This is a genomic window from Variovorax sp. OK605 (assembly GCF_900115445.1).
Taxonomy (GTDB): domain Bacteria; phylum Pseudomonadota; class Gammaproteobacteria; order Burkholderiales; family Burkholderiaceae_C; genus Variovorax.
On record NZ_FOWL01000018.1, the window covers coordinates 110,538 to 159,881 of the forward strand.

General features: G+C 68.8%; 50 protein-coding genes (1 of these 50 cut by a window edge). 33 read left to right on the plus strand and 17 right to left on the minus strand.

Annotation, left to right across the window (positions count from 1 at the left end; genetic code table 11):
• The 8 genes from BM013_RS33165 to BM013_RS33200 form a co-directional block, all read right to left on the minus strand.
• Window positions 1–106 carry the start of a CaiB/BaiF CoA transferase family protein gene (locus BM013_RS33165; RefSeq protein WP_093133100.1) on the minus strand. It extends 992 nt beyond the left edge of the window, so the window shows 106 of its 1,098 coding nt (coding positions 1–106); the start codon lies at window positions 104–106; its stop codon lies beyond the left edge, outside the window.
• Window positions 103–570, minus strand: a complete 468-nt coding sequence (locus tag BM013_RS33170) for a Zn-ribbon domain-containing OB-fold protein (protein ID WP_093133102.1) — start codon at window positions 568–570, stop codon at window positions 103–105. Before BM013_RS33170 ends, BM013_RS33165 begins: the two co-directional genes overlap by 4 nt.
• Entirely contained in the window at window positions 567–1,742 is a 1,176-nt protein-coding gene (locus tag BM013_RS33175) for a thiolase C-terminal domain-containing protein (protein WP_256221815.1), read from the minus strand. Before BM013_RS33175 ends, BM013_RS33170 begins: the two co-directional genes overlap by 4 nt.
• A 2-nt stretch (window positions 1,743–1,744) precedes the next feature.
• Complete coding sequence (locus BM013_RS33180; RefSeq protein WP_093133106.1) at window positions 1,745–3,037, minus strand: CaiB/BaiF CoA transferase family protein; 1,293 nt, start codon at window positions 3,035–3,037, stop codon at window positions 1,745–1,747.
• Between the two features lie 11 nt (window positions 3,038–3,048).
• Entirely contained in the window at window positions 3,049–4,029 is a 981-nt protein-coding gene (locus tag BM013_RS33185) for a Bug family tripartite tricarboxylate transporter substrate binding protein (RefSeq protein WP_093133108.1), read from the minus strand.
• Between the two features lie 63 nt (window positions 4,030–4,092).
• Window positions 4,093–4,806, minus strand: coding sequence for a FadR/GntR family transcriptional regulator (locus BM013_RS33190; protein ID WP_093133110.1), 714 nt, complete (start codon window positions 4,804–4,806; stop codon window positions 4,093–4,095).
• 20 nt (window positions 4,807–4,826) lie between these two features.
• Window positions 4,827–5,786: a PDR/VanB family oxidoreductase gene (locus BM013_RS33195; RefSeq protein WP_093133112.1), complete on the minus strand. Its 960-nt coding sequence runs from the start codon at window positions 5,784–5,786 to the stop codon at window positions 4,827–4,829.
• Window positions 5,783–7,102, minus strand: coding sequence for a Rieske 2Fe-2S domain-containing protein (locus BM013_RS33200; protein ID WP_093133114.1), 1,320 nt, complete (start codon window positions 7,100–7,102; stop codon window positions 5,783–5,785). The genes BM013_RS33195 and BM013_RS33200 overlap by 4 nt, the downstream gene beginning before the upstream one ends.
• 190 nt (window positions 7,103–7,292) lie before the next feature.
• Here BM013_RS33200 and BM013_RS33205 point away from each other — a divergent pair, with 190 nt between their 5' ends.
• Together BM013_RS33205 and BM013_RS33210 are read left to right on the plus strand one after the other, a co-directional pair.
• Window positions 7,293–8,630 carry an NUDIX domain-containing protein gene (locus BM013_RS33205; RefSeq protein ID WP_177225637.1) on the plus strand — a complete coding sequence of 446 codons (1,338 nt, stop codon included), beginning with the start codon at window positions 7,293–7,295 and terminating at the stop codon, window positions 8,628–8,630.
• On the plus strand, window positions 8,627–9,322 hold the full coding sequence (locus BM013_RS33210; RefSeq protein ID WP_093133118.1) for a nitroreductase: 696 nt from the start codon (window positions 8,627–8,629) through the stop codon (window positions 9,320–9,322). Before BM013_RS33205 ends, BM013_RS33210 begins: the two co-directional genes overlap by 4 nt.
• A 19-nt stretch (window positions 9,323–9,341) precedes the next feature.
• On the opposite strand, the gene BM013_RS33215 is transcribed toward BM013_RS33210, so the two are convergent.
• Window positions 9,342–10,952: an MFS transporter gene (locus BM013_RS33215; protein ID WP_093133120.1), complete on the minus strand. Its 1,611-nt coding sequence runs from the start codon at window positions 10,950–10,952 to the stop codon at window positions 9,342–9,344.
• Window positions 10,953–11,061: 109 nt separating this feature from the next.
• Entirely contained in the window at window positions 11,062–12,048 is a 987-nt protein-coding gene (locus tag BM013_RS33220) for a tripartite tricarboxylate transporter substrate binding protein (protein ID WP_093133122.1), read from the minus strand.
• A 162-nt stretch (window positions 12,049–12,210) separates the two neighbouring features.
• Between BM013_RS33220 and BM013_RS33225 the strand changes: the two genes are divergently transcribed.
• From BM013_RS33225 to BM013_RS33250, 6 genes are all read left to right on the plus strand, one after another.
• Window positions 12,211–12,939, plus strand: coding sequence for a FadR/GntR family transcriptional regulator (locus BM013_RS33225; protein ID WP_093133124.1), 729 nt, complete (start codon window positions 12,211–12,213; stop codon window positions 12,937–12,939).
• A 118-nt stretch (window positions 12,940–13,057) separates the two neighbouring features.
• Window positions 13,058–13,951 carry a FadR/GntR family transcriptional regulator gene (locus BM013_RS33230; protein ID WP_093133126.1) on the plus strand — a complete coding sequence of 298 codons (894 nt, stop codon included), beginning with the start codon at window positions 13,058–13,060 and terminating at the stop codon, window positions 13,949–13,951.
• 147 nt (window positions 13,952–14,098) lie between these two features.
• Entirely contained in the window at window positions 14,099–14,929 is an 831-nt protein-coding gene (locus BM013_RS33235; protein WP_218153713.1) for a CoA-transferase subunit beta, read from the plus strand.
• Window positions 14,930–14,964: 35 nt separating this feature from the next.
• Window positions 14,965–15,855 carry a CoA transferase subunit A gene (locus tag BM013_RS33240; protein ID WP_093133128.1) on the plus strand — a complete coding sequence of 297 codons (891 nt, stop codon included), beginning with the start codon at window positions 14,965–14,967 and terminating at the stop codon, window positions 15,853–15,855.
• Between the two features lie 10 nt (window positions 15,856–15,865).
• Window positions 15,866–17,104, plus strand: coding sequence for a CaiB/BaiF CoA transferase family protein (locus tag BM013_RS33245; RefSeq protein ID WP_093133130.1), 1,239 nt, complete (start codon window positions 15,866–15,868; stop codon window positions 17,102–17,104).
• A 41-nt stretch (window positions 17,105–17,145) separates the two neighbouring features.
• The gene (locus tag BM013_RS33250) at window positions 17,146–18,153 is read left to right on the plus strand and encodes a Bug family tripartite tricarboxylate transporter substrate binding protein (RefSeq protein ID WP_093133133.1); all 1,008 of its coding nucleotides are present in this window, start codon (window positions 17,146–17,148) and stop codon (window positions 18,151–18,153) included.
• Here BM013_RS33250 and BM013_RS33255 read toward each other — a convergent pair.
• Window positions 18,140–18,559 (minus strand): Zn-ribbon domain-containing OB-fold protein, encoded by a 420-nt coding sequence (locus BM013_RS33255; protein ID WP_093133135.1) that lies wholly within the window; start codon window positions 18,557–18,559, stop codon window positions 18,140–18,142. The genes BM013_RS33250 and BM013_RS33255 overlap by 14 nt on opposite strands.
• Window position 18,560: 1 nt before the next feature.
• Window positions 18,561–19,730 (minus strand): thiolase domain-containing protein, encoded by a 1,170-nt coding sequence (locus BM013_RS33260; protein ID WP_093133137.1) that lies wholly within the window; start codon window positions 19,728–19,730, stop codon window positions 18,561–18,563.
• Between the two features lie 155 nt (window positions 19,731–19,885).
• On the opposite strand from BM013_RS33260, the gene BM013_RS33265 reads away from it, so the two are divergent.
• The 6 genes from BM013_RS33265 (at window position 19,886) to BM013_RS33290 (ending at window position 26,381) form a co-directional block, all read left to right on the plus strand.
• On the plus strand, window positions 19,886–21,553 hold the full coding sequence (locus BM013_RS33265; RefSeq protein ID WP_093133139.1) for a long-chain-fatty-acid--CoA ligase: 1,668 nt from the start codon (window positions 19,886–19,888) through the stop codon (window positions 21,551–21,553).
• A gap of 79 nt (window positions 21,554–21,632) precedes the next feature.
• Window positions 21,633–22,406 carry an SDR family NAD(P)-dependent oxidoreductase gene (locus BM013_RS33270; protein WP_093133141.1) on the plus strand — a complete coding sequence of 258 codons (774 nt, stop codon included), beginning with the start codon at window positions 21,633–21,635 and terminating at the stop codon, window positions 22,404–22,406.
• Window positions 22,407–22,416: 10 nt separating this feature from the next.
• Complete coding sequence (locus BM013_RS33275; RefSeq protein WP_093133143.1) at window positions 22,417–23,469, plus strand: DUF7064 domain-containing protein; 1,053 nt, start codon at window positions 22,417–22,419, stop codon at window positions 23,467–23,469.
• Window positions 23,466–24,260: an enoyl-CoA hydratase/isomerase family protein gene (locus BM013_RS33280; RefSeq protein ID WP_093133145.1), complete on the plus strand. Its 795-nt coding sequence runs from the start codon at window positions 23,466–23,468 to the stop codon at window positions 24,258–24,260. The genes BM013_RS33275 and BM013_RS33280 overlap by 4 nt, the downstream gene beginning before the upstream one ends.
• Before the next feature lie 64 nt (window positions 24,261–24,324).
• Window positions 24,325–25,200 (plus strand): MaoC/PaaZ C-terminal domain-containing protein, encoded by an 876-nt coding sequence (locus tag BM013_RS33285; protein ID WP_093133147.1) that lies wholly within the window; start codon window positions 24,325–24,327, stop codon window positions 25,198–25,200.
• Window positions 25,201–25,238: 38 nt separating this feature from the next.
• A complete protein-coding gene (locus BM013_RS33290) occupies window positions 25,239–26,381 on the plus strand; it encodes an acyl-CoA dehydrogenase family protein (protein WP_093133149.1) in 1,143 nt (380 codons plus the stop codon).
• Between the two features lie 33 nt (window positions 26,382–26,414).
• Here BM013_RS33290 and BM013_RS33295 read toward each other — a convergent pair whose 3' ends face one another.
• Together BM013_RS33295 and BM013_RS33300 are read right to left on the minus strand one after the other, a co-directional pair.
• Entirely contained in the window at window positions 26,415–27,155 is a 741-nt protein-coding gene (locus BM013_RS33295) for a metallophosphoesterase family protein (protein ID WP_093133151.1), read from the minus strand.
• Window positions 27,156–27,175: 20 nt separating this feature from the next.
• The gene (locus BM013_RS33300; protein ID WP_218153714.1) at window positions 27,176–28,903 is read right to left on the minus strand and encodes a CorA family divalent cation transporter; all 1,728 of its coding nucleotides are present in this window, start codon (window positions 28,901–28,903) and stop codon (window positions 27,176–27,178) included.
• A 153-nt stretch (window positions 28,904–29,056) separates the two neighbouring features.
• On the opposite strand from BM013_RS33300, the gene BM013_RS33305 reads away from it, so the two are divergent.
• From BM013_RS33305 to BM013_RS33340, 8 genes are all read left to right on the plus strand, one after another.
• Window positions 29,057–29,728, plus strand: coding sequence for an amino acid ABC transporter permease (locus BM013_RS33305; RefSeq protein WP_093133155.1), 672 nt, complete (start codon window positions 29,057–29,059; stop codon window positions 29,726–29,728).
• A 24-nt stretch (window positions 29,729–29,752) separates the two neighbouring features.
• Window positions 29,753–30,406, plus strand: a complete 654-nt coding sequence (locus BM013_RS33310) for an amino acid ABC transporter permease (protein ID WP_093133157.1) — start codon at window positions 29,753–29,755, stop codon at window positions 30,404–30,406.
• 52 nt (window positions 30,407–30,458) lie between these two features.
• Window positions 30,459–31,256 (plus strand): transporter substrate-binding domain-containing protein, encoded by a 798-nt coding sequence (locus BM013_RS33315; RefSeq protein WP_093133159.1) that lies wholly within the window; start codon window positions 30,459–30,461, stop codon window positions 31,254–31,256.
• Window positions 31,257–31,291: 35 nt separating this feature from the next.
• Window positions 31,292–32,047, plus strand: coding sequence for an amino acid ABC transporter ATP-binding protein (locus tag BM013_RS33320; RefSeq protein WP_093133161.1), 756 nt, complete (start codon window positions 31,292–31,294; stop codon window positions 32,045–32,047).
• Entirely contained in the window at window positions 32,047–32,790 is a 744-nt protein-coding gene (locus BM013_RS33325) for a sugar phosphate isomerase/epimerase family protein (RefSeq protein WP_093133163.1), read from the plus strand. Before BM013_RS33320 ends, BM013_RS33325 begins: the two co-directional genes overlap by 1 nt.
• Before the next feature lie 39 nt (window positions 32,791–32,829).
• Window positions 32,830–33,783, plus strand: coding sequence for a sugar kinase (locus BM013_RS33330; protein WP_093133165.1), 954 nt, complete (start codon window positions 32,830–32,832; stop codon window positions 33,781–33,783).
• A 2-nt stretch (window positions 33,784–33,785) separates the two neighbouring features.
• Entirely contained in the window at window positions 33,786–34,766 is a 981-nt protein-coding gene (locus BM013_RS33335; protein WP_177225638.1) for a 2-hydroxyacid dehydrogenase, read from the plus strand.
• Between the two features lie 139 nt (window positions 34,767–34,905).
• Complete coding sequence (locus tag BM013_RS33340) at window positions 34,906–35,931, plus strand: LacI family DNA-binding transcriptional regulator (protein ID WP_093133167.1); 1,026 nt, start codon at window positions 34,906–34,908, stop codon at window positions 35,929–35,931.
• Here the strand turns inward: BM013_RS33340 and BM013_RS33345 are convergent.
• Window positions 35,906–37,561 carry a GMC family oxidoreductase gene (locus tag BM013_RS33345; RefSeq protein ID WP_093133169.1) on the minus strand — a complete coding sequence of 552 codons (1,656 nt, stop codon included), beginning with the start codon at window positions 37,559–37,561 and terminating at the stop codon, window positions 35,906–35,908. The two genes, BM013_RS33340 and BM013_RS33345, sit on opposite strands and share 26 nt — an antisense overlap.
• A gap of 300 nt (window positions 37,562–37,861) precedes the next feature.
• Here BM013_RS33345 and BM013_RS33350 point away from each other — a divergent pair, with 300 nt between their 5' ends.
• The 10 genes from BM013_RS33350 to BM013_RS40885 all read left to right on the plus strand — a co-directional run bounded on the left by BM013_RS33350 (window position 37,862) and on the right by BM013_RS40885 (window position 47,391).
• Window positions 37,862–38,893 carry an ABC transporter substrate-binding protein gene (locus tag BM013_RS33350; protein ID WP_093133171.1) on the plus strand — a complete coding sequence of 344 codons (1,032 nt, stop codon included), beginning with the start codon at window positions 37,862–37,864 and terminating at the stop codon, window positions 38,891–38,893.
• A gap of 4 nt (window positions 38,894–38,897) precedes the next feature.
• Window positions 38,898–39,692, plus strand: coding sequence for an ABC transporter ATP-binding protein (locus BM013_RS33355; protein WP_093133173.1), 795 nt, complete (start codon window positions 38,898–38,900; stop codon window positions 39,690–39,692).
• 10 nt (window positions 39,693–39,702) lie between these two features.
• The gene (locus BM013_RS33360) at window positions 39,703–40,569 is read left to right on the plus strand and encodes an ABC transporter permease (protein WP_093133175.1); all 867 of its coding nucleotides are present in this window, start codon (window positions 39,703–39,705) and stop codon (window positions 40,567–40,569) included.
• Between the two features lie 88 nt (window positions 40,570–40,657).
• On the plus strand, window positions 40,658–42,040 hold the full coding sequence (locus BM013_RS33365; protein ID WP_093133177.1) for an FAD-dependent oxidoreductase: 1,383 nt from the start codon (window positions 40,658–40,660) through the stop codon (window positions 42,038–42,040).
• The gene (locus BM013_RS33370) at window positions 42,037–43,218 is read left to right on the plus strand and encodes a CaiB/BaiF CoA transferase family protein (RefSeq protein ID WP_093133179.1); all 1,182 of its coding nucleotides are present in this window, start codon (window positions 42,037–42,039) and stop codon (window positions 43,216–43,218) included. The genes BM013_RS33365 and BM013_RS33370 overlap by 4 nt, the downstream gene beginning before the upstream one ends.
• Complete coding sequence (locus BM013_RS33375) at window positions 43,215–43,991, plus strand: enoyl-CoA hydratase-related protein (protein WP_093133181.1); 777 nt, start codon at window positions 43,215–43,217, stop codon at window positions 43,989–43,991. Before BM013_RS33370 ends, BM013_RS33375 begins: the two co-directional genes overlap by 4 nt.
• Before the next feature lie 16 nt (window positions 43,992–44,007).
• The gene (fdxA, locus tag BM013_RS33380) at window positions 44,008–44,331 is read left to right on the plus strand and encodes a ferredoxin (RefSeq protein ID WP_093133183.1); all 324 of its coding nucleotides are present in this window, start codon (window positions 44,008–44,010) and stop codon (window positions 44,329–44,331) included.
• A 39-nt stretch (window positions 44,332–44,370) separates the two neighbouring features.
• Window positions 44,371–45,285, plus strand: coding sequence for a LysR family transcriptional regulator (locus tag BM013_RS33385; RefSeq protein WP_093133185.1), 915 nt, complete (start codon window positions 44,371–44,373; stop codon window positions 45,283–45,285).
• Between the two features lie 166 nt (window positions 45,286–45,451).
• Entirely contained in the window at window positions 45,452–46,294 is an 843-nt protein-coding gene (locus BM013_RS33390) for a MurR/RpiR family transcriptional regulator (RefSeq protein WP_093133207.1), read from the plus strand.
• 518 nt (window positions 46,295–46,812) lie between these two features.
• A complete protein-coding gene (locus BM013_RS40885; protein ID WP_143098437.1) occupies window positions 46,813–47,391 on the plus strand; it encodes a hypothetical protein in 579 nt (192 codons plus the stop codon).
• A gap of 218 nt (window positions 47,392–47,609) precedes the next feature.
• On the opposite strand, the gene BM013_RS33395 is transcribed toward BM013_RS40885, so the two are convergent.
• On the minus strand, window positions 47,610–47,981 hold the full coding sequence (locus tag BM013_RS33395; RefSeq protein WP_093133187.1) for a hypothetical protein: 372 nt from the start codon (window positions 47,979–47,981) through the stop codon (window positions 47,610–47,612).
• A 76-nt stretch (window positions 47,982–48,057) separates the two neighbouring features.
• Window positions 48,058–48,546 (minus strand): hypothetical protein, encoded by a 489-nt coding sequence (locus tag BM013_RS33400; RefSeq protein WP_093133189.1) that lies wholly within the window; start codon window positions 48,544–48,546, stop codon window positions 48,058–48,060.
• A gap of 118 nt (window positions 48,547–48,664) precedes the next feature.
• On the opposite strand from BM013_RS33400, the gene BM013_RS33405 reads away from it, so the two are divergent.
• Window positions 48,665–49,344, plus strand: a 680-nt coding sequence (locus BM013_RS33405) for a transposase (RefSeq protein WP_177225639.1), incomplete at its 3' end; no start/stop codon positions are given.

Below are 49,344 nucleotides of genomic sequence, written 5' to 3' on the forward strand. Positions count from 1 at the left end.
CGGTGACCACGTCGGCGCCCATGTCGGACAGCAGCATGCAGGCGAAGGGGCCGGGGCCGAGCCCGGCGAACTCGACCACCTTCAGGCCGTTCAACGGTCCGTTCATCGAGCGTTCTCCTCCAGCAGGCGCCACTGCAGCAACGAAAACGGAGGCTGCGCATCGGCGTGGTGTTCGTACACGCCTTCGACCTCCGCGCCGATGCGCACCTCCTGCATCGGGTCGCCCAGCAGGTTGCCGACCATCCGCACGAGGCCGGCGTGCGGCAGCTCCACCAGCACGACGAGGTAGGCGCCGTGCCCCTTGAGCGCGGCATGCGCCGGATGCCATACGCGCTCCCAGCTGTAGATGCGCCCGCGCGGCGCCACGTCTTCCCAGGCGGGGTCGAAGGCGTGGCAGTGATGGCAGAGCCATTCGGGGCCGAACTGCCAGGTGCCGCACGCGGCGCAATGCTGCACGCGCAGGCGGCCCTCGCGCAGCCCCGACCAATAGGGCGCGGAGAGCCCGTCGGGCTCGGGCACCGGAACCGGCAGGCCCGGCGGAAGGCAGTGGGTGGTCGTCGCGTCGTTCACAGCACGTTCTCCGATGCCAGCAGCAGGTCGCTCACCGGCGTGACCATCGGCCCGCCGATCACCAGCGCCACGTCGCTGCGCTTCGCCTGGCTGGTCGAGGTGCCGCGCACCTGCCGCACGGCCTCCAGCACCAGCTCGAAGCCGTGGATGTAGCACTCGGCCAGGTTGCCGCCGCTGGTGTTCAGCGGCAGCCGGCCCGAGGGCGCCACGAGGTTGTCGAGCGTGAGGAATTCGTTCGCCTCCTCGGGCTTGAAGAAGCCGTGCTCTGCCAGCGCCATGGCCACGCCGCCGGTGAAGTTCTCGTAGCTCTGCACCACGCCCACGTCGGCCGGCGCAATGCCGGCCATGGCGTAGAGCGCGGGCGCCACGGTGTCGAAGCTGGCGCTGCCGTAGCGTGGCGAGTTGTGCGGGATGGCGCCGGTGCGGTGGCCCGAACCGGTGGCCGCGCCGAGCAGGTAGGCGGGCTTGTGCGCGAAGTCTTTCGCGCGCTCCGCGGCCACCAGCACGATGGCCGCCGCGCCGTCGTTCTCCATGCAGCAGTCGTACAGGTGGAAGGGCTCGGCGATCCAGCGCGAGGCGTCGTAGGTTTCGGCGCTCAGCGGCTTGCCGTGCATCACCGCGCGCGGGTTGGCCTGCGCGTGGTGGTAGGAGGCCAGCGCGATGGCGCGCAACGCCTCCTGCTGCACGCCATGCTCGTGCATGAAGCGGCGCACGCGCATCGCGAAGCGCTGCGGCGGCGACAGCACGCCGTAGGGCATCAGGTAGGCCTTCTCTCCCGAGACGGTGTCGATGCCCGCCACCTGGCCGAAGCGCCCGTGCTGCCCTTGCGCCAGCGCGCGGAACACCACCACGCAATCGGCCAGCCCGGCCGCGATGGCCGCCGCGCCGTTGGCCACCGCCGCGCAGCACCCGCCGCCGCCGCCGCCCCATTGCATGGTGGCGGTGCGCAGGTGCCGCGTGCCCAGCGCCGCGGCCAGCCGCGAGGCGTCGTTGCGGTCGTCGCTGTACGAGGCGAAGCCGTCGATTTCTCGCGGGTCGAGGCCCGCGTCCGCGCAGGCCGCGAGGATGGCCTTGAGCGCGAGCTTGAATTCCGCGTCGGGCGACTGGCCGTGCTTGTAGTAGGTGGTCTCGCCGATGCCGACGACCGCCACCCGGCCACGGAGCGATCGCATGGTCATGCGGGCGCGCCCGCGGTTTCGTGGCGCGTGGCCGGCGGGCCGAAGGCGCCGGCCTGCGCCAGCGAAGCGAGCCGTGCCTCGTCGTAGCCCAGCGCTTCGCGCAGCACCTCGTGCGTGTGCTGTCCCACGGTGGGCGCCGCCACGGGGTCGGCGATGGGCGTGCGGCCGTAGCGAATGGGCAGCGCCATGTTAGGCACCCAGCCGACCGCCGGGTGCGGAATGCGCGTGACCAGCCGGCGCTCGCGCGCCTCGGGCGAGCGGATGGCCTCGCCCACCGATCGCACCTCGCCGCACGGCACGCCGGCCGCGCGCATGCGCGCCTGCCAGTGCGACCACGGCTGCCGCGCAAAGGCTTCGCCCAGCAGCGCGAACAGCTCCTCGCGCCGCGCCGAGCGGTCGCGCCCGGTCGCAAAGGCCGGGTCGTTGGCCACGTCGGGGCGCTCGACCACCTGCGCCATCAGCCGCTGGAAGATCTTGTTGTTGCCGCTGTTGATATAGAAGGAGCGGTCCTGCGCCTCGAACACGCCCGACGGGCAGGTGTCGGGGCTGGTGTTGCCGTGCCGCTGGGGCTCGGCGCCGCTGAACACGTGCTGCAGCGTGGCGTAGCCCGTCATGAGCACGGCGTTGTCGAACAGCGCCACCTCCATCGACTGGCCGTGGCCCGTGCGCTCGCGCGCCACCAGCGCGCCCAATATGGCGTTGCAGGCCATCATCGCGGTGCTGATGTCCATCACCGGCGAGAGGGCGCGCACGCCCTCGCGGTCGGCATAGCCGTTCATCGACACGAAGCCGCTCTCGGCCTGCGCGATGGGGTCGAAGCCCAGCCGGTCGGCGAACGCGCCTTCGCGGCCGTAGGCCGACACCGCGCAGTAAACGACCTCGGGGTTGGTCTTGCGGATGCTCTCGTAGTCGAGCCCGAAGCGCGCCATCACGCCGCTGGAGAAGTTCTCGACCACCACGTCGGCGGTGGCGGCCAGCGCGCGCGCCACCTCCAGGCCCTCGGGCGTCTTCAGGTCGAGCGCCACGCTGCGCTTGTTGCGGTTCGACCAGAGAAAGGGCGCGCCCTGCGCCAGGTCGGGGTGCACCGGCGGGTACTGGCGAAAGTCGTCGCCGCGGCCGGGCGCCTCGATCTTGAGCACGTCGGCGCCCATGTCGGCCAGCATCATCGTGGCGAAAGGGCCCGCGATGAAGTGCGTGAAGTCGACCACCTTGATGCCGGCCAGCGCCTGGGGCGCGCCGGCGGGGCGGGGCGTGTGTTCCGGAAAGTCGGTTGCGATGTTGTCGAGCATGAATCGGGTTCTCACATCTGGATGTTGGCTTTGCGCACGACCGGGCCCCACTGCGCCATCTCGTCGCGAATGAGCTTCTCGAGTTCCTGCGGCGTGCTGCTGCGCGCCTCCACGTTGCGGTCCGCGAACATCTTGCGCACCTCGGGGCGGGCCACGGCGGTGGCCACGGCGGCGTGCAGCTTGTCGACCACGTCCGGCGGCGTGTCCTTCGGCGCGAGCACGCCGAACCATGCCGAGCTGCGAAAGCCCGGCACGTCGTCGGCAATGGCGGGCAGGCCCGGCACGGTGTCGGTCGGCTTGAGCGTGCCCACCGCGAGGTAGCGCACCTTGCCGGAGTTGACGAGCGTGGCGCCGTCGAGCCCGGTGACGAAGGCCGCCTGCAGCTGGCCGCCGGCAAAGGCGGTCATCATCGGCGCGCCGCCGTTGTACGGAATGTGCTGCAGCCGCAGGCCGGCTGCTTCATTGAAATATTCGGCCGACAGGTGCGACAGCGAACCGTTGCCGACCGAGCCGATGTTCAGCGACGTGCCGTTCTTCTTCGCGTACGCGAGGAACTCCTTCATCGTCTTGGCCGGGCTGTCGGCCGGCACCGCGAGGATCATCGGCGTGATTGCCACGGTGGAGACGGGCCGCAGGTCCTTCAGCTCGTCGTAGGGCACCTTGCGCATGAGCCCGACCACCGCGTTGGGCCCGGTGTTGCCGAACACCAGCGTGTAGCCGTCGGGCGGCGCCTTGGCCACGAAGTCGACGCCGATGGTGCCGCCCGCGCCGGGCTTGTTCTCGACGATGACGGTCTGGCCCAGCGTCTCGCTCATCGACTGCTGGATGGCGCGCGCGAGCTGGTCGGTGCTGCCGCCGGCCGCGTAGGGAACGATCATGCGGATCGGCTTGCTGGGGAAGCTGCCTTGCGCGAAGGCGGGCAGCGCGCTCGCCGCGAGCGAGACGCAGGCGGCGCACAGCAGCGCGCGGCGGCGGAAGAGCGTGGGTTTCATGGGGCGTTGTCTCCTTTGTCTTGTGGGGATGCGTGGATGCGTGGGTGAATCTGTGGTGCGCGCTCAGTCGCCGAGCACGGTCGACCAGTAGCTGCGCGCGCGGTCCATGTGCCGCAGGATGAGCAGCTGCGCCTTGGCCGAATCGCGTTCGCGGATGTGCTCGAACAGCCGCCGGTGGTCGCGCAGCGAGGCCGTGCCCTGCACCGTGTCCTCGAACATCGCCTCGCGGCGCCGGCCGGTGAAGCGGTAGAAGGCGTGCAGCACGCGCACCAGCACCGAGTTGTGGGTGGCGTCGACCAGCGCGATGTGGAAGTCGGTGTCGGCCGCGGCGATGTTGCCGTTCTGCGCGAGCACCTCCTGCGTGCGCTGCAGCACGGCCTGCATGCGTTCCAGGTCGGCGTCGGTGCGGCGCTGGCAGGCGAGGCCGGCGGCCAGCACTTCGAGATGGCCGCGCACTTCCATGGTCTCGGCCACCTCGACCGGCGTGGGCGTGCCGCCCATGTCGGTGAGCATCACCAGCGCCTCGAAGCTGGCCTCGCGCTCCACGTGCCGCAGGTAGATGCCCGAGTTGGGCCGCGACTCGACGATGCGCAGCGTGACCAGCGTCGCCAGCGCCTCGCGCACCGCGTTGCGGCCCACGCCCAGCCGCTCGGCCAGGTCGCGCTCCGAGGGCAGCCGGTCGCCGGGCTGCAGGCGGCGGTCGCGCAGGTACGCGAGGATGCCGGCGATGGCGCCGTGGCCGCTGCCGGCCTCGTGCGCTTCGGTGGTGGTGGTCATGGCGTGCCTCGGGTCCTTGCTCAGAGGTCGAGCACCAGCGTCTTGGAGCGCGCGCCGGAGCAGCAGATCATGATGCTGTCGTTGGCCTGCTTTTCCTCGGCGCTCAGGAAGTCGTCGCGGTGGTCGGGCTCGCCCGAGACGAGCTGCGTGCGGCAGGTGCCGCACACGCCGGCGGTGCAGGCGTAGGGCACGTCCACGGCGTGGTCGAGCAGCGTGTCGAGAATGGTCTTGCCGGGCGCGACGGTGAAGCGATGGCCGCTGCGCTGGAGCACCACGTCGTAGCCGCCTTCGGTGGCGGCCTCGCTGGTGGCGGCGAAGCGCTCGAAGTGCACCGTGTGCGCGGGCCGCGTGGCGCAGGCCGCGATGAAGGCGTCGATCATGCGCGCCGGGCCGCAGCAGTACAGGTGCGTGCCGGGCGCCGCGTCGCGCACGATGCCGGCCAGGTCCAGCCGGTCGATGCGCGAGGAGCCGAAGCAGAAATCGACCTCGCGCCCGTCGCCCGCCATGGCGCGCAGCGCATCGGCGTACGCGGTCTCGCGCGGCGAGCGGCTCGCATAGTGCAGCCGCCACGGCCGGCCGAGTTCGCGCAGCCGCCGCAGCATCGACATGACGGGCGTGATGCCGATGCCGCCCGCGATGAACACCGAATGCGCGGCGTCTTCCGCCAGTGCGAAGTCGTTGCTCGGCGGCGTGGCGCGCAGGCGATCGCCCACGCGCGGCGCGGTGTGCATCCACGCCGAGCCGCCCTGGCCTTCGGCGTCGTGCTGCACGGCCACCACGTAGCGCCCGCCGTCGGAGGGCGCGTTGACCAGCGAGTAGCTGCGCACCATGCCGTGCGGCAGGTGCAGGTCGATGTGCGCGCCGGCGGTGAAGGCGGGCAGGCTCGCGTCGTTGGCCGAGACGAACTCGTACGACGCGATGCCCTCGGCCTCCAGCCGGATCTGCCGCAGGCGCAGGTCGATGGGGGCGGGCATGCTCATGGCGTGTAGCCGAAATCGGCGCCCAGGCGCGCGGTCATCAGCTCGCGGCCCGACTCGTTCCACGACGCGCTGGCCGGCAGCGTGAGCGACACCGCGCGCACCATCGGCAGGTCGGGGTCCTCGATGCGCGGCGGGCGCTGCTGGCGCACGGCAAGGTTGCGCACGGTCTCCAGCAACAGCCGGCGCGTCATCGCGATGCCGGTGTCGCTCATGCCCAGGTGCTCCTTGGAGCGGTCGTAGATCGGCGCCACGCCCGACTGGCAGGCCGCGTCCTGCACCCACAGGCCGGGCAGGCCCGAGAACCAGGTCTTGGTCTGCGCGTCGTAGTTGAAGAGGAACGCGCTCTGCAGGTTGAACTTCGTCCAGTACTTCGCGTACGGCTCGGTGGCCGGGCGCGGCGCGTAGGCGTTCACGCTGGGGTGGCCGGTCTCGCGGCCGGCGTGGCCGTTGTCGAAGATCTGGCGGGTCTTCTCGTAGAACGGTTGCACCGGGTGGTACGAGAACATGATGCACAGCGTGTGGTGGTCGTCCAGCGGCACCCAGGCGTGGCCGCTGAGCTCGGGGTACTGCGACTGCGGCGGCACCAGCGTGTAGAAGGGCAGCAGGAACTGGTTCACGCGCCAGTAGTGCGTGCGCTCGTCGAGCACGCGCTTGGAGGCCACGCTCATGCCGAAGTCCTGGCGCTTGCACTCGAAGGTGGGGCGCAGGTCTTTCTTGGCGGTCCAGTCGCTGATGGCGCCCTGCTGGTCGATGCGCCCGTGCAGGATGGGCGCGTGCGCCGAGTCGATCTCGCCTTCCACCGCCTGCAGCCAGTTGCACTCCTGCACGCGAAAGCTCACGTACACGTTCTGCTCGGGCACCAGGTTCCATTCGAGGTTGGGCAGCGGCGGCAGGTGGTCGCGGTCGGGTCCCATGTAGGTCCAGGCGATGCCGTTGCGCTCGCGGCAGGGGTAGTTCTTGATCTGCACGGTGTCCTTCAGCCGGCTCTGCGCGGGCTCGGCCGGGGTGTCGAGCACGTGGCCGTCCACGCCAAACTTCCAGCCGTGGTAGATGCAGCGCACGCCGCAGTCCTCGTTGCGCCCGAACACCAGCGGCGCGCCACGGTGCGGGCAGGCATGGTCGATGAGGCCGATGCGGCCTTCGGTGTCGCGAAACGCCAGCAGCTCTTCGCCCAGCAGGCGCACGCGCTGCGGCTGGCCGTCGGCCACGAGGTCGCGGCTGGGAAGAAAGGGAATCCAGTAGAGGCGCATCAGCTGCCCCATGGGGGTGTCGGGGCCGACGCGGACCAGGGTTTCGTTGTCTTCGTGGGAGAGCATGGGCGCGTTTTCCTTGATGGGTCGTGGGTGTGCGCGGACACAGAATGTGGTGTGTCCAATCTGGATGACCAGATTGGTAGGACCAATGCTATGACCGCGCACGGCGCCGTGTAAAGCGTTCGTCCCAATAACCTTTAGAATGGATCAACCATAGATGTCCGATTCGACAAATACGCCGATGAATCAAGGTATGAAATTGCCGGCCGCGGCACAGGCTGCAAACCCGGGCACGGACGCGGGTGCAAAGCCAGCTGGCGTGCGGCCGGTGCGCACGGCCGCCTCGCTCATCGTGCTGCGCGACGGCGCGGCCAGCGGCAGGGGGCTGGAGGTGCTGATGCTGCGCAGGGCGGAGAAAGAGGCCGACCAGAACAGCGGCGCCAGCGTGTTCCCCGGCGGCACGGTCGACACGCACGACCCCGCCATGCACGCGAGCTGCTGCGGCCTCGACGACGCGGCCGCGAGCCTGCGGCTGGCGGTGCCGGCCAACGGGCTCGACTACTACGTGGCCGCCGTGCGCGAGTGCTTCGAGGAGGCGGGCCTGCTGTTCGCGTCCGACGAGGCCGGCGCGCTGGTGCCGCTCGATGCGTTGCCGGCCAGCGAACGCGAGGCGCTGCGCCACTCCGCCGAGCAGGGCTCCGACGCGCTGCTGCACATGTGCCGCGAGCGCGGCTGGCGGCTGGCGGTCGACCGGCTGCGCTACTTCAGCCACTGGCTCACGCCGCCGGGCATGCCGCGGCGCTTCGACACGCGCTTCTTCGTCGCCCTCGCACCGCAGGCGCAGACGCCGAACGCCGACACGCGCGAGACGGTCGAGTGCATGTGGCTCACGCCCGCCGAGGCGCTGAGCGAGGCGCGCGCGCTGAAGCTGATGAACGTCACGCGCCGCATCCTCGAGCAGCTGCAAGCGTTCGACACCGCGCAGGCCTGCATCGACGGCGCGCAGGCGCTGCGCGAGGTGCCGATGATCATGCCGCGCGTGGCCAACGGCAAGGCCGGGCGCCATCCGGTGAACCCATGGGAACCGGCGTACGCGGAAGTCGGGCGCCTCGATCCCGACGGACACGGCCAGTGCCACCACACGCTGGAAGACGGCCTGGTGGTGCGCCTGTCGCCGCATGTGCTGCGCGTGACGACCGGCGCGCAGGCCGGGCACAACAGCTACCTGGTGGGCGGCGGCGAGGGCAACGCGTGGGCGCTGATCGACGCGCCGAAGGACGATGGCGCGTTGGCCATGGTGCGTGCGGCGGCGCCCGGAGAGATCCGGTGGACGCTGGCCACCGGCGCAGGGGGCACGAGCGACGCGGATGCTGCCCCCCACCTCGTCGACCTCGGCGGCCTCACGCTCACCACCGTGCGCGCGTCCGGCGAACGCTGCTTCCTGCTCGAAGAAGAAAAGACGCTCTTCAGCGGCAGCTGCGCGCCAGCACGCATCGCGCGACTGCCGCAAGACATCGACTGGATCGCTCCCGCGCAAGGCTTCCTGCGCACGCGTGCCGAACCCATGCAACCCTTGTTGAAGCCGACATGAATCCCTCCACTTCCGACAACCCCCAAGCAGCAGCAGCCTTCGACGCCGTGCTCGACGCCCGCTACAGCTGCCGCGGCTACCTGCCGCAGGCCGTGCCACGCGAGGTGATCGACGCCATCCTGCGTGCCGCCCAGCGCACCGCCTCGTGGTGCAACTCGCAGCCCTGGCAGGTGGCCGTGACCAGCGCGGACGCCACCGAGCGGCTGCGCCGGGCCATGACCACGCCCGAAGCATCGGCCGAGCAGGCCTTCGACATCGCGCCGCCGGCCGAGTACCGCGGCGTGTACCGCGATCGCCGCCGCGAGTGCGGGTTCCAGCTGTACGACAGCGTGGGCATCGCGCACGGCGACCGCGAGGCCTCGGCGCGGCAGGCGCTGCTGAACTTCGGCTTCTTCGGCGCGCCGCACATGGCGCTGGTCACCACCGAGGCGGTGCTGGGCACCTACGGCGTGCTCGACTGCGGGGCGTACGTCAGCAACTTCATGCTGGCCGCGCGGGCGCGCGGCGTCGCGAGCATCGCGCAGGCGGCCATCGCCTCGCGCGCGAAGCTGCTGCACCGGTGGTTCGACATTCCGGACGACCGCCAGGTGGTGTGCGGCATCTCGTTCGGCTACGAAGATCCGGAGCACCCGGCGAACCGCTTTCGCACCGCGCGCGCGGCGGTGGGCGAGGCGAGCCGCTGGGTCGATTGAGCGTTGAACGCAATGCCGCTCAGGGGCTGCGTTCGGCCAGGTAGTGCCGCGTGACCACCGCCACGTCGGCCACCTGGTAGCTGCGCGCATTCGCCTCGAGCTCGTTGCTCGCCACCGTGGCGCGCGCGCGCTGGCGCAGGTAGTCGGCCCATGAGGTCACGATGAAGCGCTCGACATAGCGGCTCGGGTCGCCCAGGTCACGGTACACGCGCCAGAAGGTGGCGCCGCCGCGCCGGCGCGGCACGGCCAGCTGCTGCACCGCATCGAGAAAGCGCCGCGCATCGCTCTCGCGGATGCAATAGACCACCTCGACCGCCACGGGGCCGGCCTCGAATTCCGGCTCGGTCGGCAGCGAGAGTTCGTCGCGGTGGTCGGCCAGCGTCACCTCGTCGTCGGCGCCCATGCGCAGCGGGTACGGCCGCGCCAGCCCCACGCTCGCGACCATGAACGCGGCCGAAAGGCACAGCGCCGCCGGCAGTCCCAGCAGGCTCGACACCGCGCCCCACAACGCCGAGCCCAGCGCGAAGGCGCCCAGCGAGCACAGCGTGTGCAGCGACGCGGCGCGCGCCCGCACCCATGGCGGGGCGCTGGTCTGCGTGGCGGCGTTGAAGGTCGACATCATGGTCATCCACGCCGCGCCGCCGAGCACGAAGCTCAGGTACACCAGCGGGCGCCAGGTCGACAGCGCGCCCACCAGCATCGCGCCGGCAAAGACCAGGCAGCAGCACGCGGCCAGCGTGTCGAGCCCGAAGCGCGAGCGGATGCGCCCGACGAAGAAGCCGGCCGACACCGCGCCCGTGCCCAGGCAGGCCATGAGCAGGCCGTAGCCCGCCGCGCCCAGGTCGAGCCGCTGCGATGCGATGACGGGCAGCAGCGCCCACAGCGCCGAGCCCAGCCCGCTGAAGCCAGCGGTTCTAATCAGCTGCGCGAAGATGGCCGGCGAATGCCGCGCATAGCGCAGCGCGCTCAGCATGCCGCCCCACAGCCGCTCGGCCGGCAGCTTGCCGGGCAGCGGCGGGCGCGGCGGCCAGCGGCGCGTGGCGTAGCTCATGCCAACGGCCGTGAGCACGGCGATCACGAACACCGCGCTGGCGCCGGTCAGCGCGAACACCAGCCCCGCCAGCGCCGGCCCCACGGCACGCGCGCCGTTGAAGGCCATCGACACCAGCGTGATGGCTTGCGGGAGCTCCTTGCGATCGACCGCGTCGCTCACGGCCGAGTTCCACGAGGGCGACTGCAGCGCCGTGCACACGCCCAGCAGGAAGGTGAAGAACAGCAGCGTGCCCGGCCCGACGCAGCCGGCCAGCGCCAGCCCCGTGAGCACCAGCGCCGCCACCGCGTACACGCCCTGGATGCGCAGCATCAGCGTGCGGCGGTCGGTGGTGTCGGCCAGCACGCCGGCGGGAAGCGACAGCAGGAACATCGGCAGGAACGAGGCCGTCTGCACCAGCGCCGCCAGGAAGGACGAGGCCGTGAGCTCGATCATCAGCCACGAGGCCGCCATGTTCTGCATGGCGTTGCCCACGAAGAACAGGCTGCCGGCCGTCCACAGGCCGCGGAACGGGCGGTGCGCGAGCGGACGCCAGATGGAAGGCGCGAGGGCTGGGGCGGCGGGGTTGTGGTGGTTCAAGCGCGGGAGCTCTGTCGGCGGGCTGCGCAAATCATATCGGCGCAACCCCCGGCGCGCTTGTCGCGATTGTCGCGCTCGCGGCTCTCGCTGCGCTTGCCGCGCGAAGCGCTCAGAGCTTGATGCGCCCCGTGGCCACCAGCTTCTGCGTCAGCGCGAGCTGCTCCGCGAGAAAGGCCGAGAGCTTCTGCGGCCCCCAGCCCGCGGGTTCGAAGCCCAGCTCGAGCAGCTTGGGCGCCACGTCGGGCAGCTTCACGATGCGCGCCATCTCCACCGTGAGCTTGTCGATGATGGCCTTGGGCGTGCCCGCCGGCGCAAAGAGCGCACCGAAGCCCGGCATGTTGACCTCGGGGTAGCCGGCCTCGGCGAAGGTGGGCACGTCGGGGTACAGCGGAAAGCGGGTCGGGCTGGCCACCGCCAGCGCGCGGATCTTGCCGGGGTAGCGCGACACGCCGCCCAGCGAGACCACGGCCGTGTCGATCTGCCCGCCCATCAGGTCCTGCAGCGCCGGCGCCTCGCCCTTGTAGGGCACGTGCACGGTGTCGATGCCCGCGGCCATGTTGAGCAGCTCGCCCACGAAGTTGCCGCCCGAGCCGGGGCCGTAGGAGCCATAGGAAATCTTGCCCGGCCTGCTCTTCGCAAGATCGACCAGCTGCTTGAGCGTCTTCACGTTCAGCGACTCGCGCACCCCGATGGCGATGGGCGTGAGCGCCAGCATGCTGATGGGCGCCAGCTCCGACAGCTTGTAGGTCTGCGTGGGCTGCAGCACCAGGTTGCTGATGAGCGCGCTGTAGTTCACCAGCAGCGTGTAGCCGTCGGGCGCCGCCTTGGCCACCGTGGCGGCCGCGATGGCGCCGCTCGCCCCCGCCTTCGATTCCACGATGGCCGGCTGGCCCCAGGCCTCGGTGAGCTTCTGGCCGATGACCCGCATCATGGTGTCGTGCCCGCCGCCGGCCGGCGTGGGAATGATGAACTTGACGACGTTGTTCGGGTAGGCCGGGTCGGCCCGGGCGGATGCAGGTGCCATGAGCGGCGGCAGGGCGGCTGCGCCCAGCAGTCCGAGACCGGTGGCGAGCGTGTGGCGGCGGGACGGGTTCATCGGCTTGTCTCCTGAAGTGTAGGAAGTTATCGTTAGGCTTTCATTGGTTCAACCATATCGAATGCGGCGACAATGGTCAATCGGGCCGGCCCGGGGGAGGCACACTAGGCGCCGACCCCGGCGGCCGTGCCGCCAACCGTGATCTGAAGGAGGAAAGGAGCCATGTCCGAAACCACACCCGTCTTTGCGCCCGTGCGCATGCGCCGCGCCTTCGAGGCCATCTGCGACCAGATCCGCCAGCAGGTGGCCGACGGCCTGCTGGCCGCGGGCGACCGGCTGCCCAGCGAGAAGGAGCTGTCGGAGCAGTTCGGCGTGAGCCGCAGCGGCGTGCGCGAGGCGCTGCGCAGCCTGGAGATGGCGGGCATGGTGGAGGCGCTGACCGGCATCAACGGCGGCTTCTACATCAAGCAGTCGCACCCCGAGGGCATCACGCAGGCGGTGCGCGACATGGTGGCGCTCAACCAGGTGCCGGTGTCGGACGTGACCGAGGCGCGCATCCTGCTGTGCGGGCTGGCCATCAAGCTGGCCTGCGAGCGCGCCACCGAAGAAGACTTTGCCGCCATCGAGGCCGACATCGACCGCTTTGCCGAGCTGGTGAAGCAGGGCAAGCCGGTGCGCGACAGCGGGCTCATCACCGAGTTCTACCGGCTCATCGGCCGCGCGACGCACAACGAGGTGATCGTGATGCTGATCGACGCGCTCTCCGAGATATTGCGCGGCCTCATCGCGCAGCTGCAGACGCCGCACAGCAACGTGGTGCAGGTGCGCCGCAAGGTGCTGCGGCTCATGCGCGAGCGCGACGCGGACAAGGCCAGCGCGGCGCTCGCCAAGCACCTGACCGCGCTGCACCTGCTGCTGGAAGACATGGAGCGCAAGAAGGCGGGGCGCTAGAAGTCGAGCGTCAGCTCGCGCCCCGGCCCGTTGCCGGGCCCGCATCGCCTCCCGGCCCGGACCGTGCCATTTATCATTGGCTCAAAGGTCCAACTTTTCATTTTTCCGGGAGATTCCGATGACCGCCAAAGAACCGCAGCTCACACCGGCAGACACCCCCGCGGCGCCGGCCGCCAAGTTCCAGGCCATCCGTTCCGCGCGCGCCTTCGAGGAAATCGCCCAGCAGATCCGCACCGAACTCGCGCAGGGTCGGCTCAAGGTGGGCACGCGCCTGCCGTCGGAGCGCGCGCTGTCCGAGCAGTTCGGCGTGTCGCGCAACACGCTGCGCGAGGCGCTGCGCTCGCTGGAGCACGCCGGGCTCATCCGCCTGCAGAAGGGCGCGACCGGCGGCGCCTTCATCAGCGGGCGCAGCGGCGACGCCATTGCCACCGGCCTGATGGACATGTACCACATGGGCGCCATCCAGCCGGCGCAGCTGACAGAGGCGCGCATCTGGCTCGAGTCGATCCTGGTGCGCGAGGCCTGCGCGCGCGCCACGCCGGCCGACATCGAGGCGCTGAGCAACAACATCGACGCGGCCGAAGAGGCCATGCGCAAGGACGACTTTCCCGCGCGCGCCGCCACCAACCTGGAGTTCCACCGCATCCTTGCGCGCATGACGGGCAACCCGATCATGGTGATCGTGATGAACGGCGTGCTCAACGTGCTGGCCGAGTTCATCGGACAGGTGGGCCACTACGACAACAACTACGTGCTGCCGTCGCGCCGCCGTTTCCTGAAGCACCTGGTGGCGCGCGACGCGGCCGCGGCCGTGGCGGAGATGGAATCCATCCTCAAGCGGCTGCAGCGCAGCTACCTGTCGAAGGTGGAAGACGCCGCGGCCGAGGAAGCGCCCGCGGCGCCGGCCGCCGCGAAGACCCGCGCCAAACCCGCGGCCAAGCCGGCCGCGAAGGCCGCGGCAAAGACAGCGGGCAAGACGGCCGGGAAGACGGCGCCCAAGACCGCACGCTGATTCCGCAGCAGCCGCACGCGCCACGCACAGACCACTCGCCGCAAGGCGCGCGGTCTTTTTTTGCCCGCCCCAAGGCGAACCCCGCTTGACAGTGCGGTGGTTGATTCCTAGCATTTAGCAATGGTTCAACCAAAAATACCTCAAGCGATGCACGACGACGAGATGTCTTCCGTGCCTTCCGTGCCTTCCGCGCCTTCCGCGCCCTCCACCGGCGAACTGCTCGCCGTGCTGCTGGCACGCGACTTCGAGGACGGCGAGAAGGTCATCATCGGCACCAACTCCGACATCCAGCTCGCCGCCTGCAACCTGGCGCGCGAGATGCAGGCGCCGCGCCTGTGGTGGATCTCGGGCCCGGGCGGCATGGTCAACCCGGTGCGCGACCATCTGCTGTCGACCGCCGACTCGGGCAACATCGAGTCGTCCGAAGCCTGGATGGACCTTCCGAACATGATCGATTTCATCGACTGGAAGATCCACTTCTTCGACTTCGCGATCCTCTCCGCGCTGCAGGTCGACCGCTTCGGCAACATCAACACCGTGGTAGTCGGCGACCATGCGCGGCCGAAGGTGCGCGGGCCCGGCACGGTGGGCATCAGCGCGCTCTGCGGGCTGGCCAGGCGCTTCTACGTGGCGCTCACGCGGCACGACAGGAGCGCCTTCGTGCCGCGCGTCGACTTTCTCTGCGGCCCGGGCCACATGGAAGGCGGCAACTCGCGCGAGGAAGCCGGCCTGCCCGCGGGCGGCCCGAAGCTCGTGGTGTCGCCGCTGGGCGTGTTCGACTTCGAGCCGGCCAGCAAGGCCATGCGCGTGCGCTCGGTGCACCCGGGCGTCACGCTCGAACAGATCCACGCGGCCACCGGCTTCGAGATGCGCGTGGACGGCACGCCGCCCGTCACCGCCATGCCCACCGCCGAAGAGCTGCACCTTCTTCGCACCCGTGTCGACACGCGCGGCACGCTTCGCCGCAAGTTCCCCTGACCGGCTTCCGGTCGTTCCCTGACAGGCCTCCACCCATGACTCAAAAAAGCAAGCTGGTCTCGCTCGACGAAGCCGTGTCCGTCGTGAAAGACGGCGACAAGGTCGGCCTCGGCGGCTGGATCTTCAACGCGCAGCCCATGGCGCTGGTGCGCGCGCTGATCCGCAAGGGCGCGCGCAACCTCGACCTGGTGCCCGCGCCCGGCTCCATCGCACCCGACATGCTCATAGGCGCGGGCTGTGCGCGCAGCACGGCCTGCGTGTTCATCAGCTTCGAGCAGTTCGGCCTGGCGCCGCACTTCCGCCGCCAGGCCGAGGCCGGCACGCTGAAGGTGTACGAGCTCGACGGCCCCGGCATCGCGGGCGGCCTGCGCGCCGGCATCTGCGACATGCCGTGGACCGCCATTCCCGACCTGGGCACCGACCTGCCGCGCCACACGCCCGAGCACTACTGGCCCCTGCCTTCGAAGCCCGGCGAACGCAAGATGCTCGCGGCGGCGGCCATCAAGCCCGACGTGTGCCTGCTGCACGCGCAGCAGGCCGACGAGCACGGCAACGTGCAGTTCCTGGCCACGCCCTTCTTCGACGCGATGCTGGCGCAGGCCTCGCGGCACGTGATCGTGTCGGTCGACCGCATCGTGTCGAGCGACACCATCCGCCGCTCGAACCACCTCACCAAGCTGCCGGGCGTGATGGTCGACGCGGTGGTGGAGGCGCCCTACGGCGCGCACCCGACCTCGTCGCCCTCGCTCTACCGCGCCGACGAGCGCCACCTGAAGGAGTACGTGAAGGCCAGCGCCAGCGGGGAAGCCTTTGCCGCCTACCTGAAACGCTACGCCGGCGATGCGGCCACGCATGCCGACTACCTCGACGCCCTTGGCGGCGGCCGGCTCGCCGCGCTCGCGGTGTCCGAATCGAACATCGCCTGAAGGACGCCAGATGAACAGCGACAGCAACAGCAGCAACAGCAGCAACAGCGGCGACACCAAGGCCAAGGCCAGGCCGGGCATCCTCGACGGCGTGCGGGTCCTCGACTTCACGGCCATGATGTCGGGCCCGTACTGCACCCGCCTCATGGCCGACCTCGGCGCGGAGGTCATCAAGGTCGAGCCGCCCGAGGGCGACCACATCCGCATGCGGCCGCCGCGCCGCGAGGGGCGCAGCACCTACTTCGCGCAGCTCAACGCAGGCAAGAAGAGCCTGTCGCTCGACCTGAAGAAGCCCGATGCCATTGCGCTGGTGCGCGAGATGGTCGCGCAGTGCGACGTGCTGGTCGAGAACTACCGGCCCGGCGTGATGAAGCGGCTCGGCCTCGACTACGAGGCGCTCTGCGCGCTGAACCCCAAGCTGGTGTACTGCTCGATCTCCGGCTTCGGGCAGGAGGGCGCATGGTCGGGCCGCAGCGCGTATGCGCCCGTGTTGCACGCGGCCAGCGGCTACGACATGGCGAACCTCGACTACCAGGAGGGCGACGTCGAGCGGCCGCTGAAGAACGGCATCTTCGTGGCCGACGTGCTCGGCGGCTCGCTGGCCTTCGGCGCGATCCAGAGCGCGCTGTTCCGCGCCGCGCGCACGGGCGAGGGCGACCATGTCGACCTGTCGCTGATGGACGCGATGCTGGGCCTGCTGGTCTACGAATGCCAGGAGGCGCAGTTCCCGGCCGAGCGGCGCCGCCCGCTCTACCGCCCGACCAAGGCGAAGGACGGCTTCCTGCTGATCGCGCCCGTGAGCCAGAACAACTTCGAGGCGCTGGCGCGCGGCACCGGCCACCCCGAATGGATCACCGACGCGCGCTTTCGCACCAGCCAGGAGCGCGAGCACCACTGGGGCGAGCTGATGCAGCTGCTCGACGACTGGGCCGCCTCGCGCACCGCCGCCGAATGCGAGGCCGAGATGAATGCCGCGGGCGTACCGTGCTCGCGCTACTTCACCGTGCGCGAGGCGATGCAACTGCCGCCGCTGGTCGAGCGCCAGGCCTTCCAGACCATCGACGACGGCTCGGGCGCGTTCCAGGTGCCCAACCCGGCCTTTCGCTTCAGCCGCACGGCCGCCCATGCGCGCGGCGGCGTGCCGGCGCTGGGCGGCGACGGCCCCGCGCTGCTCGGCGAGCTGCTGGGCCTGAGCGCGGAACGCATCGACGCACTGAGAGAAAGCCGCACGCTGCATGTGAACGGCTGAAGCCCCCGGTCCCGCGGTTCGAACAACGAAGGAGACAAGACATGACAAGCAGGTTGAAGCGCCTCGTGAAACTGAAGGCGAGGTCGCTGTGCGCCGCGCTGCTCGCGGCCGGCGCACTGGCGCTGCCGCAGGCCGGCATTGCCCAGCCGTCGGACTTTCCGAACAAGCCGATCACCATCATCGTGCCGTACCCGCCGGGCGGCACCACCGACGTGCTCGCGCGCGTGCTGCAGGAGCCGATGCAGCGCTTCCTGAAGCAGCCCGTCATCATCGAGAACAAGGCTGGCGCGTCGGCCGTGCTCGGCACCAAGTTCGTGGCGAAGGCGCCGGCCAACGGCTACACGCTGCTGTTCCCCAACAACGGGCTGGTGATCTCGCCGCAGGTCTCCAAGGACGCCGACTACGCGCCCCTGAAAGACTTCGCGCCCGTCTCGCTGGTGTCGCTGCAGCCGATGATCCTGGTGGTCAACCCGACGGTGCCCGCGAAGTCGGTCAAGGAACTGATCGACTACGCCAAGGCCAACCCGCGCAAGCTCGACTTCGCGACCGCCGGGCCCGCGTCCTTCGGCCACCTGGCCACCGAGCTCTTCAGCCGCCGCGCCGGCATCGAGATGACGCACATTCCCTACAAGGGACAGGCGCCGACCACGCAGGCGATCCTCACGGGCGAGTCGAAGGTGCTGCTGAGCACCAGCTCGTCGCAGATGAACGCCTTCATCAAGGACGGCAAGGTGCGCCTGCTGGGCGTGAGCTCGCTGCAGGCTTCGCCGCTGGCGCCCGGCGCGGCGCCCATCGCCAACACGCTGCCGGGCTTCAACCCCGAGGTGTGGTTCGGCCTGTTCGCACCGGCCGGCACGCCGCGCGACGTGGTCGCGAAGCTCAACGAGGCCATCGTCAAGGCGCTCGCGCTGCCCGAGGTGAAGGAGAAGTTCGAGACCGCCGGCGCCGATGCCACCGGCAGCACGCCCGAGCAACTGGGCGCGCGCATCACCGAGGAGTACGCCACGTGGACCTCGGTGATCCGCGAGGCGAACATCAAGTCGGAGTAACCGGCGCTGCAAGCGGCGCGAACATCGGCACCGCGAAGCCGCCTTCGGCCGGCTTGAAGCACACCTTCACCCGGTCGCCGATGCGCACCGCGTCGAGGTCGCAGTCGACGATGTTGGTGAGCATGGTCACGCCTTCGTCGAGCGTCACGTAGGCAATGGCGTAGGGAATGGGCCCCGCGCGGCGCGTGACGCTCACGCTGTAGACGGTGCCCATGCCCGAGGCATCGACCCATTCGGTGTCGCCCAGGCAGTAGGGGCACAGCGCGCGCGGGTACCAGTGCAGCCTGGCGCAGGCGGTGCAGCGCTTGATGCGCAGCGTGCCTTCCTTCGCCGCGTTCCAGTAAGGCTCGGTGGCGGCGTCGACGATCGGTGCGCCCAGCGCGCGCTCTTGGTACATCGTGGTCATTTCAGTTCCTCTCCATGATCAGGGTGGCGCTGCCGTGGCGCGAGCCCAGCAGCCCGCCGGTGCCTTGCGCGAGGGCCAGGCCGCAGTTGGGCACCTGCACCTTCGGGTGCGCTTCGCCGCGCAGCTGGCGCACCGCCTCGATCACCTTGGTGATGCCGCCGCGGTTGGCCGGATGGTTGTTGCACAGGCCGCCGCCGTCGGTGTTGAACGGCAGCTTGCCGATGCCGGAGATCAGGTTGCCGTCCATCACGAACCTGCCGCCTTCGCCCTTCTTGCAGAAGCCCAGGTCCTCGAGCTGCATGAGCACGGTGATGGTGAAGCTGTCGTAGACCGAGGCGTACTGGATGTCCGCCGGCGTCACGCCCGCCTCGGCGAAGGCGATCGGCCCCGACACGGCCGCGCCGGAGTACGTGAGGTCGACCTGCCCGTTGGCCTGGCCCTTCACCGTTTCGCCCGCGCCGAGCACGTTGACCACAGGCCGCTTGAGCGCGCGCGCGATCTCGGGCCGCACCACCAGCAGCGCGCCGCCGCCGTCGCTCACCACGCAGCAGTCGAGCTTGTGCAGCGGGTCGGAAATCAGGGGCGAGGCCAGCACCTCTTCCACCGTGACCGGCTCGCGCAGCATCGCGTTCGGGTTGTGCTGCGCGTGCGCGGCGGCGGCCACCTTGATCCAGGCGAGCTGCTCGCTGGTGGTACCGAACTCGTGCATGTGGCGCGCCGCGGCCAGCGCATACATGTTCACGGTGACCGGCGCGTAGGGCATTTCCCAGGGCACGTCGGGCGTGGCCGCGGTCACGTTGCGCGGCCCGGTGCCGATGCCGGCAGCCTCGCTGCGCGGCCGGCCCGCCAGCGTGATGAGCGCCACGTTGCACTTGCCTGCCGCAATGGCCTGCGCGGCATGCGACACCTGCACCAGGTAGGCCGAGCCGCCGGTGTCGGTGGTGTCGACGTGGCGCACCTTCAGGCCCAGGTAGTCGACCATGCTCAGCGGCCCGAGGCCGGGCGCGTCGCCGGCGCAGAAGTAGCCGTCGACGTCCTGAAGGGACAGGCCGGCATCGGCCAGCGCGCCGCGCGCGCACTCGGCGTGCAGCTGCGCCACCGTCTTGTCGGGCGCCTTGCGCGTGGGGTGTTCGAAAGCGCCTGCGATGCAGGCCCGCCGTTGAATGCTCATTCGGTTTGCTCCATGTTGACAGTGGATTGCCGCCGTCATTATCATTGGTTCAACCAAAACAATGCAAGACGGCAAATTGCCGTTGCGGCCAGGCCGGGGCGTGAAGCAGAACGCCAGCGAAGACCAGAGAACACAAAGAACGAAGGACGACAAGCGTGACCCCGCATGAACTGAGCACCTGGCCGCGCGGCCTGCCGCGCGACATCGACATTCCGCCCACCAACCTGTGCGCCAACCTGCTGGTGTCGGCCATGCGCTCGCCGCGGCGCGCGGTGCTGGTCGACGACTTCGGCAGCCTGGCCTACGCCGAGCTGGTCGAGCAGGTGGAACGCATCGCGGCCTTCCTGCAGAACGAGCTCGGCGTGCAGCGCGGCGACCGCGTGCTCATCTGCCTGCAGAACGGGCGCGGCTGGGTTGCCGCCTACTACGCCGTGCTGCGCATCAACGCCGTGGTGGTGCCGGTGAATCCGATGAACAAGCGCGACGAGCTGCCGCACTACCTGAGCGACACCGGCGCGGTGGCGGCCTTCTGCGGCTCCGACAACGTGGCCGAGCTGCTGGCCGTGCCCGCGGCCCAGCAGCTGCGGCGCGTGATCATCGTGGGCAGCCCCGGGCCGGCGGATGTGCCAGCCGACACCGTCGCGGAAGGCGCGGGGAATCTCGGGAACCCCGCACGCACCATCGGCCTGCGCCGCGTGCTGGCCGCGGCGCCGGTCCCGCTCGCGCCGCTGGAGCACCTGCCCGATGCGCTCGCGCTCATCCTCTACAGCTCGGGCTCCACCGGCGCGCCCAAGGGCTGCATGCACACGCACCGCACGCTCACGGCCAGCACGGTGATCGTCGCGCACTGGATGGGGCTGGTGCCGCACTCGGTGCAGCTGGTGGCGCTGCCTTACTTCCACATCACCGGCATGCAGAACCTGCTGAACGCGCCCATCTACGGCGGCGGCACGCTGGTGCTCATGAAGCGCTGGAACCGCGACGAGGCGGCCGCCCTCATCGCGCGCCACCAAGTGAGCCACTGGACGGCGATGCCGACCATGGTGATCGACTTTCTCGCGAGCCCGCGGCTGGCGGAATACGACCTGCGCTCGGTGCGGCGCATCGGCGGCGGCGGCGCCGGCATGCCCGAGGCGGTGGGCGAACGGTTGAAGGCGCTGACCGGGCTCGATTTTCTCGAGGGCTACGGCCTCTCGGAGACCGCGCACGTGTCGGGCAACCCGCCGGCCGCGTTCAAGCGCCAGTGCCTGGGCGTGCCGCTGTTCAACACCGACCTGCGCGTGATCGACCCCGACACATCGGCCGAGCTGCCGCCCGGCGAGGTGGGCGAGATCGTGATGGCCGGGCCGCAGGTCTTCACGGGCTACTGGCGCAACGAAGAGGCCACGCGCAACGCCACGCTGCTGCTGGACGGCAAGCGCTTCGTGCGCAGCGGCGACCTGGGACGGCGCGACGAGGAGGGCTACTTCTTCATCGTCGACCGGCTCAAGCGCATGGTCAACGCCTCGGGCTTCAAGGTGTGGCCGGCCGAGGTCGAGGCGATGCTGCACGAGCACCCGGCCATCGCCGAGGCCTGCGTGATCGCGGCCGTCGACGCCTACCGCGGCGAGACGGTCAAGGCCGTGGTGGTGCTGCGCGAAGGGCAGGGCGCGCGGGTGCGCGAGGCCGACATCGTCGAATGGGCGAAGCAGAAGATGGCCGCCTACAAGTACCCGCGGCTGGTGGAGTTCGTGGCCGAGCTGCCCAAGACCGCCACCGGAAAGATCGCCTGGCGCCAGCTGCAGGAGGCCGAGCGCGCGAAGGCGCTGCGCGCCGCGGCCTGATCGAGATCGATCGCGCTTGATCGGTTCGCGCAAGCCATCTATCATTGGTTCAACCAAACTAAATTCAACTGGGCAACCCATGCAGAATCTCGTCACTCTCGAAGGCCGCACCATCGTCGTCACCGGTGCGGGGCAGGGCATCGGCAAGGCGACCGCCGAGCTGGTGATCGAACTCGGCGGCAACGTGGTCGCGCTCGACCTGAACCCCGACACGCTCGAGGCCGCGATGGCCGAGCTGCCCGCCGCGCGCGTGCAGCAGGTGGTCGGCAGCGTGACCGACGCGGCGCTGGCCGCCAGCGCAGTGGAGGAGGCCGTGAAGCGCTTCGGCGGCGTGCACGGGCTGGTCAACAACGCGGGCATCACGCGCCCCGCCATGATCGAGAAGATGACGCCCACGCAGTGGCAGGAGGTGATCGACGTGCACCTCACCGGCACCTTCTACTGGCTGCAGGCCGTGGGCCGCCACATGGTGGCGCGCGCGAAAGCGGGCGACACGACCGGCGGCGCCATCGTCAACATCTCGTCGGACGCGGGCCGCAAGGGCTCCATCGGCCAGGTCAACTACGCGGCCGCCAAGGCCGGCATGCTGGGCGTGACGATGACGGCCGCGCGCGAATGGGGCCGCTACAACATCCGCACCAACTCCATCTGCTTCGGCGTGGTGGAGACGCCCATGACCGAGGTGGTGCGCGGCGAGAAATTCCGCGACGGCATGCTGGCGCAGATTCCGCTGGGCCGCTGGTCGACACCACAGGAAGTGGTGAAGACGGTGTGCTTCCTGATGTCCGACGCGGCCTCGTACATCACGGGCCAGCACCTGGGCGTGAACGGCGGCTTCCACATCAGCCTCTGAGCGAGCGGCCATGTACATGCCGCCCGGCAGCACGCTGCGCCTCGACCCGAGGGACGAGTACACCCACGTGCCCGAAGACGCCGCCAACTACAACGAGAGCATGTACTTCAACGCGTTCGACACCGCGCGCGGCATCGGCGCGTGGATGCGGCTGGGCAACCGGCCGCACGAAGGGCACGCGGAGATGACGTGCTGCGTCTACCTGCCCGACGGCCGCGTCGGCTTCATGCATGCCCGTCCGCACATTGCGAACAACGACGCCATGGACGCCGGCGGCCTGCGCTTCGAGGTGATCGAGCCCTTCAAGCGGCTGCGCGCGACGTACGAGGGCGAACTGCTGCTGATGGACGACCCGCACGCCATGGCCGACCCGAGCAGCGCCTTCAAGCGCTACCCCAAGCGGCCGGCATCGATCGCGCTCGACTTCGAGGGCGTGTCGCCCATGCATGGCGGCGAGATCGTCGCGCCCGACGGCAGCCGCCTGGTACTCGACCCCGCGAGCGCCGTGTACCGCGGCCACACCGAGCAGAGCATGGCGGTGCGCGGCCACATCGCGGTGGACGGCCAGCGCTTCGACATCGACGGCACCGGCTACCGCGACAAGTCGTGGGGGCCGCGCCACTGGCACAGCTTCCATTGGTACAAGTGGCTGCCCGTGACCTTCGGGCGAGACTTCGGCGTGCTGCTGTCGGTCAAGGGCCGGAAAGACCACAAGGGGCAGGCCCACCACGTGAGCGGCAACGTGCTGCGCAACGGGCGCCACGAGCCGGTGATCGACGGGCGCATCGTCACGGTCTACGACGAGCGCTACTTTCCGCGCAGCTTCACCGCGCACGTGCGCACGGCCGAGCGCAGCTACACGCTGCAGGGCAAGGTCGGCGCGCTGGTGCCGTTGCGGCACAAACGCGCGGGCGGTGCGGGTGAAGAGAGCTCGTACACCCGCATCACCGAAGGCATCACCGAGTACAGCTGCGAAGGGCGCCGCGTGCTCGGCATGTCGGAGTACTGCGACGTGATGGTCGACGGCACGCCCATCTCGGTGCTGGAGGAGCCCGCGCCATGAAGACGATCGACTTTCGCGTCGACGACGGCGTGGCCCTGCTGACGCTGAACCGCCCCGAGGCGAAGAACGCGCTCGACCCGGCCATGGCCGACGAGCTCGGCGAGCAACTGGCCGCGCTGCGCATGGACGCGTCGGTGCGCGCGCTGGTCATTGCGGGTGCGGGCGGTGCGTTCTGCGCGGGCGGCGACGTCAAGGCCATGGGCCAGGGCGGGCCACGCACGGCCGAGCAGCGCCGCGACGGCATGGCGCGCTACTCGCGCATCTGCACCGAGCTGATGGCGCTCGACATTCCCGTCATCGCCGCAGTGGACGGCGTGGCCTTCGGCGCGGGCTTCAGCATCGCGCTGATGTGCGACATCGTGCTGCTGAGCGAACGCGCGCGGCTGTGCATGGTGTTCCAGCGCATCGGCCTCATTCCGGACATGGCCGCGCACTACACGCTGCCGCGCGTGGTCGGTCTGCAGCGCGCGAAGGAGCTGATCTTCTCGGCGCGCGAGGTCGATGCGGCCGAGGCGCTGCGCCTGGGCATCGCGATGGAAGTGCTGCCCGTTCAGGCGTTGCTGCCGCGCGCCCAGGCCATTGCGCGCAGCTTTGCCGGCGCGTCGCCGGTGGCCATGGGGCTGTCGAAGCGCGCGCTGCGCGACTCGCTCGCCAACGACCTGCAGACGCTGCTCGAGGTGGAAGCCGACGGCCAGGCGCTGGCCTCGGGCAGCGACTACGCGAAAGAGGCGGTGCGGCGTTTCGCCGCGCGCGAGCCGGCGCAGTTCCGCTGGCCGGCGGCGTCTTCTTGAGTTCAACACGGTCGACACGGTCAAGACCGTCAACACCGTCAACACCGACAACACAGCCACACCCATGATCGACTACCGCAAGGCACGCGACTGGCAATCGGGCGACGTGCGCCACGCCTACACGCCCAGGGACACGATGCTCTACGCCCTCGGGCTCGGCCTGGGCGCCGACCCGCTCGACGAGAAGCAGCTGCGCTTCGTCTACGAGAAGGAACTCGCGGCGCTGCCCACCATGGCCGCCGTGCTGGCCTCGCCCGGCTTCTGGATGCGCGAGCGCAAGGAGATCGGCATCGACTTCATGAAGCTCGTGCACGGCGAGCAGGCGGTGCGCCTGCATGCGCCGCTGCCGCCGTCGGGCACGGTCGTCGGCCGCACGCGCGTCACGCGGCTGGTCGACAAGGGCGCAGGCAAGGGGGCGATCCTGCATGCCGAGAAGGAACTCGTCGACGGCGACGGCCGGGCGCTGGCCACGGTCGAGAGCGTGTACTTCCTGCGCGGCGACGGCGGGTTCTCTGCGGCCGACGGCCAGTGCGACGAGCCCGCGCCGGCGCTACCTGCCGAACACCCGGCGGCCGATGCCGCACCCCAGCTCACCCTCGACCTGCCGACGCGACCCGACCAGGCGCTGCTGTACCGCCTGTCGGGTGACATGAACCCGCTGCACGCCGAGCCCGCGTTCGCCGCCAAGGTGGGCTTTGCGCGCCCCATCCTGCACGGCCTCGCGACCTGGGGCATGGCTGGTCGCGGCCTGCTGGCGGCGTATGCCGATTCGGACCCCGCGCGGCTGCGCGCCATGCGCGCGCGCTTCTCGGCGCCGGTCTACCCCGGCGAAACGCTGCGGCTCGAAAGCTGGCGCGACGGCACCGGAGTGGCGTTTCGCCTGCGCGCGCTCGAGCGCGACGTGCTCGTGCTCACGCACGGCCGGGCCGAGCTTCTGTAGCCGCTGCCGGCCCACCACAGTCAACCCAAGGAGATGCCATGAATTTCGATCTGCCCCCCGACGCCGAAGAAATGCGGGTGGCCACGCGCAATGCGGTCGACGCGTTGCTCAAGCTGGAGCCGCGCTTCCATGAAACCGGCGAGGTGCCCGAGCAGGTGGAGACCACGCTGCGCGAAATGGGCTTCTACGGCATGGCCATTCCCGAGGCCTGGGGCGGCATGCCGATGGACCACCTCACCAGCGTGGCGGTGCAGCTGGAGCTCGCGCGCCTGCCGCCGCAGTTCTGGCCCTTCGTGCGCTCGGCGCTCGGGCCGGGCGTGCACATCATCGTGGACCACGGCTCGGAGGCGATCAAGAAGAAGTGGCTGCCAGAGATCGCCTCGGGCCGCTCGCGCAACTGCATCGCCATCACCGAGCCGCATGCGGGCTCGGACGCGGCGCGCATGCTCACGTCGGCGACGCGCGAGGGCGACCACTACGTGCTGAACGGCGTGAAGACCTTCATCTCGAACGCCAACCACGCGCACTCGATCACCGTGCTCGCCTCCACCGACCGCTCGGCCGGCAAGCGCGGCATCTCGGCCTTCCTGCTCGACACCACCACGCCCGGCTTCAAGGTGACGCGCACCATGGCGACCATGGGCTGGATGGACGACAGCCTGTGCGAGATCTCTTTCACCGACTGCCGCATTCCCGTGGAGAACCTGCTGGGCGAGGAGGGCCGCGGCCTGTCGTATGCGATGTCGGGGCTGAACGAAGGCCGGCTCAACGTCGGCTGCCAGGCGCTGGGCCCCGCGCAGATCGCGCTCGACGAAACCATCGAGCATGCGAAGACGCGCGTCACCTTCGGCCAGACACTGGGCGAGCACCAGGCCATCCAGCACATGATCGCGGACATGGCGATGGACCTGCATGCCGCGCGCATGGTGCTGTTCGAGGCGGTGTGGCGCGCCGCGCGCGGCGAAGACGCGCGCATGAAGGCGTCGATGGTGAAGGTGATCTGCACCGAGGCGGCCTGCCGCATCGCCGACAAGGCGCTGCAGATCTTCGGCGGCTCGGGCTACTGCCGCGGCACCATCGTCGAGCGCGTGTACCGCGATCTGCGGGTGCTGCGCATCTACGAAGGCGCGTCGGAGATCCACCGGAACATGATCGCCAAGCAGTTGCTGGCGCAGGGGTAGGCGTAGCCGAAGCCGAAGCCGAAGCCGAAGCTGCTATCGCGGCAGGTAGCCGGTGCGCAGCGCGCTGGCCCAGTCGGGCCGCTGGCGCGAGAGCGCCAGCGCGGCCATGGGCCGATGGTCGTAGGGCACCGACAGCAGCGCGCAGGTCCATGCGCCGTCCCGCTGTTCGGCAATGGCGTAGCGCGCGTCCGGCGAACCCGTCTGCACGGCATGCGGGAACGGATGGATGTCGTCGTACGCCGGCAGGCCCACGCTGCCCGGGTTGACGATGAGCTGGCCGCTGGAGGCGCGAACCGCGCGCGGCACATGCGTGTGCCCGCATGCGACCAGTGGCGCACCGACCTGGCCGAGGCGCGCGTCGATCTCCGCCAGCGTGGCCGCACGGAACAGCGACGGTTCGACCGTCTCGAGAAAGTACGCGACGTCGCTGCTCGGCGTGCCATGGCACAGCATGACTTCGGGGCTCAGGCGCAGGCTCGGCTCGAGCGACGCCAGCCATTCGAACTCCTTCGGGCCCAGGCGGGCGTGCGCGAATTCGTCCGAAGGCCCCCATCGGCCCGGGCCCAGCGTCAGCAGCTGGCGTTCGTGGTTGCCGGCCAGGTGCACCCAGTCCTGCGCCATGAGGAACCGCGCGGTCTCCAGCGGCATCAACGGGCCGGACACGCTGTCGCCCAGGTTGACGACCAGGTCGGCGCCGCGGCGGGCGATGTCCTCGACCACGGCCTCGAGGGCCGGAAGGTTGCCGTGAATGTCCGAGACGATGGCGATGCGCATCGCGCGATTCTGCCGTCCGGTCAATCGGCGCCCGGCCGCCACACCCGCGCCAGCGCGGCCATCTTGCCGCGGAAACCCAGCTTGTCGTTCGACAGCGCGTCGATGAAATCCGACAGCCGCTGCGACTTCACCATCGTGTAGATGGTGAGCCAGGTGGTCGCCACGAACACCACGCCGAACCAGACCGCCTTGCGCCACAGCGGCGCGTCGGCCTCAGCCAGCAGGTTCATGCCCAGGAAGCCGGTGGTGATGGTGCCGATGAGCCCGAACAGCGTGACCACCGTGAGCCGCACGACGGTGCTGGCCTGGCGGCGCAGGCTGTCGGCGTCGAGGTAGGTGTTCATGTCGGCGATGCGCGCCTTGACCTCGTCGTACAGCGGGTCGAGCCCGAGGTGGGTGGCGCACATGTGCGAGAGCGCGCGCACCTGCGCCTGCTCGGAGATCTCGTGGAACCAGTAGCGGTGCGTGAAGCGCAGGAAGCGCTCGAAGCTCGCGCGGATGGCGCGCTTGAACAGCTTCACGCTCGGCGTGCTGCGGATGTCCAGCCGCTTCAGCGCCTCCACCAGCTGGTCGGAGAACATCAGCAGCGAGGCCTTCTGGAAGTGCGCGATCAGAAACAGCAGGAAGTGCTGGTGCCTGAACTGCGCGAGCACGCCGCGGTCGCGGCAGCAGAAGAACTCCGAGCGCGCATCGCCCACCACCACCAGCGCATGGCCGTTGCACAGGTAGCGCGTGTTGGGCGCCGCGCCCGCGTTCACCCAGAAGCGGTCGTAGCAGTACTTGTGCTCGAAGTCGGCGAGGTGGTGGTCGGCATAGGGCAGGTGGGCGTCGGTGGCGCCCGCGCCGGTGACCAGCGCGAGCCGCACGAAGTCGTCGCGCGTGAGGCGGCGCGGGTCGTCCAGCGACAGGTAGGCCATGACGGGCATGCGGTAGTACTCGATCTGCCGGTAGCGCAGCGCGCCGGGCTCGTCGGAGTAGTCGGTCACCAGCGGCTGCATCAGGTAGGCCCAGTGCGACGAGATGCGCGGCGCGCGGTGCTGGGCCACGTGCGACAGGAAGGCCTCGCGCTGCTGCGCGTCGGAGCTCGCGAGCACCCGGCCGTCGGCGGCCAGCCATTCGACGCTGGCCATGCAATGCAGCGCCGAGCCGTCGGGCTCCCAGCCGGAAGGGTACGCGCGCCCGAAGCGGTACAGGATGTCCTGCGCCTGCGCGAGGCTCAGGTGGTCGGCGCCGACCTCCAGGTTGAGCAGCACCACGTCGATGTCGAAGAAGAAGTACAGGTCGCAGTGGATCACCTGCAGCGTGACCGGCGCGTCGCCCGGCTGCGCGACCAGGCGCACCGCGGCCACGTCGTGGCGGCGGAAGATGCGCATGGGCGAATCGCCGTCGGCGCCGGCACTGTCGGTCGCGCCGCGCGCGCGCCCCTCGCCGTACAGGAAGCGCTGCACGTAAGGCAGGAAGCTCACGAACTCGTTGTAGTGCCGCTCGTGGAAGCGGCTGCTGTCGCCGGTGTATTCGTCGACCTCCTCGCGCCAGGGCGAGGCCTCGCCCATCTCGCGCAGCACGTGCCATGGCCCGTGGTGGGCGGGCTTGGCGTCGGCGGCGGGCATCAGCCGCAGGGGCCAGAGCAGCGCCTGCCTGAAATGCTGCACGGTGGGCGCGCCGGGAGAGGCTCCAGGGGCGCCAGCGGCGCTGGCAGCGAGCGCGTTCGCCTCAGCGGGCAGGGTGGCGGCGGGTGGGTTCAGCATCGCTCAGTGTAGGCAGCGGGTAGGACAAAACGACCACCTAGGGGAATCCCTAGGAGGGTCTGAAACCGGTTTCATATAAGCTGCAAGCATTGCTTTTCAGGCATGCACGGCGCACAACCGGCGTTTCCTGCACCTGTTGCGCGCTCGCCCACCATGAACTACCAGTTTCAATTCGACGCCGTCTTCGCCGCCTGGCCGCTGCTGCTCAAGGGCACCTGGATCACCGTCCAGCTGTCGCTCGTGGCCACCGTGCTGGGCCTGGTGGTGGCCATCTTCTGTGCCTGGGGCAAGACCTCGGGGCCGGGCTGGCTGCGCTTCATCGTCAATGCCTACATCGAGGTGATCCGCAACACGCCGTTCCTCGTGCAGCTGTTCTTCTTCTTCTTCGCGCTGCCGGCCATCGGGCTGCGCTGGTCGCCGCAAACGGCCGCGCTGGTGGCCATGGTGGTGAACCTGGGCGCCTACGCCACGGAAATCATCCGCGCGGGCATCGAGTCCATTCCCAAGGGCCAGATCGAGGCGGGCCGCGCGCTCAACCTCAAGCCCTGGGAAATCTTCCGCTTCGTGATCATCAAGCCCGCGCTGAAGGCCATCTACCCGGCGCTCACCAGCCAGTTCATCCTGCTGATGCTGAGTTCGGCGGTGGTCTCGGTCATCTCGGCCGACGACCTGACCTCGGTGGCCGCCAACCTGCAGTCGCAGACCTTCCGCAGCTTCGAGATCTACATCGTGGTCGCGGGCATCTACCTGGCGCTGGCACTCGCCTTCTCGGCGATGTTCAAGCTGATCTACAAGCGCACGCTCAACTACCCGGACCGCCGGTAAGAGACCACGGACGGAGCAGACACCATGCGTACCTTCGGCTATCCCGAATTCCTTTTCATCCTCGAAGCGGCCAAGTGGACGCTGGCGCTGTCGGCCATCGCCTTCGTGGGCGGCGCGATCCTGGGGCTCGTCATCGCGCTGATGCGCACGTCGGAGTCGCGCTGGGCCCGCGGCATCTCGACCACCTTCATCCAGATCTTCCAGGGCACGCCGCTGCTGCTGCAGCTGTTCCTGGTGTTCTTCGGCGCGCCGGTGCTGGGGCTGGACATCAACCCGTGGGTGGCCGCGGGCGTGGCGCTCATCCTGAACAGCGCCGCCTTCCTGGGTGAGATCTGGCGCGGCTGCATCGAAGCCATTCCGCGCGGCCAGTGGGAAGCGGCCGAGGCGCTGAGCCTCAAGTACGGCGCCCGCATGCGCGACGTGGTGCTGCCGCAGGCGCTGAAGATCGCGCTGGCGCCCACGGTGGGCTACGTGGTGCAGATCATCAAGGGCACGTCGCTCGCGGCCATCATCGGCTTCGTCGAGGTCACGCGCGCCGGGCAGATCGTGAACAACGCCACCTTCCAGCCGCTCATCGTGTTCTCGGTGGTGGCGGCCATCTACTTCGCGATCTGCTGGCCGCTGTCGCTGCTGGCCGCGCACATGGAGCGCAAGCGCGCCCGCGCGCTCGCCCGCTGATTTCCGTTTCTTCTTTCTCGTCGTTCCTTTCTTTATTCAGGAGACACATTCCATGACCCGTACCACCACCCGCCGCGTTGCCCTCGCAGCCCTGGGCCTCGGCGCCGCGCTGACCGTGTTCGCACCCTTCGCCTCGGCACAGTCCGTGGCCGACATCAAGAAGAAGGGCGAGATCACCATCGGCATGCTGGTCGACTTCCCGCCCTACGGCACCACCGACGCCAAGAACCAGCCCGACGGCTACGACGCCGACGTGGCCAAGCTGCTGGCCAAGGACTGGGGCGTGAAGGCCAACATCGTGCCGGTCACGGGCCCGAACCGCATTCCCTTCCTGCTGACCAACAAGGTCGACCTGCTGGTGGCCTCGCTGGCCGTGACGCCCGAGCGTTCGAAGCAGGTGCAGTTCTCGCAGCCCTACGCGGCCGCCACCATCGTGCTGTACGGCGCGACCAAGGCCCCCATCAAGGCCGCCGGCGACCTGAAGGGCCTGCGCGTGGGCGTGGCCCGCGCGTCCACGCAGGACGTGGCCGTGACCAAGGCCGCGCCGGAAGGCACCGAGATCCGCCGCTTCGACGACGATGCATCGGCCATGCAGGCCCTGATCTCGGGCCAGGTCGACGCCATCGGCTGCTCGGTGACCGTGGCCGCGCAGATCGCCAAGCGCGTGCCTGCCAACACCTTCGAAAACAAGTTCACGCTGGTGCAGCAGTCGATGGGCATCGCGATGCGCCCCGGCCAGGAAGAGCTGGCCAAGGCCGTGAACGAGTTCGTGCAGAAGAACACCGCCAACGGCGAGCTGAACAAGCTGTACCAGAAGTGGCTGCAGGCCGACCTGCCCAAGATGCAGTAAGCACCGCGGTTCAAAGAGGCTGAAGGAATCCTGGCATGACGACGGAATCGATCATCCGCATGGAAGCGGTCAACAAGTGGTACGGTGAATTCCAGGTGTTGACCGGCATCGACCTGTCGGTGCGCCAGGGCGAGCGCATCGTGATCTGCGGGCCTTCGGGCTCGGGCAAGTCGACGCTCATCCGCTGCATCAACCGGCTGGAGACGGTGCAGAAGGGCCGCATCGTGGTCGACGGCATCGACCTCACGGCCGGCGGCAAGAACGTCGACGCGGTGCGCGCCGAGGTCGGCATGGTGTTCCAGCAGTTCAACCTGTTCCCGCACCTCACCATCCTGCAGAACTGCACGCTCGCGCCGATGCGCTCGCGCGGCATGACGAAGGCGCAGGCCGAGGAGGTGGCCATGAAGTACCTCACGCGCGTGCGCATTCCCGAGCAGGCCAACAAGTACCCGAGCCAGCTCTCGGGCGGCCAGCAGCAGCGCGTGGCCATTGCGCGCGCGCTGTGCATGTCGCCCAAGATCATGCTGTTCGACGAGCCCACCTCCGCGCTCGACCCCGAGATGGTCAAGGAAGTGCTCGACACCATGATCGGCCTGGCCGAAGACGGCATGACCATGCTGTGCGTGACCCACGAAATGGGCTTTGCCCGCAGCGTGGCCGACCGCGTGATCTTCATGGCCGAAGGCAGGATCGTCGAGCAGGCGCCGCCCGAGGAATTCTTCGGCAACCCCAAGGACGAGCGCACGCGCCAGTTCCTCGGCCAGATCCTCAGCTCGCACCAAGGCCACTGATGTCCTTCGAGGTCCTGATCTCTCTGTCGTCCTTCGGTGCGGCCGAGGTGGGGCGGCACGGCCAGCTCTGGTGTTCGCAACTGGCCCGCGCGGCCGGTGCCGACTCGGTGGAAGTGCGCGGCGAGATGCTGCGCGACGCCGACGCCGAACTGCCCGCGCTCAACGGCCTGGCGTCCGTGTACTCCAGCCCCGAAGGCCTGTGGGCCGAAGGCGGCTGGCTCGACAGCGCCGCGCTCAAGCGGGGCATTGCCGCCGCCACGCGCGTGGGCGCCAAGCGGCTGAAGATGTCCATCGGCGACTTCCAGGCTGCGTCGCACGGCTCGCTGTGGGGCCTGAAGGTGGAGCTGGCCGAGACGCGCATCGAGCTCGTGATCGAGAACGACCAGACCGTGCGTGCCGGCACGCTGGCCGCGCTGCAGACCTTCTTCGACGTGGCCGACCGCGCCGGCGTGCCGCTGGGCATGACCTTCGACATGGGCAACTGGCACTGGGTGGGCGAGTGCCCGCTGCAGGCCGCCCAGGCGCTGGGCCACCGCGTGCGCTACGTGCACTGCAAGGGCGCGCAGCGCCTGCCGCACAAGTGGGTGGCGGTGCCGCTGGGCGACTCGGTCGCGCCGTGGCGCGCCGTGCTGCGCGCGCTGCCGGCCGACGTGCCGCACGCCATCGAATACCCGCTCGTGGGCGACGACCTGCTGGCCGTGACCCGCGCGCAGATCGACTTCATCCGCGCCGCGCGGGCCTAGTCTTCGCGGTCGCAGATCTCCCAAAGAACCCAGAACAACATGACAGATCCCATCGCCTTCGACGTGGCTCTCTTCGGCGAGGCCATGCTGCTGCTCGTGGCCGACCGGCCCGGTCCGCTGGAAAACGCCGAGTCGTTCTTCAAGCGCACCGCCGGCGCCGAGACCAACGTGGCCATCGGCCTGTCGCGCCTGGGCCTGAAGGTGGGCTGGGCCAGCCGCCTGGGCACCGACTCCATGGGCCGCGCGCTGCTGGCCGCGATGCGCGCCGAAGGCATCGACTGCTCGCACGTGATCACCGACGCCACGCAGCGCACCGGCTTCCAGTTCAAGGGCCGCGTCACCGACGGCAGCGACCCGCCGATCGAATACCACCGCAAGGGCTCGGCCGCGAGCCAGATGGGCCCGGCCGACGTCGACGAGGCCTGGCTGCGCTCGGCGCGCCACCTGCACGCGACCGGCGTGTTCGCCGCCATCTCCGAGACCAGCCTGCAGGCCGCGCTGAAGACCATGGACGTGATGCGCGCCGCGGGCCGCACCATTTCCTTCGACACCAACCTGCGCCCCACGCTGTGGTCGTCCACCGAGACCATGCGTCACTGGGTGAACGAACTCGCCTCGCGCGCCGACTGGGTGCTGCCCGGCATCGAAGAGGGCCTGCTGCTCACCGGCCACGACAAGCCCGAAGACGTCGCCAGGTTCTACCGCGAACGCGGCGCGAAGCTGGTGGTGGTGAAGCTCGGCGCCGCGGGCGCCTACTACGACAGCGACGTGGCCGGCACCGGCCATGTCGACGGCTTCCCCGTGAAGGAAGTGATCGACACGGTGGGCGCGGGCGACGGCTTCGCGGCCGGCGTGGTGAGCGCCCTGCTCGAAGGCAGGAGCGTGCCCGACGCGGTGCGCCGCGGCGCCTGGATCGGTGCGCGCGCAGTGCAGGTGCTGGGCGATACCGAAGGCCTGCCGACGCGGGCTCAACTCGAAGAAGCGGGGCTCTGACCATGACGCAGAAGAATGTTCTTGTTTTCCGGTCGTTGCCTGAAGACCAGCTGGCACGCCTGCAGGCTGCGCACCACGTCGTCGTGGCCGATCCGCGCAAGGAGCCCGAGGCCTTTGCCGCGGCGCTGCGCACCGCCCACGGCCTGATCGGCTCGAGCTACAACGTCGATGCCGCGCTGCTCGACGCGGCGCCGCAGCTCCAGGTGATCTCGAGCGTGTCGGTCGGTGTGGACAACTACCCGCTGGCCGAGCTGCACCAGCGCGGCATCGTGCTGTGCCACACGCCCGACGTGCTCACCGAGACGGTGGCCGACACGGTGTTCGCGATCCTCATGGCCACGCAACGCCGCGTGGTCGAGCTGTCGAACCTGGTGCGCGAAGGCCGCTGGACCAAGAACATCGGCGAGGAGCTCTTCGGCACCGACGTGCACGGCAAGACGCTGGGCATCCTGGGCTTCGGCCGCATCGGCCAGGCCGTGGCGCGCCGCGCCGCGCTGGGCTTCGGCATGCCGGTGCTGTACCACTCGCGCCGCGCGGTCGACCTGGCTTCGCAGGCCCCCGAGCTGCAAGGCCGCGCCGCGCACACGCCGCTGGACGACCTGCTGGCGCGCGCCGACATCGTGCTGGCCATGCTGCCGCTGACCGAGGCCACGCGCGGCATGATCGACGCCGCCTTCTTCGCGCGCATGAAGCCGGGCGCTTCCTTCATCAACGGCGGCCGCGGTGCCACGGTGAACGAAGAGGCGCTGCTGCAGGCGCTCGACCACGGCACCTTGCGCGCCGCCGGGCTCGACGTGTTCGCCAAGGAGCCGCTGTCGGCCGAGTCGCCGCTGCGCACGCACCCGCGCGTCACGCCGCTGCCGCACATCGGTTCGGCCACCATCGAAACCCGCCACGCGATGGCGGAGCTGGCCACGACCAACCTGCTGCAGGCGCTGGCCGGCGAGAAGCCGACGGCGCCGTACGACACGGCGTCCGCATGACTGACCTGTCTTGCCCCCTCTCCCCTCGGGGAGAGGGTTGGGGTGAGGGCGTCGGCCGCCGTGCGGACGCTGCCCTCGCCACCGCCGCGGGCCCTCACCCCAACCCTCTCCCCAAGGGGAGAGGGAGCGAGAGCCGCGCATGAAGCCGAGCGGGCGCGCCACCATTGGCGACGTTGCCGAGGAGGCCGGCGTTTCCAAGGCCACCGTCTCTCGCTTCCTGAACCACCGCGAGCGGCTGCTGAGCCCCGACATCGCCGCGCGCGTCGAGGTGGCCATCGCCAAGCTGGCGTATTCGCCGAGCCCGATGGCGCAGGCGCTGAGCCATGGCCGCTCGCGGCTCATCGGCCTGATCGTGGCCGACATCACCAATCCGTATTCGGTCGCGGTATTGCGCGGCGCCGAGAAGGCCTGCCAGGACGCCGGCTACCTCGTGATGCTGTTCAACCTCGGCAACGAGAGCGAACGCGAGCGCGAGGCCATCGATGCGCTGGCGGGCTACCAGGTCGACGGCTTCATCCTCAACACGCTGGGGCGCGGCAGCAACGTGGTCGACGCGGTCACGCTGCACGGCAAGCCGGCCGTGCTGGTCGACCGCCGCCACACCGGCATGCACACCGACTTCGTCTCGCTCGACAACCATGCGGCGATGACGGCCACCTGCGGCCACCTGGTCGACAGCGGCTACCGCGAGCTGCTCTACGTGACCGAGCCGCAGAAGGGCGTGAGCTCGCGGCGCGAACGCACGGCCGCCTTCGGCGCCTGCGTGGCTGCGCACGAGCCGCGCGTGGCCGGCGAGATCTTCGAGTGCGTCGAAGGCGGCCATGACGACCTCGACGAGGCGTTGCGCGCGCTGCGCCAGCGCGCCAGGCGCGCACGCCGCGCGGCGGTGGTGGCCGGCAATGCCGTGGTCACGCTGCGCGTGGCGCAGGCCATGGCGCGGCTGGGCTGGCAGTTCGGGGAAGACCTGGGATTCGTCGGCTTCGACGATCCCGAATGGGCCTCGCTCATCGGCCCCGGCCTGAGCACCGTGGCGCAGCCCACCGATGCCATCGGCCGCACGGCCGCCACCTGCCTGATCGAACGGCTGCGCGGCCTCGACGTGCCGCCGCGCCAGTTGCTGCTGCCCGGCGAGCTGGTCGTCAGGGGCTCGTCGCAGGCGCCCTAGCGTCCAGCACGGCGCGGTCGAAGGTGATCGGCCCGCGCATCCAGTCGGCCGCGCGCTCCGCGATCATCACGGTCGGCGCGTTGGTGTTGCCGCCGATCAGCGTGGGCATGACCGACGCATCGACCACGCGCAGGTTCTCGATGCCGTGCACGCGCAGCTGCGCGTCAACCACCGACAGGGCGTCGGTGCCCATCTTGCAGGTGCCCACAGGGTGGTAGATGGTGTCGGCGCGCGCGCGGATGTGGCGCGTCAGCTCTTCGTCGGTGTGGGCGTCGGCGGTGTAGAGCTCGCGGTGCCGGTAGCTCGCGAGCGCGGGCGCGCGCAGGATCTCCCGCGTCTTCTTCACGCCCCACAGCAGCAGCGCCATGTCCTCGGGCTCCGACAGGAAGCGCGGATCGATGCGCGGCGCGGAGGCAGGGTCGGCATCGTTCAGCCGCACGTCGCCACGGCCCTTGGGCCGCAGCACGCACACATGGCACGAGAAGCCGAACCCCGCATGCAGCTTGCGCGCATGGTCGTCGGTGATGGCGATCACGAAGTGCAGCTGCAGGTCGGGCCGCCGCAGTTCAGGTGACGACTTGACGAAGGCGCCGCCTTCGGCGAACGGCGTGGCGACCAGGCCCGTGCCGCGCTTGCGCCATTCGAAGATCGCCTTCAGCAGCTTCAGCCCCGCCACCGCGCCGATGCCGAAGAGCTCGGTGTCCTTGGAGGTGTACGAGAGGATGAAGTCGGTGTGGTCCTGCAGGTTGCGGCCCACGCCCGGCAGCGCATGCCGCACCGCGATGCCGTGCGGCGCAAGCTCGGCGGGGTCGCCGATGCCCGAGAGCATCAGCAGCTGCGGCGAGTTGAAGGCACCGCCGCACAGCACCACCTCGCGCCGCGCGTCGAGCGTTTCGGTCTTGCCGCCGCGCCGTACCTCCACGCCCACGGCGCGCCGCTCCTGCAGCATCACGCGCTGCGCCTGCGCGCCGGTCAGCACCGTGAGGTTGGAGCGCTTCATCGCCGGATGCAGGTAGGCCGCGGCCACCGAGCAGCGCTCGCCGTTCTTCGGCCCGCCGTGGAACTGCGTGACCTGGTAGAGGCCCGCGCCTTCCTGCTCGGGGCCGTTGAAGTCGCCGTTGCGCGGAATGCCGCACGACTCGGCGGCACGCACGAAGTCCTCCGCAATGGCGCGCGGGCTCTGCTGCTCGGCCACCTGCAGCGGCCCGTCGGCACCGTGCAGCGCGCTCGCGCCGCGCTGGTTGCCTTCGGCGCGAATGAAGTACGGCAGCACCTCGTCGAAGGACCAGCCGGCGCAGCCCGCGCGTGCCCAGTCGTCGTAGTCCTCGCGGTGGCCGCGCACGTAGAGCATCGCGTTGATGGCGCTCGAGCCGCCCAGGCAGCGCCCGCGCGGCTGGTAGCCGCGGCGCCCGTCCAGGCCCGGTTGCGGCACCGTCTGGTAGGCGTAGTTGTTGATGCGCGGGCGCCCCGGCAGCATGGCCACCGTGGCGGCCGGCGCCCGCACGAGAATGCCGCGCCCGTCGCCGCCGGCCTCGACCAGGCAGACCTGTACGCCCGGGTCTTCGCTGAGCCGCGAAGCCAGGGTGGCGCCGCCCGAGCCGCCGCCCACGATCACATAGTCGAACTCCATGAGGTGCCGTCCTTCGTGTTGTCTCGTCTCCGGTCTTTGCCGGGCGTGCGGATTTATACCGGCATACGAGGCCGCGTGCGCAACAAATCGGGCAGCAGCGCGCGCTGAAGGCGCGCTCGCCGGGCATTCACGTTTTCCCCGATGTGGTGCGCGCCGGTGCGCCGTGTGCACCGCAATGTCATTGTGAAGCGCGCAAGGGGACCTATTTTTTAGTTCGCCCGTTGCGAAAAACGGTGCTTGGTGCGCTCGCTGCGCGCTCCTAGCATCCGTTCACTTCATCGCATCCCAAAGGAATTCGCCATGGCCCAGCTCCGCGACCCCGGTCGCCGAAGTCTCCTCAAGACGTCCCTCATCGCGGGCGGACTCTCCGCCGGCGGCCTGCTCAGCGTCGACGCCTTCGCACAGGGCAAGGCGCGCATCAACATGCAGCTGGGCTGGATCGTCGGGGGCAACCAGATCGGCGAAGTGGTGGCCAAGCGCATGGGCTTCTACGAGCAGGAAGGCATCGACTTCGCGATCCAGCCGGGCGGGCCGAACATCGACGGCGTGGCCATCATCGCCTCGGGCCGCTACGAGGTCGGCCAGGTCTCGTCGAGCCCGTCGATCATGCTGGCCGTGTCGCAGGGCCTGCCGATCAAGTGCTTCGCGGTGGGCGCGCAGAAGCACCCTTACACCTATTTCTCGCTGGCCAAGAACCCGGTGCGCAAGCCCGCCGACCTGGTCGGCAAGCGCGTGGGCATTCCGTCGACCGCGGCGATCCTGCTGCGTGCCTTGCTCGCGAAGAACAAGATCGCCGAGAAGGACGTGAAGATCGTCTCCATCGGCGCCGACATGTCGCCGTTGCTCACGGGGCAGGTCGACGTGGTGACGGGCTGGCTCACCAACACCACCGCCATCAAGGTGCTGGGCCCCGACATCGCCTCGCTCACGCAGTGGGACGCGGGCGTGCGCCTGTACGCGCTGCCTTACTACGCGTCCACCAAGACGCTGGAGACGCAGCCCAAGGTCATCGAGGCCTTCCTGCGTGCCACGGCCAAGGGCTGGCACCACGTGCGCGCCAACCGCGACCAGGCGGTCGACATGCTGGTGAAGGAGTACCCCAACCTCAAGCGCGAGGACGAGCGCGTGGCGGTCGACGTGATGCTCGAGTACGCCTTCGGCGGTGCCGCGCAGACGCAGGGCTGGGGCGCGATGGACCCGGCCGTGTGGCAGGAACAGATCGCCACCTACGCGGAGCTGGGCCAGTTCACCGCGCGCACGCCGAAGGTGGAGGACGTGATCTCGCTCGACGCGCTGAAAGCCACCGCCGCCGCGCGGGCCATGAAGGGCTGACGCGATGGCCGCCGTTCTCAACGCGCCGCCTGCCTCCGCGCCCGCCATCGCCTGCCGCGACATCGGCGTGCGCTTCTTCACCGAGCGCCGCGACGTCACCGCCATCAAGAGCCTCGACCTCGACGTGGCGCAGGGCGAGTTCCTCACGCTGCTGGGGCCCTCGGGCTGCGGCAAGTCGACTTTCCTGCGCGTGGTGGCCGACCTGCTGCAACCCAGCCGCGGCCACATCGAGGTGCTGTCGTCCACGCCGCAGGCCGCGCGCAAGAACCGCGACATCGGTTTCGTGTTCCAGGACGCGGCACTGCTGCCCTGGCGCACCGCGCTGCAGAACGTGGAGCTGCCGCTGCAGGTGGGTGGCGGCGCGAGCCGCAAGGGCCGCCGCTCGCCGCAGGAACTGCTGGAGCTCGTGGGGCTGAAGGACCGCGTGAACGCCTTCCCGCACGAGATGTCGGGCGGGCAGCGCCAGCGCGTGTCGATTGCGCGCGCCCTGGCCAGCGACCCGAAGATCCTGCTGATGGACGAGCCCTTCGGCGCGCTCGACGAGATCACGCGCGACCGGCTCAACGAAGAAATCTTGCGCGTGTGGCGCGATACCGGCGTGACGATTCTCTTCGTCACCCACAGCATCCACGAGGCCGCGTTCCTCGGTCAGCGCGTGCTGATGCTGGCCGCCAACCCGGGGCGCGTGCGCGAGATCGTTCCGGTGGAACTGCCCGCCGAACGCACGCTGGAGATGCGCGAGTCCCCCGAATTCGTTCGCCTCACAAGCCATCTGCGGCGTGTGCTGGAAACCTGCTGAGGCCGATGCCATGAATACCCGTTCCATCGACACCGCCGTGCCGGTCGCTTCCAGCGCAACAGGCACAACAAGCGCCTCGGCCGACCCCGAATACCTGGCCTGGGCCGCCGCGCGACAGAAGCGCATCTGGCGCCGCCGCGTGCTGCCGGCGCTCGGCATCGGCGGGCTGCTCGTGCTGTGGTGGGCCGTGATTGCCGTGTTCGACGTCAAGCCCTTCATCGCGCCCACGCCCTGGGCCGTGCTGGAGACGCTCTACGCCAAGCGCGACGTGCTGCTCGACAACCTGCTGCCCACGGCCATGGAGGCGGCCGGCGGCTTCGTGCTGGGCAACCTGGCGGCCATCGTCATTGCGACGATCTTCGTGCACAACAAGACGCTGCAGGACATCTTCTTTCCGGTGGTGCTGATGTTCAACGCCGTGCCGCTGGTGGCCAAGGCGCCGGTGCTGGTGCTGATCATGGGCAACGGCATGGAGCCGAAGATCACCATTGCCGCGCTGGTGTGCTTCTTTCCGACGCTGGTGAACATGGTGCGCGGGCTGGAGTCGGTCAACCCGCAGGCGATGGAGCTGATGCGGGTGCTGTCGGCCAGCAAGACCGAGATCTTCTTTCGCCTGCGCCTGCTGAACGCGCTGCCCTACCTGTTCTCGGCCCTGCGCATTGCGGCGTCGATGTGCGTCATCGGTGCGGTGGTGGGCGAGTGGGTGGGTGCCACGGTGGGCATCGGCGCCATGATCCTGCAGGCCACCTTCAACTTCGATTCGCCGCTGCTGTACGCCGCGATCGTCATGAGCGCCACGCTCTCCGGGTTGTTCTTCCTGCTGGTCACGCTGGCGGAGAAGTGGGTCATTCGCTGGCAACCCGAGAGCGGGCAGTGACACGCGCAAAGACACGTGAAAAGTCGCGCGCAATGAATCGCACCGTGCACTTCGCACACATCCAAACATTTCAACAGGAGATAGTTCTATGAGCCGTATTGGCGACTGGATGCAGGAGAGCGCGCACGACGTGCGCGTGGCAGCCGAATCGGACGTGGTGGTGGTCGGTGGCGGCCCCGCGGGGCAGGCCGCGGCGCTGGCCGCCGCGCGCAACGGCGCGAGCGTGACGCTGCTGGAGCGCTACAACCACCTGGGCGGCCTGGCCTCGGGCGGCATGGTGCTGGTGCTGGACGACATGTGGGACAGCCACCAGCAGGAAATTTCGGTGCGCGGCATCTGCCTGGAAATGATCGAGCGCATGTCCGCGCTCGGCCTGGCCGAGTACCCGCGCCAGCAGGACTGGGGCACGCTGCCCGACGCGGTGCGGCGCTGGAAGCGCTGGGGCACCTACGACTTCCACAGCAAGGAAAAGCCGCACCCCATCTGCTTCGCCGCCGCCTTCGACCCCGATGCTTGGAAGCGCACCTCGCTCGAGATGGTGCTGCAGGCCGGTGTCGAGCTGCGGTTGCACTCGTGGTTCTCGCGCACGCTGGTGGAAGACGGCAAGGTCAAGGGCGTGGTCTGCGAGACCAAGGGCGGGCGCGAAGCCATCCTGGGCAAGGTGGTGATCGATGCCACCGGCGACCTCGACGTGGCCGCCTCGGCCGGCGCGCCGCACATCAGCGGCAGCTACATCGTGACCACCGTGTTCCGGCTGGGGGCAGTCGACACCGAGGAGGCCGAGCGCTTCGAGCGCGAGGACCCCGTGGCCTGGCAGGCGCTGGACCGCGAGATCAAGCACATGCTGGGCGGCGCGTGGGAGGCCTGGTGGCTGAAGACGCCGCTGCCCGGCGTGGTGTGGTGCAACTGCCCGCACATGCCGGGGCTCGACGGCCTGAAGGTGAGCGACCTGACGCGCGCCGAGGTGCAGGGCCGCGCCACCATCCACAAGGTGATCGAGTTCGTGCGCGCGAAGCTGCCGGGCTTCTCGCGCTGCACGCTGATCGACATGGCGCCGCAGACCGGCATCCGCCAGACCCGCCTGCTCGAAGGCGCCTACGTGATGACCAAGGAAGACGTGGCCCAACGCACGCGCTTCGAGGACAGCGTGGCGCGCGGGCGCGACTACTACTACCCGTACCGCACGCTGCTGCCGCGCAGCGTCGAGAACCTGCTGGTGGCCGGCCGGCACTATTCGGCCACCTCGGCCGCGCAGAAGATCTCGCGCGAGATTCCGCCCTGCATGGCCATGGGCGAAGCCACGGGCACGGCCGCGGCGCTGGCGTTGAACGCGGGCGTGTCGGTGCGCGAGGTCGACATCGCCAAGCTGCAGAAGACATTGCGTTCGCAAGGCGCCGACCCGGGCGACCAGAAGGGCCCGAACGCCGACGTGCCCGCCATCGCCCGCTCGTTCACCCAGGAGGCCGCATGAAAACCGACACCCACACCCACGCCAACGCACTGCCTCTCGACGGCATTCGCGTGATCGACTTCACGCAGGTGATGATGGGCCCGGTCTGCACGCAGATGCTGGCCGACCATGGCGCCGACGTGATCAAGATCGAACGCAAGGGCGCGGGCGACCTGAGCCGCTCGACCTTCGCGCCGGTGGCCGGCGAGGACAACCCGATCTTCTGCAGCCTGAACCGCAACAAGCGCAGCGTGGAAATCGACCTGCGCGACGAGGCGCAGATGGAACTGGTGAAGGCGCTTATTGCCGGCGCCGACGTGGTCACCAACAACTTCCGCGCCGGCGTGATGGAGCGCCTGGGCCTGGGCTACGAAGACTGCAAGCGGCTGAACCCGCGCATCGTCTACGCGGTGGGCACCGGCTTCGGCGAGACCGGACCGTATGCCCACAAGGGCGGCCAGGACGTGCTGGCGCAGGCGCTCACCGGCGTGATGGCGCGGCGCGCCGATGCGTCGGTGCCGGTGTCGATCTACCCCACGGCGCTGGCCGACTACACGGCCGGCATGCACATGGTGCAGGGCATCCTGCTGGCGCTGCTGCAGCGCGAACGCACGGGCGAGGGTCAGAAGATCTCGGTGTCGCTCTACAACTCCATGCTGGCCATGCAGATGCAGGAAGCGGCCATGGTGATGATGGAAGACTCCGAGGTGAACTGGGCCGCCATGCCGCTGTCGGGCGTGTTCGACACGCAGACTGGGCCGCTGGTGCTGGTGGGTGCGTTCAAGGCCAACCCGCTGCGCGACATCTGCACGGCGCTGGGCCTGGAAGACCTCTCGCTCGACGCGCGCTATGCCACGCTGAAGGCGCAGTTCGCGAACAAGGCGGCGCTGCATGCGATCTTCGACGAACGATTCGCCGGCAACACGCGCGAGCACTGGCTGGCGAAGCTGGAAGAGCAGGACCTGCTCTCCGCCCCGGTGCGCGACATGCGCGAGGCGCTGGTCGATCCGCAGACGCTGCACAACGCGATGATCCTCGAGGCTGGATCCGCATCGGGCCGTCCGCTGAAGTTCATTGCCAGCCCGATCCACATGTCGGGCGCCAAGGCCGGCCTGCGCCGCGAGCCGCCCAAGCTCGGGCAGCACACGGCCGAGGTGCTGGCCGAGGCGCGCGCGCTGATCGAGGAGGCCGACGCATGAGCGTTCTCTTCGAAGTGGCCGACCATGTCGCCACCGTCACCATCGACCGGCCCGAGGTGCTGAATGCCGTGGACCTGCCGACCGAGGCCGAACTGCAGCGCATCTGGCGCGAGATCGAGTCGCGCAACGACATCCGCGCGGTGGTGCTCACCGGTGCCGGAGAGCGCTCGTTCTGCGCGGGCGCGGACCTGAAGAACACCTCCAACCTCAAGGGCGTGGAGTACTGGGCCGCGGCGCGCCCCGGCGGCTTCGGCGGCATCGCGCTGCGCGAGACGCTGGACGTGCCGGTGATCGCGCGCGTCAACGGCTTTGCGCTGGGCGGCGGCTTCGAGATGGTGCTGGGCTGCGACATCGTCGTGGCCTGCGAAGAGGCCAGCTTCGGCCTGCCCGAGCCGCTGGTCGGCCGCCTGCCGCTGGACGGCGGCATGCTGCTGCTGCAACGCCAGATTCCCTATCGCCAGGCCATGGGCATGATGCTCACCGGCCAGCGCGTGAAGGCGCAGCGCGCGCTGGAGACGGGCTTGGTCAACGAGGTGGTGCCGCGCGCGGAGCTCGACACGGCGGTGAACCGCTGGGTGCAGCAGATGCTGGCCTGCGCGCCGCTGTCGCTCAAGGCCATCAAGCAGGTGGTGCGGCGCACCGGCACGCTGTCGCCCGCCGAGGCGCACCGCATGCGGCTGCCGGCGCTGGTGGACGCGCTGCAGTCGGAAGACGCGAACGAAGGCGTGCTGGCGTTCCAGCAGAAGCGCAAGCCGCAGTGGCAGGGCCGCTAGGCCCGCGCTGGATGCCATGCCCCACGTCATCACCGCTGCCTGCATCGACATCAAGGACGGCGCGTGCGTCAAGTGCTGTCCGGTCGATTGCATCTACGAAGGCGAGCGCACTCTGTACATTCACCCGGATGAATGCATCGACTGCGGCGTTTGCGTGTCCGCCTGCCCCACGCAGGCCATCTACGAAGACCTTCGGCTGCCGCCCGAAATGGCACATTTCACGGCCATCAACCGCGATTTCTTCGCGGCGAACGTCAGCGGGCTGGGCTCGCCCGGCGGCGCGGCCGACACCGGGCGCGTGGCCTGCGACCACCCCGACATTGCACGCCTGGCCGGTTGAGCCGGCGCAAGCGCCGGCCCCGCACGGGAGGGCCGGCTGATGCACGCGAGCATTCTCAAGTACTTCATCGAGGTGGCGAGCTGCGGCTCGGTGCGCAAGGCCTCGGAGCGGCTCTTCGTGGCGGCGAGCGCCGTCAACCGGCAGATCCACAAGCTGGAAGACGAGCTGGGCGTGGAGCTGTTCGACCGCATGCCCAACGGCCTGCGGCTCAATGCGGCCGGCGAGCGCTTGCTGAAGCACGCACAGGAAACCTTGCACGAGTACCAGGTGATGCGCACCGAGCTCGACGCGCTCAAGGGAGAGCGAACCGGCCACGTGAAGGTGGCGGCCATGGACTCGTTCTTCGAGGAGATGCTGCCCTCCGCGGTGGAAGACTTTCTGCAGGTGTTCCCTGCCGTGACCTACACCATCACCGCGGTGCAGCCCATGGACGTGGCGCAGATGGTGATGTCGGGCCAGGTCGACGTGGGCATGACTTTTGTGAGCCGGTTGCCGGGCGGCGTGGCGGCGGTGGCGCTGGCCAACCTGCCCATCGGCGTGGTGATGCCGCCGGGCCATCCGCTGGCCAACCATGCGAGGGTGTCTCTGAAAGAGTGCGCGCGCTACCCGTTCCTGCGCTCCAGCTCGCACCCGGTCATCAGCGCCGCGCTGTCGCCCGAGTTCGCCGCGTTCTGGGACGACATGGAGCCGGCCGCCACCTGCAATTCGACGCCGATGCTCAAGCGGCTGATCATGGCCGGCAAGGGCATCTCATGCTTCTCGAAGATCGCCTTCATCGAAGACCTGAAGCGCGGCGACCTGATATGGCGCCCCTTCGAACTGCCCGCGCTGCAGCAGTTGCAGGTCGGTATCGTGGTGCCGTCGCAGCGCGTGCTGCCGCATGTGACGCAGAACTTCGTCGGCCGCATGGCGCGGCGGCTGACCCAGCTCGAGATTGCGGCTGCGGCGGTGTGAGCGTGTGAACCATCCGCGATGGCGGTGAGGGCGGCGAGGGCGGCGAGGGCGGTGATGGCCATGAGGGCCATGAGGGCGGCGTCGCACGCCGCAATCCTGCTTTCAGCCGCCGGCCCCGGCTGAAATGCTGCAGGCACGCCGTGGCATCATCGCGTTTCCAGACGCCATGGCACCTTCCGCAGACTCCTTCGTTCGCCGCGTTCGCAGCCAGCTCGACCAGCTGTCCGCCACGGAGCGCCAGCTTGCCGACTTCGTGCTCGAATTCCCGGGCGAGCTGGCGAGCTACGCCGGCAACGAACTGGCCGAGCTGGCGGGCGTGTCGCCCTCGACGGTGAGCCGCTTCATCCGCCGCATCGGCTACGAGAACTACGAGGAAGCCCGCCGCCAGGTCCGCGAGGAAAAGCAGACCGGCTCGCCGCTGTTCCAGAACGCCACCGAGGCCTCCAAGCGCGGCCACCTGGTGGCCACGCACTTCCAGCAGTCGCAGGCCAACCTGGCCAGCACCTTCGACCGGCTCGACGACCGGCAGATGAGCGAGATCGTGAAGGCGATCATCGGCGCGAGCCAGGTGCTGATCTTCGGCAGCCGCAGCAGCCATGCCTTCGCGCAGTACCTGCGCTGGCAGATCATCCAGGTGGTGCCGCGCGTCACCGCCATCCCGGGGCCGGGCGAGACGCTGGCAGAACACCTCGCCGGCCTGGGCACGCGCGACTGCGTGATCGTCTTCGGCACGCGCCGGCAGACGCGGCAGATGGACACCCTGCTGCAAGCCGCCAGCCGCATCGGCGCGCGCATCGTCTACATCAGCGACCAGGCGTCGCCCGACTTCGCCGGCGCCACGTGGTCGCTGCAATGCGATTGCCGAGGGCCGGGGCTGCTGGACAACCACACCGCGGTGATGGGGGTGTGCGATCTGCTGGCCACCATGGTGATCGAGGCTGCCGGCTCGGCGGGGCGCAAACGGCTCGCTGCGATCGAGCTCGGGCACGAGGAAACCGGGGAGCTTTGAGGCGCTGTGGGCAGTCGCTTGACGTGACCCCGCGTTGTCTTTGAGATCGACGACTTGTGCGGAAACTTGTCACTCAGTGCGGAGCTGTTGTTTCGCTCAACTTGGACCGCTTCGAGGTTTGAGCCGCTGAAATTGGAATTTGGCGGTTGAGTCTGAGAATTCAGGTGGGAGCATGAGGGGCTGGTTCGCGTCCCATAGCGATCGTCGGGCGCTCCCGGAAGCGGACGTTCGCTGAAGGTCCGGATCAGAGCCCGGCGTACAGCCACCTCGGGCCCGAAGCTGACGGTGGGCACCATCTGCAAAAGCGGTCATTTACTCAAAACTCGGCTTGCTCGCAGTCCGAAACGTATCCTCGAAGAACTCTGACCCTGTTTGCTTGCAAGCTATATTTTGACTAGTTGAAGCGTGCTTGGTTTGGCGGAATTTTTTATACGTGGATGCTTCAACAGATATACGCTGTCAAATCCATACTGCAGGTTCTTCTGGGCATATAACGTAAGGCCGCTTCGGCATCCCCCATGAAATTTAAGTTCGCCGCTAGCCTCTTGATAGTTGGTTCGTGCATGCTGTCTCTTGCGTTTTTTCTGCCCGTCGAGCAGATGGACACACATGTTTATGGTCACAGCAACCCAAGCAACTCGATTGCATACGCCATTCCGGGAACCGCCGGGGTGATGGCAAGATGTACGGTGCCCGATCAGAGTATTCAAGCCATGAAACCCGATACCGAGATCGTGGTCAAAACCTCCATATTAGGTACTTGCATCGACGTCGGTGAGATTCGCTGCCAGAATTTGGTCTGTTCCAGTGAAGCCCAAGGCATCATCGACGCTGACCAATTCATTCGTGGCGCAATGCAGTATGCCTATGGAGACAAGTACCAAAGTGTCGGGATTCTGTCGCACGAAAACCCCGGATACCTTCCTCAAATTCGCAGGTGGCCGAACGTCAGGCATGTCCTGAGTCCAGAACGGTATTCGGTTCGTTTGCCGGACCAACTTGTGATTCTCGATAAAGAGGGAAAAGCTCTCACATCGCGAAGGTGTGGTGCAACTCAAGGATACTGCCAGGGGGTTCCGCGAAGGGTACCTTTGTGATAAGGCTGCGGCCAAAGCTGGCCATCAACGCGGACGCCCTGCGGCGCCTGCGCGCTTCGCGCACTCGTTGAGCAAGACGCCGGTTACGTCCACGTTGAGAGTCCGCTTTAATTAGCAGCCACCGACAGCTTCTGGCCGACTGTAGCCGAATGGCGGCCGACGCCACAGGGCCCACAAGAGACATTCAGCTTTCTCCAAAGCCGACGTTCACGGTTGCTTCAACTCTGAACCCACGGCTCTTGGCGCAGGCCTGAAATGTTCTTGTCCCGTGCGAGTTTCCAGAGTCGCAGCGCATCGTCAAAGGTAACGCGATGCAGGTGCAAAGCGGCGACAAGCTCGTCCTCGTAGTCCGCGTCAGCCCACTGTTCGAGCACGACATCTCCGCGGCGGTAGACGTAGACAACGAACATCGGCCCCTCGTCGCTTCCGAAGCGAAGGAAGGCGCCACGATGCTCCTCGTAGTCAGCTTCAGTCAGTTGGGGATGGTCTTCGATGAAGACCTGTCTGAGGGCGTCTTCCAGGTCGCGGTCAGATGGGTCGCGAATGTCGCCGCCAAATCGGCGGTTGAGGATAAGAAACGATTCACTCAAGCAATGTCTCCTGATGGCCGAATCCTGCAGTAGCTTGAAAAATAGTGGGATGCGCAAAGCGGACCTTCGCCGTTGATCAGTGAAGTGCGGCGATCCGTTCGCGCGTGAGATATTCCTCGTAGCGTCCGAAGGTTGGAGCGACGGCATAGTTGCCGCTGACATCAGCTTGTGCTTTCGCATCTTCTCGAGAATATCTAGGGATGAAATGCTCCCGCCACATCCGCACGTTTCCATCGGGCTTGAAGGTGTAGCAGCTTCCACTGAATACCTTATCCGATTCGCCTTCGTACGATCGATGCACCGCCATCGTCAGGAAGAACTGGTTCGGTGCTATTTCCTGGAAGGAGTATGAGAGCGCTTCCCGAAGGTTCTCGTCCAGAAAATCGACAGCAACGAACTTCGCGCCGATGGTAAGCACATGACTTGGCCTTACGTCAGAACTCACAAGCACGCCGTAGTTTTTCCCTGATGCGTGGGCAGTGCTCGCCTGCTCCTCGGTCCACATCTCCGGCGCATATCGTTTCGCCGCGAACCAGCTCTTGCAGTAGAAGAATATGGGGTTCATTGTTCAAGCGTGAATCCAAAGGTCGAACGTCCGGTATTGGCCGAGGCTGTGTGAAAAGACTTCCAGTCCCGCTCTTTCAAAATTAAAATTGGTGCACCCGTTCTGAGCGAGGTGCCCCATGAAGCGATTCATCCAAGGCGAGTCCCGCGAGCAAGTCACCTTGCTGCCCGAATGCCTTGACGACTATATCGGCCAGGACAACCCGGTGCGCATCGTTGATGCCTTCGTCGAGGAACTCGATCTTCTCTCGCTGGGCTTCGGTGGCGCCGACCCCGCAGTCACCGGGCGCCCCGCGTACCACCCGGGTGTGCTGCTTAAGCTCTACATCTACGGCTATCTGAACCGCATCCAGTCCAGCCGCCGCCTTGAGCGCGAAGCCCAGCGTAACGTCGAGCTCATGTGGCTGACCGGGCGCCTGACGCCCGACTTCAAGACCATCGCCGACTTCCGCCACGACAATGGCGCGGGCATTCGCAATGTCTGCCGTCGCTTCATCGGTCTGTGCCGCGAGCTCAAACTCTTCACGCAAGCCATCGTGGCCATCGATGGCAGCAAGTTCAAGGCTGTCAACAGCCGCGACCGCAACGTCACGCCCGCCAAGATCGATGCGCGCCAGCGCCAGATCGAGCAGAGCATCCAGCGCTACCTGGACGCGCTGGAGACGGCGGATCGCACACAGCCTGCTGAGGTGGAAGCGAAGACCGAACGCCTGCAGGACAAGATCCGAACCCTGCGCGCGCAGATGCGCCAGCTCGACGAGACCCAGGAGCAATTGAAGAAGCTGCCCGACGGGCAGAT

Excerpts from the sequence above, each read along its gene's own strand:
- BM013_RS33175 (WP_256221815.1), bottom strand. The coding sequence starts at position 1,742 with ATGCGATCGCTCCGTGGCCGGGTGGCGGTCGTCGGCATCGGCGAGACC.
- BM013_RS33180 (WP_093133106.1), bottom strand. The coding sequence starts at position 3,037 with ATGCTCGACAACATCGCAACCGACTTTCCGGAACACACGCCCCGCCCC.
- BM013_RS33185 (WP_093133108.1), bottom strand. The coding sequence starts at position 4,029 with ATGAAACCCACGCTCTTCCGCCGCCGCGCGCTGCTGTGCGCCGCCTGC.
- BM013_RS33190 (WP_093133110.1), bottom strand. The coding sequence starts at position 4,806 with ATGACCACCACCACCGAAGCGCACGAGGCCGGCAGCGGCCACGGCGCC.
- BM013_RS33195 (WP_093133112.1), bottom strand. The coding sequence starts at position 5,786 with ATGAGCATGCCCGCCCCCATCGACCTGCGCCTGCGGCAGATCCGGCTG.
- BM013_RS33200 (WP_093133114.1), bottom strand. The coding sequence starts at position 7,102 with ATGCTCTCCCACGAAGACAACGAAACCCTGGTCCGCGTCGGCCCCGAC.
- BM013_RS33205 (WP_177225637.1), top strand. The coding sequence starts at position 7,293 with ATGAAATTGCCGGCCGCGGCACAGGCTGCAAACCCGGGCACGGACGCG.
- BM013_RS33210 (WP_093133118.1), top strand. The coding sequence starts at position 8,627 with ATGAATCCCTCCACTTCCGACAACCCCCAAGCAGCAGCAGCCTTCGAC.
- BM013_RS33220 (WP_093133122.1), bottom strand. The coding sequence starts at position 12,048 with ATGAACCCGTCCCGCCGCCACACGCTCGCCACCGGTCTCGGACTGCTG.
- BM013_RS33225 (WP_093133124.1), top strand. The coding sequence starts at position 12,211 with ATGTCCGAAACCACACCCGTCTTTGCGCCCGTGCGCATGCGCCGCGCC.
- BM013_RS33230 (WP_093133126.1), top strand. The coding sequence starts at position 13,058 with ATGACCGCCAAAGAACCGCAGCTCACACCGGCAGACACCCCCGCGGCG.
- BM013_RS33235 (WP_218153713.1), top strand. The coding sequence starts at position 14,099 with ATGCACGACGACGAGATGTCTTCCGTGCCTTCCGTGCCTTCCGCGCCT.
- BM013_RS33240 (WP_093133128.1), top strand. The coding sequence starts at position 14,965 with ATGACTCAAAAAAGCAAGCTGGTCTCGCTCGACGAAGCCGTGTCCGTC.
- BM013_RS33245 (WP_093133130.1), top strand. The coding sequence starts at position 15,866 with ATGAACAGCGACAGCAACAGCAGCAACAGCAGCAACAGCGGCGACACC.
- BM013_RS33250 (WP_093133133.1), top strand. The coding sequence starts at position 17,146 with ATGACAAGCAGGTTGAAGCGCCTCGTGAAACTGAAGGCGAGGTCGCTG.
- BM013_RS33255 (WP_093133135.1), bottom strand. The coding sequence starts at position 18,559 with ATGACCACGATGTACCAAGAGCGCGCGCTGGGCGCACCGATCGTCGAC.
- BM013_RS33260 (WP_093133137.1), bottom strand. The coding sequence starts at position 19,730 with ATGAGCATTCAACGGCGGGCCTGCATCGCAGGCGCTTTCGAACACCCC.
- BM013_RS33270 (WP_093133141.1), top strand. The coding sequence starts at position 21,633 with ATGCAGAATCTCGTCACTCTCGAAGGCCGCACCATCGTCGTCACCGGT.
- BM013_RS33275 (WP_093133143.1), top strand. The coding sequence starts at position 22,417 with ATGTACATGCCGCCCGGCAGCACGCTGCGCCTCGACCCGAGGGACGAG.
- BM013_RS33280 (WP_093133145.1), top strand. The coding sequence starts at position 23,466 with ATGAAGACGATCGACTTTCGCGTCGACGACGGCGTGGCCCTGCTGACG.
- BM013_RS33285 (WP_093133147.1), top strand. The coding sequence starts at position 24,325 with ATGATCGACTACCGCAAGGCACGCGACTGGCAATCGGGCGACGTGCGC.
- BM013_RS33290 (WP_093133149.1), top strand. The coding sequence starts at position 25,239 with ATGAATTTCGATCTGCCCCCCGACGCCGAAGAAATGCGGGTGGCCACG.
- BM013_RS33295 (WP_093133151.1), bottom strand. The coding sequence starts at position 27,155 with ATGCGCATCGCCATCGTCTCGGACATTCACGGCAACCTTCCGGCCCTC.
- BM013_RS33300 (WP_218153714.1), bottom strand. The coding sequence starts at position 28,903 with ATGCTGAACCCACCCGCCGCCACCCTGCCCGCTGAGGCGAACGCGCTC.
- BM013_RS33305 (WP_093133155.1), top strand. The coding sequence starts at position 29,057 with ATGAACTACCAGTTTCAATTCGACGCCGTCTTCGCCGCCTGGCCGCTG.
- BM013_RS33310 (WP_093133157.1), top strand. The coding sequence starts at position 29,753 with ATGCGTACCTTCGGCTATCCCGAATTCCTTTTCATCCTCGAAGCGGCC.
- BM013_RS33315 (WP_093133159.1), top strand. The coding sequence starts at position 30,459 with ATGACCCGTACCACCACCCGCCGCGTTGCCCTCGCAGCCCTGGGCCTC.
- BM013_RS33320 (WP_093133161.1), top strand. The coding sequence starts at position 31,292 with ATGACGACGGAATCGATCATCCGCATGGAAGCGGTCAACAAGTGGTAC.
- BM013_RS33325 (WP_093133163.1), top strand. The coding sequence starts at position 32,047 with ATGTCCTTCGAGGTCCTGATCTCTCTGTCGTCCTTCGGTGCGGCCGAG.
- BM013_RS33330 (WP_093133165.1), top strand. The coding sequence starts at position 32,830 with ATGACAGATCCCATCGCCTTCGACGTGGCTCTCTTCGGCGAGGCCATG.
- BM013_RS33335 (WP_177225638.1), top strand. The coding sequence starts at position 33,786 with ATGACGCAGAAGAATGTTCTTGTTTTCCGGTCGTTGCCTGAAGACCAG.
- BM013_RS33340 (WP_093133167.1), top strand. The coding sequence starts at position 34,906 with ATGAAGCCGAGCGGGCGCGCCACCATTGGCGACGTTGCCGAGGAGGCC.
- BM013_RS33345 (WP_093133169.1), bottom strand. The coding sequence starts at position 37,561 with ATGGAGTTCGACTATGTGATCGTGGGCGGCGGCTCGGGCGGCGCCACC.
- BM013_RS33350 (WP_093133171.1), top strand. The coding sequence starts at position 37,862 with ATGGCCCAGCTCCGCGACCCCGGTCGCCGAAGTCTCCTCAAGACGTCC.
- BM013_RS33355 (WP_093133173.1), top strand. The coding sequence starts at position 38,898 with ATGGCCGCCGTTCTCAACGCGCCGCCTGCCTCCGCGCCCGCCATCGCC.
- BM013_RS33360 (WP_093133175.1), top strand. The coding sequence starts at position 39,703 with ATGAATACCCGTTCCATCGACACCGCCGTGCCGGTCGCTTCCAGCGCA.
- BM013_RS33365 (WP_093133177.1), top strand. The coding sequence starts at position 40,658 with ATGAGCCGTATTGGCGACTGGATGCAGGAGAGCGCGCACGACGTGCGC.
- BM013_RS33370 (WP_093133179.1), top strand. The coding sequence starts at position 42,037 with ATGAAAACCGACACCCACACCCACGCCAACGCACTGCCTCTCGACGGC.
- BM013_RS33375 (WP_093133181.1), top strand. The coding sequence starts at position 43,215 with ATGAGCGTTCTCTTCGAAGTGGCCGACCATGTCGCCACCGTCACCATC.
- fdxA (WP_093133183.1), top strand. The coding sequence starts at position 44,008 with ATGCCCCACGTCATCACCGCTGCCTGCATCGACATCAAGGACGGCGCG.
- BM013_RS33385 (WP_093133185.1), top strand. The coding sequence starts at position 44,371 with ATGCACGCGAGCATTCTCAAGTACTTCATCGAGGTGGCGAGCTGCGGC.
- BM013_RS33390 (WP_093133207.1), top strand. The coding sequence starts at position 45,452 with ATGGCACCTTCCGCAGACTCCTTCGTTCGCCGCGTTCGCAGCCAGCTC.
- BM013_RS40885 (WP_143098437.1), top strand. The coding sequence starts at position 46,813 with ATGAAATTTAAGTTCGCCGCTAGCCTCTTGATAGTTGGTTCGTGCATG.
- BM013_RS33400 (WP_093133189.1), bottom strand. The coding sequence starts at position 48,546 with ATGAACCCCATATTCTTCTACTGCAAGAGCTGGTTCGCGGCGAAACGA.